General features: G+C 61.3%; 56 protein-coding genes and 1 tRNA gene (1 of these 57 cut by a window edge). 27 read left to right on the top strand and 30 right to left on the bottom strand.

The window, feature by feature from the left end:
• The 5 genes from C5L12_RS21020 to C5L12_RS21000 form a co-directional block, all read left to right on the top strand.
• Positions 1 to 24, top strand: partial view of an N-acyl homoserine lactonase family protein gene (locus tag C5L12_RS21020; RefSeq protein ID WP_105374015.1) — the 3' end only. It extends 816 nt beyond the left edge of the window; the window shows 24 of its 840 coding nt (coding positions 817-840); its start codon lies off the left edge, out of view; its stop codon occupies positions 22 to 24.
• Positions 25 to 113: 89 nt separating this feature from the next.
• Complete coding sequence (locus C5L12_RS21015) at positions 114 to 818, top strand: glutathione S-transferase family protein (RefSeq protein ID WP_105374014.1); 705 nt, start codon at positions 114 to 116, stop codon at positions 816 to 818.
• 42 nt (positions 819 to 860) lie between these two features.
• A complete protein-coding gene (locus C5L12_RS21010; protein ID WP_105374013.1) occupies positions 861 to 1,316 on the top strand; it encodes a GFA family protein in 456 nt (151 codons plus the stop codon).
• Between the two features lie 92 nt (positions 1,317 to 1,408).
• Positions 1,409 to 1,840, top strand: a complete 432-nt coding sequence (locus tag C5L12_RS21005) for a VOC family protein (protein ID WP_105374012.1) — start codon at positions 1,409 to 1,411, stop codon at positions 1,838 to 1,840.
• A 240-nt stretch (positions 1,841 to 2,080) separates the two neighbouring features.
• On the top strand, positions 2,081 to 2,575 hold the full coding sequence (locus tag C5L12_RS21000; protein ID WP_245422987.1) for an invasion associated locus B family protein: 495 nt from the start codon (positions 2,081 to 2,083) through the stop codon (positions 2,573 to 2,575).
• Between the two features lie 70 nt (positions 2,576 to 2,645).
• On the opposite strand, the gene C5L12_RS20995 is transcribed toward C5L12_RS21000, so the two are convergent.
• The 3 genes from C5L12_RS20995 to C5L12_RS20985 all read right to left on the bottom strand — a co-directional run bounded on the left by C5L12_RS20995 (position 2,646) and on the right by C5L12_RS20985 (position 7,592).
• Positions 2,646 to 3,866 (bottom strand): D-alanyl-D-alanine carboxypeptidase, encoded by a 1,221-nt coding sequence (locus C5L12_RS20995; protein WP_105374011.1) that lies wholly within the window; start codon positions 3,864 to 3,866, stop codon positions 2,646 to 2,648.
• A 107-nt stretch (positions 3,867 to 3,973) separates the two neighbouring features.
• On the bottom strand, positions 3,974 to 5,467 hold the full coding sequence (gene glpK / locus C5L12_RS20990) for a glycerol kinase GlpK (RefSeq protein WP_105374010.1): 1,494 nt from the start codon (positions 5,465 to 5,467) through the stop codon (positions 3,974 to 3,976).
• A gap of 148 nt (positions 5,468 to 5,615) precedes the next feature.
• Complete coding sequence (locus tag C5L12_RS20985; RefSeq protein ID WP_105374054.1) at positions 5,616 to 7,592, bottom strand: methyl-accepting chemotaxis protein; 1,977 nt, start codon at positions 7,590 to 7,592, stop codon at positions 5,616 to 5,618.
• A 289-nt stretch (positions 7,593 to 7,881) separates the two neighbouring features.
• On the opposite strand from C5L12_RS20985, the gene C5L12_RS20980 reads away from it, so the two are divergent.
• From C5L12_RS20980 to C5L12_RS20965, 4 genes are read left to right on the top strand one after another with little or no spacing between them, the layout of a single operon-like run.
• Positions 7,882 to 8,658: a 3-hydroxybutyrate dehydrogenase gene (locus C5L12_RS20980; RefSeq protein ID WP_105374009.1), complete on the top strand. Its 777-nt coding sequence runs from the start codon at positions 7,882 to 7,884 to the stop codon at positions 8,656 to 8,658.
• A gap of 49 nt (positions 8,659 to 8,707) precedes the next feature.
• Entirely contained in the window at positions 8,708 to 10,180 is a 1,473-nt protein-coding gene (gene xdhA, locus C5L12_RS20975; protein ID WP_105374008.1) for a xanthine dehydrogenase small subunit, read from the top strand.
• A 2-nt stretch (positions 10,181 to 10,182) separates the two neighbouring features.
• Complete coding sequence (xdhB, locus tag C5L12_RS20970) at positions 10,183 to 12,522, top strand: xanthine dehydrogenase molybdopterin binding subunit (RefSeq protein ID WP_105374007.1); 2,340 nt, start codon at positions 10,183 to 10,185, stop codon at positions 12,520 to 12,522.
• A gap of 2 nt (positions 12,523 to 12,524) precedes the next feature.
• Positions 12,525 to 13,055: a GNAT family N-acetyltransferase gene (locus C5L12_RS20965; RefSeq protein WP_105374053.1), complete on the top strand. Its 531-nt coding sequence runs from the start codon at positions 12,525 to 12,527 to the stop codon at positions 13,053 to 13,055.
• A gap of 58 nt (positions 13,056 to 13,113) precedes the next feature.
• On the opposite strand, the gene C5L12_RS20960 is transcribed toward C5L12_RS20965, so the two are convergent.
• Complete coding sequence (locus C5L12_RS20960) at positions 13,114 to 13,971, bottom strand: manganese catalase family protein (RefSeq protein WP_105374006.1); 858 nt, start codon at positions 13,969 to 13,971, stop codon at positions 13,114 to 13,116.
• Positions 13,972 to 14,247: 276 nt separating this feature from the next.
• Between C5L12_RS20960 and xdhC the strand changes: the two genes are divergently transcribed.
• Complete coding sequence (gene xdhC, locus C5L12_RS20955) at positions 14,248 to 15,084, top strand: xanthine dehydrogenase accessory protein XdhC (RefSeq protein ID WP_105374005.1); 837 nt, start codon at positions 14,248 to 14,250, stop codon at positions 15,082 to 15,084.
• Here the strand turns inward: xdhC and C5L12_RS20950 are convergent.
• Positions 15,058 to 15,306 carry a hypothetical protein gene (locus tag C5L12_RS20950; RefSeq protein ID WP_105374004.1) on the bottom strand — a complete coding sequence of 83 codons (249 nt, stop codon included), beginning with the start codon at positions 15,304 to 15,306 and terminating at the stop codon, positions 15,058 to 15,060. The two genes, xdhC and C5L12_RS20950, sit on opposite strands and share 27 nt — an antisense overlap.
• Positions 15,307 to 15,430: 124 nt before the next feature.
• Between C5L12_RS20950 and C5L12_RS20945 the strand changes: the two genes are divergently transcribed.
• Complete coding sequence (locus C5L12_RS20945) at positions 15,431 to 16,360, top strand: LysR substrate-binding domain-containing protein (protein ID WP_105374003.1); 930 nt, start codon at positions 15,431 to 15,433, stop codon at positions 16,358 to 16,360.
• A 15-nt stretch (positions 16,361 to 16,375) separates the two neighbouring features.
• On the opposite strand, the gene C5L12_RS20940 is transcribed toward C5L12_RS20945, so the two are convergent.
• Positions 16,376 to 16,603, bottom strand: coding sequence for a hypothetical protein (locus tag C5L12_RS20940; RefSeq protein ID WP_105374002.1), 228 nt, complete (start codon positions 16,601 to 16,603; stop codon positions 16,376 to 16,378).
• A gap of 96 nt (positions 16,604 to 16,699) precedes the next feature.
• Here C5L12_RS20940 and C5L12_RS20935 point away from each other — a divergent pair, with 96 nt between their 5' ends.
• Positions 16,700 to 17,617, top strand: a complete 918-nt coding sequence (locus tag C5L12_RS20935; RefSeq protein ID WP_105374001.1) for a LysR substrate-binding domain-containing protein — start codon at positions 16,700 to 16,702, stop codon at positions 17,615 to 17,617.
• A gap of 61 nt (positions 17,618 to 17,678) precedes the next feature.
• Here the strand turns inward: C5L12_RS20935 and C5L12_RS20930 are convergent, their stop codons facing one another.
• A complete protein-coding gene (locus C5L12_RS20930) occupies positions 17,679 to 18,038 on the bottom strand; it encodes a hypothetical protein (protein WP_105374000.1) in 360 nt (119 codons plus the stop codon).
• Positions 18,039 to 18,349: 311 nt separating this feature from the next.
• Between C5L12_RS20930 and puuD the strand changes: the two genes are divergently transcribed.
• The 3 genes from puuD to C5L12_RS20915 all read left to right on the top strand — a co-directional run bounded on the left by puuD (position 18,350) and on the right by C5L12_RS20915 (position 22,129).
• A complete protein-coding gene (gene puuD, locus C5L12_RS20925) occupies positions 18,350 to 19,588 on the top strand; it encodes a urate hydroxylase PuuD (protein ID WP_105373999.1) in 1,239 nt (412 codons plus the stop codon).
• Positions 19,585 to 20,898 carry a guanine deaminase gene (gene guaD / locus C5L12_RS20920; protein ID WP_105373998.1) on the top strand — a complete coding sequence of 438 codons (1,314 nt, stop codon included), beginning with the start codon at positions 19,585 to 19,587 and terminating at the stop codon, positions 20,896 to 20,898. The genes puuD and guaD overlap by 4 nt, the downstream gene beginning before the upstream one ends.
• An 85-nt stretch (positions 20,899 to 20,983) precedes the next feature.
• On the top strand, positions 20,984 to 22,129 hold the full coding sequence (locus C5L12_RS20915; RefSeq protein ID WP_105373997.1) for an alpha-hydroxy acid oxidase: 1,146 nt from the start codon (positions 20,984 to 20,986) through the stop codon (positions 22,127 to 22,129).
• A gap of 22 nt (positions 22,130 to 22,151) precedes the next feature.
• Here the strand turns inward: C5L12_RS20915 and C5L12_RS20910 are convergent, their stop codons facing one another.
• The 15 genes from C5L12_RS20910 to C5L12_RS20840 all read right to left on the bottom strand — a co-directional run bounded on the left by C5L12_RS20910 (position 22,152) and on the right by C5L12_RS20840 (position 31,628).
• Positions 22,152 to 22,904, bottom strand: a complete 753-nt coding sequence (locus C5L12_RS20910) for a thermonuclease family protein (RefSeq protein ID WP_157949095.1) — start codon at positions 22,902 to 22,904, stop codon at positions 22,152 to 22,154.
• 117 nt (positions 22,905 to 23,021) lie between these two features.
• Entirely contained in the window at positions 23,022 to 23,771 is a 750-nt protein-coding gene (locus C5L12_RS20905) for a metallophosphoesterase family protein (RefSeq protein ID WP_105373995.1), read from the bottom strand.
• Positions 23,771 to 24,127: a hydroxyisourate hydrolase gene (uraH, locus tag C5L12_RS20900; protein ID WP_105373994.1), complete on the bottom strand. Its 357-nt coding sequence runs from the start codon at positions 24,125 to 24,127 to the stop codon at positions 23,771 to 23,773. Before uraH ends, C5L12_RS20905 begins: the two co-directional genes overlap by 1 nt.
• Complete coding sequence (locus C5L12_RS20895) at positions 24,124 to 24,624, bottom strand: ureidoglycolate lyase (RefSeq protein WP_105373993.1); 501 nt, start codon at positions 24,622 to 24,624, stop codon at positions 24,124 to 24,126. Before C5L12_RS20895 ends, uraH begins: the two co-directional genes overlap by 4 nt.
• Positions 24,625 to 24,639: 15 nt before the next feature.
• A complete protein-coding gene (locus tag C5L12_RS20890; RefSeq protein WP_105373992.1) occupies positions 24,640 to 25,002 on the bottom strand; it encodes a HepT-like ribonuclease domain-containing protein in 363 nt (120 codons plus the stop codon).
• Positions 24,999 to 25,289, bottom strand: coding sequence for a nucleotidyltransferase family protein (locus C5L12_RS20885; protein WP_105373991.1), 291 nt, complete (start codon positions 25,287 to 25,289; stop codon positions 24,999 to 25,001). The genes C5L12_RS20890 and C5L12_RS20885 overlap by 4 nt, the downstream gene beginning before the upstream one ends.
• 71 nt (positions 25,290 to 25,360) lie before the next feature.
• Positions 25,361 to 25,711, bottom strand: a complete 351-nt coding sequence (locus C5L12_RS20880; protein WP_105373990.1) for a HepT-like ribonuclease domain-containing protein — start codon at positions 25,709 to 25,711, stop codon at positions 25,361 to 25,363.
• Positions 25,708 to 25,998 (bottom strand): nucleotidyltransferase family protein, encoded by a 291-nt coding sequence (locus C5L12_RS20875; protein WP_105374052.1) that lies wholly within the window; start codon positions 25,996 to 25,998, stop codon positions 25,708 to 25,710. Before C5L12_RS20875 ends, C5L12_RS20880 begins: the two co-directional genes overlap by 4 nt.
• A 65-nt stretch (positions 25,999 to 26,063) precedes the next feature.
• Positions 26,064 to 26,561: a 2-oxo-4-hydroxy-4-carboxy-5-ureidoimidazoline decarboxylase gene (gene uraD / locus C5L12_RS20870; protein ID WP_105373989.1), complete on the bottom strand. Its 498-nt coding sequence runs from the start codon at positions 26,559 to 26,561 to the stop codon at positions 26,064 to 26,066.
• The gene (gene puuE, locus C5L12_RS20865) at positions 26,558 to 27,484 is read right to left on the bottom strand and encodes an allantoinase PuuE (RefSeq protein ID WP_105374051.1); all 927 of its coding nucleotides are present in this window, start codon (positions 27,482 to 27,484) and stop codon (positions 26,558 to 26,560) included. Before puuE ends, uraD begins: the two co-directional genes overlap by 4 nt.
• A gap of 70 nt (positions 27,485 to 27,554) precedes the next feature.
• Positions 27,555 to 27,857 carry an AzlD family protein gene (locus C5L12_RS20860; protein WP_105373988.1) on the bottom strand — a complete coding sequence of 101 codons (303 nt, stop codon included), beginning with the start codon at positions 27,855 to 27,857 and terminating at the stop codon, positions 27,555 to 27,557.
• The gene (locus tag C5L12_RS20855; RefSeq protein WP_105373987.1) at positions 27,854 to 28,591 is read right to left on the bottom strand and encodes an AzlC family ABC transporter permease; all 738 of its coding nucleotides are present in this window, start codon (positions 28,589 to 28,591) and stop codon (positions 27,854 to 27,856) included. The genes C5L12_RS20860 and C5L12_RS20855 overlap by 4 nt, the downstream gene beginning before the upstream one ends.
• A gap of 77 nt (positions 28,592 to 28,668) precedes the next feature.
• On the bottom strand, positions 28,669 to 29,526 hold the full coding sequence (locus tag C5L12_RS20850) for an AraC family transcriptional regulator (protein ID WP_105373986.1): 858 nt from the start codon (positions 29,524 to 29,526) through the stop codon (positions 28,669 to 28,671).
• 59 nt (positions 29,527 to 29,585) lie between these two features.
• Entirely contained in the window at positions 29,586 to 30,293 is a 708-nt protein-coding gene (locus C5L12_RS20845) for a DUF1045 domain-containing protein (RefSeq protein WP_105373985.1), read from the bottom strand.
• A 126-nt stretch (positions 30,294 to 30,419) separates the two neighbouring features.
• Positions 30,420 to 31,628 (bottom strand): NAD(P)/FAD-dependent oxidoreductase, encoded by a 1,209-nt coding sequence (locus C5L12_RS20840; RefSeq protein WP_105373984.1) that lies wholly within the window; start codon positions 31,626 to 31,628, stop codon positions 30,420 to 30,422.
• Here C5L12_RS20840 and mnmC2 point away from each other — a divergent pair.
• The gene (gene mnmC2 / locus C5L12_RS20835; RefSeq protein ID WP_105373983.1) at positions 31,627 to 32,373 is read left to right on the top strand and encodes a tRNA (5-methylaminomethyl-2-thiouridine)(34)-methyltransferase MnmC2; all 747 of its coding nucleotides are present in this window, start codon (positions 31,627 to 31,629) and stop codon (positions 32,371 to 32,373) included. The genes C5L12_RS20840 and mnmC2 overlap by 2 nt on opposite strands.
• A gap of 887 nt (positions 32,374 to 33,260) precedes the next feature.
• On the opposite strand, the gene C5L12_RS28475 is transcribed toward mnmC2, so the two are convergent.
• Positions 33,261 to 34,145 (bottom strand): hypothetical protein, encoded by an 885-nt coding sequence (locus tag C5L12_RS28475; protein WP_205839368.1) that lies wholly within the window; start codon positions 34,143 to 34,145, stop codon positions 33,261 to 33,263.
• Positions 34,146 to 34,561: 416 nt separating this feature from the next.
• Positions 34,562 to 38,260 (bottom strand): response regulator, encoded by a 3,699-nt coding sequence (locus C5L12_RS20825; RefSeq protein WP_105373981.1) that lies wholly within the window; start codon positions 38,258 to 38,260, stop codon positions 34,562 to 34,564.
• Positions 38,261 to 38,650: 390 nt separating this feature from the next.
• Between C5L12_RS20825 and C5L12_RS20820 the strand changes: the two genes are divergently transcribed.
• Together C5L12_RS20820 and C5L12_RS20815 are read left to right on the top strand one after the other, a co-directional pair.
• Positions 38,651 to 38,983: a hypothetical protein gene (locus C5L12_RS20820; protein WP_105373980.1), complete on the top strand. Its 333-nt coding sequence runs from the start codon at positions 38,651 to 38,653 to the stop codon at positions 38,981 to 38,983.
• Between the two features lie 396 nt (positions 38,984 to 39,379).
• Complete coding sequence (locus C5L12_RS20815) at positions 39,380 to 41,143, top strand: DEAD/DEAH box helicase (RefSeq protein WP_105374050.1); 1,764 nt, start codon at positions 39,380 to 39,382, stop codon at positions 41,141 to 41,143.
• A gap of 43 nt (positions 41,144 to 41,186) precedes the next feature.
• On the opposite strand, the gene C5L12_RS20810 is transcribed toward C5L12_RS20815, so the two are convergent.
• Both C5L12_RS20810 and C5L12_RS20805 read right to left on the bottom strand, forming a co-directional pair.
• On the bottom strand, positions 41,187 to 41,930 hold the full coding sequence (locus C5L12_RS20810; protein ID WP_105373979.1) for an SDR family oxidoreductase: 744 nt from the start codon (positions 41,928 to 41,930) through the stop codon (positions 41,187 to 41,189).
• Between the two features lie 86 nt (positions 41,931 to 42,016).
• Positions 42,017 to 42,889, bottom strand: coding sequence for a DMT family transporter (locus C5L12_RS20805; protein ID WP_105373978.1), 873 nt, complete (start codon positions 42,887 to 42,889; stop codon positions 42,017 to 42,019).
• A 334-nt stretch (positions 42,890 to 43,223) separates the two neighbouring features.
• Here C5L12_RS20805 and C5L12_RS20800 point away from each other — a divergent pair, with 334 nt between their 5' ends.
• The 4 genes from C5L12_RS20800 (at position 43,224) to C5L12_RS20785 (ending at position 47,010) form a co-directional block, all read left to right on the top strand.
• The gene (locus C5L12_RS20800) at positions 43,224 to 44,633 is read left to right on the top strand and encodes a circularly permuted type 2 ATP-grasp protein (protein WP_105373977.1); all 1,410 of its coding nucleotides are present in this window, start codon (positions 43,224 to 43,226) and stop codon (positions 44,631 to 44,633) included.
• A gap of 9 nt (positions 44,634 to 44,642) precedes the next feature.
• Complete coding sequence (locus C5L12_RS20795) at positions 44,643 to 45,584, top strand: alpha-E domain-containing protein (RefSeq protein WP_105373976.1); 942 nt, start codon at positions 44,643 to 44,645, stop codon at positions 45,582 to 45,584.
• A 26-nt stretch (positions 45,585 to 45,610) separates the two neighbouring features.
• The gene (locus tag C5L12_RS20790) at positions 45,611 to 46,459 is read left to right on the top strand and encodes a transglutaminase family protein (protein WP_105373975.1); all 849 of its coding nucleotides are present in this window, start codon (positions 45,611 to 45,613) and stop codon (positions 46,457 to 46,459) included.
• 77 nt (positions 46,460 to 46,536) lie between these two features.
• A complete protein-coding gene (locus C5L12_RS20785) occupies positions 46,537 to 47,010 on the top strand; it encodes a hypothetical protein (protein ID WP_105373974.1) in 474 nt (157 codons plus the stop codon).
• A 45-nt stretch (positions 47,011 to 47,055) separates the two neighbouring features.
• On the opposite strand, the gene C5L12_RS20780 is transcribed toward C5L12_RS20785, so the two are convergent.
• Positions 47,056 to 47,268 carry a hypothetical protein gene (locus C5L12_RS20780; RefSeq protein ID WP_105373973.1) on the bottom strand — a complete coding sequence of 71 codons (213 nt, stop codon included), beginning with the start codon at positions 47,266 to 47,268 and terminating at the stop codon, positions 47,056 to 47,058.
• A 3-nt stretch (positions 47,269 to 47,271) separates the two neighbouring features.
• Complete coding sequence (locus C5L12_RS20775) at positions 47,272 to 48,504, bottom strand: ROK family transcriptional regulator (protein ID WP_105373972.1); 1,233 nt, start codon at positions 48,502 to 48,504, stop codon at positions 47,272 to 47,274.
• A 199-nt stretch (positions 48,505 to 48,703) separates the two neighbouring features.
• Between C5L12_RS20775 and xylF the strand changes: the two genes are divergently transcribed.
• The 4 genes from xylF (at position 48,704) to C5L12_RS20755 (ending at position 52,326) form a co-directional block, all read left to right on the top strand.
• Positions 48,704 to 49,744: a D-xylose ABC transporter substrate-binding protein gene (gene xylF / locus C5L12_RS20770; protein ID WP_105373971.1), complete on the top strand. Its 1,041-nt coding sequence runs from the start codon at positions 48,704 to 48,706 to the stop codon at positions 49,742 to 49,744.
• 194 nt (positions 49,745 to 49,938) lie between these two features.
• Complete coding sequence (locus C5L12_RS20765; protein ID WP_425350816.1) at positions 49,939 to 51,252, top strand: sugar ABC transporter permease; 1,314 nt, start codon at positions 49,939 to 49,941, stop codon at positions 51,250 to 51,252.
• A 15-nt stretch (positions 51,253 to 51,267) separates the two neighbouring features.
• Positions 51,268 to 52,053, top strand: a complete 786-nt coding sequence (locus C5L12_RS20760; RefSeq protein WP_105373969.1) for an ATP-binding cassette domain-containing protein — start codon at positions 51,268 to 51,270, stop codon at positions 52,051 to 52,053.
• 196 nt (positions 52,054 to 52,249) lie between these two features.
• Positions 52,250 to 52,326 (top strand) — tRNA-Arg (locus C5L12_RS20755).
• Positions 52,327 to 52,568: 242 nt separating this feature from the next.
• Here C5L12_RS20755 and C5L12_RS20750 read toward each other — a convergent pair.
• On the bottom strand, positions 52,569 to 53,264 hold the full coding sequence (locus tag C5L12_RS20750) for a metallophosphoesterase family protein (RefSeq protein ID WP_065276697.1): 696 nt from the start codon (positions 53,262 to 53,264) through the stop codon (positions 52,569 to 52,571).
• 188 nt (positions 53,265 to 53,452) lie between these two features.
• On the opposite strand from C5L12_RS20750, the gene C5L12_RS20745 reads away from it, so the two are divergent.
• Positions 53,453 to 54,658 carry a DUF3644 domain-containing protein gene (locus C5L12_RS20745; RefSeq protein ID WP_245422986.1) on the top strand — a complete coding sequence of 402 codons (1,206 nt, stop codon included), beginning with the start codon at positions 53,453 to 53,455 and terminating at the stop codon, positions 54,656 to 54,658.
• A gap of 40 nt (positions 54,659 to 54,698) precedes the next feature.
• Here C5L12_RS20745 and C5L12_RS28470 read toward each other — a convergent pair.
• On the bottom strand, positions 54,699 to 55,582 hold an 884-nt coding region (locus C5L12_RS28470; protein WP_205839367.1), incomplete at its 5' end, for a hypothetical protein.

Here is a 55,582-nt window from a genome sequence, read left to right as displayed (position 1 = left end):
GCTTTCCCCGCCAGCGCCCGCTAGCGGGAACGCCCTATTCATGAGATCGCCACTGGCGCATCGCGCGCCGGTGGCTATATTCCGCGGGAACAAATTGCAGCCGAGGAACCCGCATGGCCGATCTCTCCGCCTTTCCCATCACCACGAAATGGCCCGCCCAGAACCCGAACATCCTGCAGCTCTATTCGACGCCGACGCCGAACGGCGTAAAGGTATCGATCATGCTGGAGGAGATCGGCCTGCCCTACGAGCCGCATTTCATTAATATCGGTGAAAACGAGACCTGGGGACCGGAATATCTGTCTCTCAATCCGAACGGCAAGATCCCGGCGATCATCGATCCGGACGGTCCGGGCGGCAAACCGCTGGGTCTCTTCGAATCCGGTGCGATCCTGATCTACCTCGCCGAAAAGTCCGGCAAGCTGTTGCCCGCCGACCCCGCCAGGCGCTACGAAACCATCCAGTGGGTGATGTTCCAAATGGGCGGTTTGGGGCCGATGTTCGGCCAGCTCGGCTTCTTCCACAAATTCGCCGGCAAGGATTACGAAGACAAGCGCCCGCGCGACCGTTACGTCAAGGAATCGGCCCGCCTCATCCGGGTCATCGAGACCCGGCTCGAAGGCCGCGACTGGATCATGGGCGACGAATATACGATTGCCGATATTTCCATGCTCGGCTGGGTGCGCAACCTGATCGGTTTTTACGGCGCCGGCGAACTGATCGAATACGACCAGCTGAAGCTGGTCCCCAAATGGCTGGAACGCGGCCTTGCCCGGCCCGCGGTTCAGCGGGGCTTGGAAATCCCGAAGCGGCCCTAGGTCTCGCCCACGCACCCAGCCTAGAAAGACAGAGAGACTCCCATGACAAAACCCTCACTCCCGATCGAAGGTTCATGCCGCTGCGGTCGGGTCCGGCTGAGGATCAGCGCCCAGCCGATCCTCACCATGGCCTGCCATTGCAGCGGCTGCCAGAAGATGAGCGCCAGCGCCTACTCGCTCTCCGCCGCCGTTCCGGCGGAGGGCTTCGAGGTGATCGAGGGCGAGCCGGTGATCGGCGGCCTGCATGGCCCGGACGCGCACCACTACCATTGCCCGCACTGCAAGAGCTGGATGTTTACCCACCCGGAAGGCATGGACTGGTTCGTCAACCTGCGCCCCACCATGCTCGACGACGCAAAATGGTTCTCGCCCTTCATCGAGACCTACACATCCGAAAAGCTGCCCTGGGCGACGACCCCCGCCGTGCATTCCTACGAGACCTTTCCGCCTTTCGAGGCGTATGAAGGGCTGGTCAAGGAATTCGCGGAAAAAAGCTAGAAACTTTCCGCCGGATTGTCGGCTTCGGCTCATCCCGTCCGTCCTTGGGCAGGTTCAAGCGGAACCTCAACCGAACAAGGAGGGAGATTTTCATGGAAGCGGCAGTTCAGACGAATGACAATCCGGTACCATCGCCCGTCCGCGGAGGGCTTGTCGCCTATCTGCAGGTGGACGGTGCTATGAAGGCGGCGGAGTTCTACAAAAAGGCCTTCGGCGCCACGATCGAGTCCTTCCATCCGGTGGACGAGCAGGGCCGGACGATGCATATCCATCTCTACATCAACGGCAGCTCGCTGATGTTGTGCGACCCTTATCCGGACCACGGCCATCCCTTCGAAAAGCCGCAGGGCTACACCATGCTTTTGCCGTTGGCGAACGGCGACATCGATTCCTGGTGGAAGCGTGCCGTGGATGCAGGGCTTGAAGTCACCCTCGAGTTGCAGGTGATGTTCTGGGGCGACCGCTACGGCCAGCTCCGCGATCCTTTCGGGGTCAACTGGTCAATGAACGCACCGGTAAAATAACCCCGGCCTGATCAATGAAGGCTCTGAGGGCGGCCGGCTCGGTCGCCCTTTTTCCATTTTGGCGCAGAGCGAACACGATTGGCTCAAACCTTTGTGACCGGAAACGCCTCTGCTTCGACACAAGAATTAACGTCTCGGTAACCGTCCGGACATTGAATGGGGCCATACTGAAATGAGGCCCATCTCCAGGCCGAGGACCGGCAGTTCTCGACCTCGGGCCTATTGCTTTGTGGAGATGTCATGCAGATCAAGCCCCTCGCCCTCGCTCTTTCCTTCACTCTCGTCGCATCTGCGTCCGCGACCGCCCAGCCGACCCGGGTCGCGCAGTTCGACGCCTGGGGCGTCTATTCCTACACCGATGCCGGACAGAAAACCTGCTACGCGCTCTCGGTGCCGGTGAATGCCGCTCCCGCCGGCGTCGATCACGGGGACAATTTTTTCCTGATCGCGCCCCAGGGCGAGACGGCCTATGCGCCGCAGGCGGTCATGGGCTACTCCTTGCAGGAAGGGTCCGAGATCAGCCTCAAGGTGGGTGACGAGGCCTTCCGCCTGATGCCCGATGACAAGATCGCCTGGCTGCGCAACAAGGATCGCGAGCCGGTTCTGGTCGACGCCATGCGCGGCGGACGCGACATGACGCTCGAAGCCATTTCCCGCCGCGGCACCAACACCAGCTATTCCTATTCGCTGCGCGGCGTCAGCGCTGCCCTCCAGGAAGTGCGCAAATGCCGCTGACTGCCGCCTGAACAGAACAGGACGCACTCCGGGGCGTCCCTCCACCAAAGCGATGGACCGGGAAAATGAACTATCGCACCACGAAGCAGTTCACCGCTTTTGCCTGCAGGACGGAGCAGGCGCGGGCGGCGGCGTTCTGGTCTGCGAAGCCGACGAAGCGGGCGCGGAAATATTCCTTTCCGGCCTCCGCATAGCTCTCGACGCTTGGGGCGATGCGGCCGAAATCCGTCGCCAGCAGCGGAACCGCCTTTTCAAGCATGGCGGAGGCCGCATCGCGGCTGCCGGCAGCGGCGATCTGGATCTGCCAGAGCGGGCCGACGGGCTCCCGCGGCGTCGGGGCGGCATAAAGATTGGCAATCGAAACTCTCGCCGGCGGGGCGCCAAGCGAAGTTTCCTTCCGCGGCGCGGCGAAGGCGAGCGGGGCAGCACTTTCGGCCGGCCGTTTTCCCTGGTTTTCCAGGGCGATGAGACCGCCGGCGGCTGGGGCGCCCGAGCCTGGCACATACTTGTCGAGGAGAGCCGCCATCTGATCATCGCGCTTGCGGGCCGACTTGCCGCCGAGGACGACGCCGATCACCCGTCTTCCGTTGATCGTGACGGCGCTGGCGATGTTGAAGCCGGAAGCGCGAATATAACCGGTCTTGACCCCGTCCATGCCGGGATAGCGGTACATCAGATTGTTGTGGCCTCGAATGCGCTTGCCCCGGAACTCGAAGGCGCGCATCGAGAAGAGCTGGTATTCGCGGGGGAAGTCGCGGATGAGCGCAAGCGCCATCATGCCCATGTCCCGCGCAGTGGTCACCTGGTCGTCGTCCGGCAGGCCGGATGCATTGCGGAACACCGTCCGCGTCATGCCGAGCTGGCGCGCCTTCTGGGTCATCATCATGCCGAACCGCGCCTCGGTACCGCCGAGATGATCAGCCATCGCGGCGGCCGCGTCATTGGCCGAACGCACCGCCATCGCAAGCACCGCCTCGCGCACCGTGATCGTCTGGCCTGCCTTAACCCCCAGCTTGAACGGGATCTTGGAGGCGGCATTCACCGTCATGACGATCTGCTCGTCCCAATCTAGGCGGCCCTGCTTGAGCGCCTCGAAGGTCATGTAAAGCGTCATCATCTTGGTGAGCGAGGCCGGATGATTGATGACGTCGGCATTTTCCGATGCCAGGACCTTGCCGCTCTGGGCATCGTAGATGAAATGCGCATACCCCGCCTCGGCAGACGTTCGACTCATCGCCAGAGACGCTCCGACGAGAAACAGGAAGGCCAGGACATGCGCAATTCTTGACATCGATCAACCTCGCTAAGTGCGCACGAACATAGGCCAAGGATGCTGGTGCGAAAATGGCGGAACTGAATTTTAGTGGAATTTCCGCACTTGCGTCCCCGGAAAGATCATCAGCCGGCGGTCAGCGTGCGTCTTACGGCGTCCTTCCAGCCCCGGATTTTCGCGCCGCGGGTCTTCTCGTCCATCTCCGGTTCGAAGCGGCGCTGGCGTGCCCAGCTCTTGGCAAACGCCTTCCTGTCCGGCCAGACGCCGGCCCTGGAACCGGCAAGCCAGGCCGCGCCGAGCGCGGTCGTCTCAAGGATGGTCGGGCGATCCACGGGCGCATCGAGTAGGTCGGAGAGGCGCTGCATGGTCCAGTCGGAAGCGACCATGCCGCCATCGACCCGCAGCACCGTATCGCCATTGGCATTGCGCCAGTCCCGGCGCATGGCATCGAGCAGGTCGCGGGTTTGGTAGCAAACCGCCTCGAGCGCCGCCCTTGCGAATTCGGCAGGCCCGGTCGCCCGTGTCAGGCCGAAGATCGCGCCTCTTGCCTCGGCGTCCCAATGGGGCGCGCCAAGACCGGTGAAGGCCGGCACCAGGTAAACCTCCTGTTGAGGATCGGCTTCCGCCGCCAAGTCGCCGGATTGACTCGCCTTTTCGATGATGCCGAGCCCGTCGCGCAGCCATTGTACGGCAGCGCCCGCGATGAAGATGGAGCCTTCGAGCGCATAAGTCGTCTCGCCTTCGAGCCGGTAGGCAATGGTCGTCAGAAGCCGGTTTTTGGAGCGGCACATGTCAGCGCCGGTATTCAGGACGGCAAAACATCCGGTGCCGTAGGTGGATTTCATCATGCCCGGTTCGAAGCAGGCCTGGCCGATGGTTGCCGCCTGCTGGTCCCCGGCGACGCCGAGAATTGGGATGACCGCTCCAAGCAGGCTTTCGTCGGTGACGCCGAAATCGTCGGCACAGTCCTTGACCTCCGGCAGCATGGCGGCGGGAATGCGGAGTATCTCCAGGAGTTCCTCATCCCAGCGGTTGTCGGCGATGTTGTAGATCAGCGTGCGCGACGCATTGGTGGCGTCGGTGACAAAGCTCCTGCCGCCGGTCAGCCGCCAGATGAGGAAAGTGTCGATGGTGCCAAAGCAAAGCTCGCCCTTGGCCGCCCGCGCCCGGGCGCCTTTGACGTTGGCGAGCATCCAGGACAGCTTGGTGCCGGAAAAATAAGGATCGAGGAGCAGGCCGGTACGGCGGGTGAAGAGCTTTTCGAGATCCTGCCGCTTCAGCTTTTCGCAATAACTCGCGGTGCGGCGGTCCTGCCATACGATGGCGTTGTGAATCGGTTTTCCCGTGTCGCGTTCCCAGACGACGACCGTCTCGCGCTGGTTTGTGATGCCGATCGCGGCAATATCGGAGGTTTCGATCTTTGCTTCCCTGAGAGCCTGCTTGATCGTCCACAGCACGGTTTCCCAGATCTCCTCCGGATCGTGCTCCACCCAGCCGGGCTTTGGAAAGATCTGCTTGAATTCCTTCTGGCCAATGCCGGCAATTTTCATCTTGCCGTCAAAAACGATCGCCCGCGTCGAGGTCGTCCCCTGATCGATCGCCAGAACATAACCCGCCATGCTGCTCTTCCTCCCCTAGAGTCTCGTGGAGACGGTTTCAGCAGGCCGGATCGCCATGTGTCAAACAAAAACATCGAGCCGGCCGATCGGAAAGTGCGATCGGCCGGCTCGATGAAGGTTCCGGTGGAAGGTCGGACTGGACGGACGCTTAGAATTCTTCCCAATTGTCCGCGGATGCCGCAGGCGAAGCCGCGACAGGCGCGCCGCCGCCGGAAAAGGCCCTGGCGATCTTGCTGACCATGGAACGGGCAGGAGACGCGGCAGGCACCGAGCGCACGGTCGCCGGGGTGACCGGCGCTACCTGGCGCGGAGAAACCGATGGCACCGAGGCATTCCGACCGAGCTGGAAGTTTCCGATCAGTTCGCGCAGGCGGCCCGCTTCAGTGGCGAGCGTGGCGCCCGCCGCATTGGCTTCTTCCACCATGGCGGCGTTCTGCTGCGTCACCTGATCCATCTGGTTGATCGCGGTATTGACTTCGGAAAGCCCGACGGACTGTTCCTTAGCCGAGGTCGCGATGGCGTCCATGTGCTGATTGATCGAGACGATATAGGCTTCGATCGCTTTCAGCGCCTCGCCCGTCTCGCTGACCAGCTTGACGCCGCTTTCCACTTCGACGGACGAATTGCGGATGAGCTCCTTGATCTCCTTGGCGGCCTTTGCCGACCGCTGGGCGAGCTCGCGCACTTCCTGCGCGACGACGGCAAAACCCTTGCCGGCCTCTCCGGCACGAGCCGCTTCGACACCCGCATTGAGGGCGAGCAGGTTCGTCTGGAAGGCAATATCGTCGATCACGCCGATGATGTTGGATATCTGGCTCGACGACTGTTCGATCTTGCCCATGGCATCGACCGCGTTGGCGACCACGGTTTCCGACTGGCGGGCACTCTCGTTCGCCTGGATGGCGACGATGCGGGCCTCCTCGGCGCGTCTGGATGAATTGGAGACGTTAACGGTGATCTCGTCAAGCGCTGCCGCAGTCTCTTCGAGCGATGCGGCCTGCTGTTCGGTGCGTCTCGAAAGATCGTCGGCGCTCTGGCTGACCTCCCGCGCACCGCCATCGATCGAGGCGCTGACATCCGCCACCGTCCCAAGCGTCGTGCTCAACTGTTCCACCGCGCGGTTGAAATCCGCGCGGAGCGTCTCGAAGTCCTCGGCAAAGGGCTGGCCGAGCTGGAAGGAGAGATTGCCTGCGGCAAGGTGCTTGAGCCCTTCCGCAAGCCCGTTCGTCGCCTGTGTCATCGCTTCGGCGCGGATGCGTTCCAGTTCGGCCGAACGGCGACGTTCCGCTTCCGTCTGGTTGCGCTGGGTCTCCGCTTCGCCCTCGAGCTCTTTGGCTTTCAGCGCATTGTCTTTGAAGACCTGCACCGCCTGCGCCATGCTGCCAACCTCGTCCTTGCGATCCTCCCCGACCACGACGGCCGTGAGATCGCCTTCGGCAAGCCGCCCCATGACGCTGCCGAGCGACCGGATCGGTGCGGCGACATAGGCGCGCAATGCCCAGCCGCTGACAATCGTCATCAGCACCAGCCCGCCAACCATCGAGCCGATGGAGGTCCAGTAAGTAGCAGCCGACTGTTCCGACAGTTCGTCGCTGCGCACGGTCGTCGCCTTGGTGATTTCAGCGACCTTCCCGACGAGCGCCTTGGTCATCTCCTCGAACTGGGGCGAGCAATCCTTGAAAAAGAGCGAGGTGGCGCTCTTGATGTCAATATAGGTGATGGCTTTGGTGCCGGCTTCGACCGTCGCCCGGCAAAGATTGTCAACGGTCTCGATGCCTCGGGCGCGGATATCCTTGATCGATGCGTCTTCCGGCAGGTCGGCAACCGCCAGGTCCATGAATTCGACGAAACGTCCACGGCTCGCCGCCAGTGCCTCGAGGGACGCCTTGTCCCGCTCCTTTTCCGTCGACAGAAGCAGATCGTAGATCGATCCGCGGACGGACTGGAAGGCGCCGGTCGCCCGCGACAGCGTAATGGAGGCATCCGCCTCCCGCTCCAGGAGATCGGAATAGGCGCCGCTGACGCTGTTGATCTGATGGCCCGCATAAAAGGAAAGACCGACGGCAAACAGGCCGAAGGCGACGAGCAGGACCAGGAACTTGCCGATAATGGGTAGGTTTTTCATGGAAGACCTGTTGAATGTGACGGGGGGATCCGATTCCATGGATCGTCAGGCGGGCGCCAGCCGACCGGCACACACCTCCCCTGCAGGTGACGTCATGTCACCCGATGAATGTCGCCAGCCTATAAGCCCAAGATTTATTAGCGGTTAATCGCAACAGAAACGGGCAGATAGCGGCAACTGCTCTGCCGTTGCAGCCTCCGATCCGCCACCGATTGCCATTTCGCCCGAATTGGGAATAACCTGTCCGACGTTGCGGCGCACAAGAACGCCGCGTTGGAGGAGATATGGCATGACCAGAACCGTCGTCGTCACCGGCTCAACGAGCGGCATCGGGCTCGGCATCGCGAAAGCGTTTGCGGCCGAGGGCGCCAATGTCGTCATCAACGGCTTCGGCAAGGCGGACGAAATCGAAGCGGTCCGCAAGCTGTTGGACGATGCGAGCACAGGAACGGTTCTTTACCACGGCGCCGACATGACCCGGCCGGAGGAGATCGAGGACCTGATCGCCACGGCGGCGAAAAGCTTCGGGACCGTCGACGTTCTCGTTAACAATGCCGGCATCCAGCATGTGGCGAAGATCGAGGAGTTTCCGGTCGAAAAGTGGGACCAGCTGATCGCCATCCTGCTATCGTCCGCCTTCCACACGATGCGGCACACGATCCCGCTGATGAAGCAGGCCGGCAAGGGCCGCATCATCAATGTCGCTTCCGCCCACGCGCTGGTCGCCTCGCCGTTCAAGTCGGCCTATGTTGCCGCCAAGCACGGCATATTGGGGCTCACCAAAACGGCGGCCTTGGAACTTGCCGAATTCGGGATTACCGTGAATGCGATATGCCCGGGCTACGTATTGACGCCGCTTGTGGAAAAGCAGATCCCCGACACGGCCCGCGAGCGCGGCATTTCGGAGGCTGAGGTCAAGAGCGAGGTGATGCTGCGGCTGCAGGCGACAAAGGAATTCGTCTCGATCGACGAGGTTGCCGCAACCGCTATCTATCTGGCGAGCGATGCGGCAAGAAGCATCACCGGCACGCATATCTCGATCGACGGCGGCTGGACCGCTCAATAGGATCGAGAACAAAGGGTTTTTAGCCGGAAACGGCGGACGAAGGAGAGAAATGAGCGAAGCCATCCGCTTCATCCTGAACGGAGAAGAGGTCACCCTTGGAGATTTCGGACCGACGGAGACCTTACTCGATTATCTGCGCCTGAGGCGGCGGCTGACAGGAACCAAGGAAGGATGCGCCGAGGGTGATTGCGGCGCCTGCACGGTGCTCGTCGGACGGCTGACGGAACAGGGCTTGCGCTACGAAAGCGTCAATGCCTGCATCCGCTTCCTGGGCTCTTTGCACGGGACCCATGTGGTGACGGTCGAGCACCTGGCCGGCCGGGATGGCGCGCTGCATCCGGTTCAGCAGGCCCTTGTCGACTGCCACGGTTCGCAATGCGGTTTCTGCACCCCGGGCTTCGTAATGTCGCTCTACGGCCTCTGGCTCACGAACCAGGCGCCGACCCGCGCCGATATCGAAAGCGCGCTGCAGGGCAATCTCTGTCGCTGCACCGGCTATGAGCCGATCGTGAAAGCGGCCGAGCAGGTTTCGCAGAACCGGCCAAGCTCGCTCTTCGATCCGCTGGAGCGCGACCATATCCAGATCATGGCAAAACTCTGGTCGATCCATTCCGAAGCCGACACGATTGTCGTTGAAAAAGATGACGCCCGTTCCATCATACCGGCCTCGGTCGCGACCTTCTCCGATATCCTGGCGGAAGAGCCGGACGCAACCATCGTCGCCGGCGCCACCGATGTCGGCCTCTGGGTCACCAAACAGATGCGGCTTCTCAATCCGGTGATCTTCATCAATCACCTGAGCGAGCTGCAATCCATCGCCGCCGACGAGACGACCATCACCATCGGCGCCGGCGTCAGCTATGCCCAGGCCTTCGATGTGCTGACCGACGCAATCCCCTCGCTTGGCCGGCTAATCGACCGGATCGGCGGGCAGCAGGTTCGCAATATGGGCACGATCGGCGGCAACATCGCCAACGGCTCGCCGATCGGCGACACGCCGCCGCCTTTGATCGCGCTCGGCGCCGAGCTGACGCTGAGGACCCATGCCGGCCGACGCACCATAGCGCTTGAGGACTATTTCCTCGCCTACGGAAAGCAGGACCGGCTGCAGGGCGAATTTGTCGAGAAGGTTTGCGTGCCGCGTCCGGCCGAAGGCAGCCATTTCGCCGTCTACAAGATCTCGAAACGGCGCGACGAGGATATTTCCGCGCTTTGCGGCGCCTTCAACCTGAGCCTCGACGCCGAGGGCAAGGTCGCCCAGATCCGCATCGCCTTCGGCGGCATGGCCGCCACCCCGAAACGGGCCAGGCATGTCGAGGACGCGCTGTCTGGACAGGACTGGAACTGGGAGACCGTTTCGGCCGCCCGCAATGCGTTCGACGAAGACTACCAGCCGCTGACCGACTGGCGGGCGACGGCGGAATACCGAAGCCTGGCGGCCAAGAACCTTTTGACCCGCTTCTTCCTGGAAACCGCCGGCGCGCCGACCGAACTCCGCCGTTTCGAACTGGAGGAGGCGTGAGAATGGACAAGTCGACCTTCGAAACCAAACCGATCATCAAGGGACCCATGCACAGTGCGCTGAAACATGATTCCGCGCATAAGCATGTTACCGGAAGTGCCGAATATATCGACGATATTCCCGAACCCGCGGGCACTCTGCATGGAGGTCTCGGGCTATCGGACCGCGCGCATGCGGAGATCGTCTCGATCGATCTTTCCGCGGTCAAGGCCGCACCCGGCGTCGTCTGGGTGATGACGGCCGCCGACATCCCGGGCTTCAACGACGTCGCCTCGACCGGCCAGCATGACGAACCGCTGCTGGCAACCACCAAGGTAGAGTTCCACGGCCAACCGGTCTTTGCCGTGATTGCCGAAACCCGCGACCAGGCGCGGCGCGCGGCAACGCTTGCCAGGATCGAATATCGCGACCTGCCGCACTGGACCGACATCGACGGGGCGCGCGAAAACGGCGCACCGCTCGTCGTCGAACCGATGGTGCTGAAGCGCGGCGAGCCGGAAACCGAGATCGAGAACTCACCTCTGCGCGTGCAGGCTCATATGTATATCGGCGGCCAGGAGCACTTTTACCTGGAGAGCCATATTGCCCTCGCCATACCCGGCGAGGACGAGGACATCACCGTCTGGTCTTCCACCCAGCATCCGAGCGAAGTGCAGCACATGGTGGCGCACGTCCTCGGCATCGCCAACAACGCGGTGACGGTCATGACCCGCCGCATGGGCGGCGGCTTCGGCGGCAAGGAAACCCAGGGCAACCACTTCGCCTGTCTCGCTTCGGTGGCGGCCAAGAAGCTGAAGCGGGCGGTGAAATTCCGCCCCGACCGCGACGAGGACATGGCGGTCACGGGCAAACGGCACGATTTCCGGGTGGATTACGACGTCGCCTTCGACGAAGAGGGCCGCATCCATGCGGTCGAAGCGACCTATGCGGCACGCTGCGGCTTTTCCGCCGACCTTTCCGGCCCGGTCACCGACCGCGCCCTCTTCCACGCCGATTCCAGCTACTATTACCCACATGTCCGGCTCACTTCGCAGCCGTTGAAAACCCATACGGTTTCCAACACCGCCTTCCGCGGTTTCGGCGGTCCGCAGGGCATGCTCGGGGCCGAGCGCATCATCGAGGAAATCGCCTATGCGACGGGCAAGGATCCGCTCGAAATCCGCAAGCTGAATTTTTACGGCAAGCGGGGCTCCGAGCGGACGGTGACGCCCTATCACCAGGAGGTCGAGGACAACATCATCGCCAAGGTCGTCGAAGAGCTGGAGACTTCTTCCGACTATCAGGCGCGTCGCCGGGCGATCATCGACTTCAACGCCGACAGCCCGGTGATCCGCAAGGGCATCGCGCTGACCCCGGTGAAGTTCGGGATCTCCTTCACGATGACCGCCTATAATCAGGCCGGTGCCCTGGTGCACATCTACAACGACGGTTCGATCCACCTGAACCATGGCGGCACCGAAATGGGTCAGGGCCTCTATACCAAGGTGGCTCAGGTGGTGGCCGATGCGTTCCAGGTCGATATCGACCGGGTGAAGATCACGGCCACGACAACCGGCAAGATTCCGAACACTTCGGCAACCGCCGCCTCCTCCGGCTCGGATCTTAACGGCATGGCCGCCTATGACGCGTGCCGGCAGATCAAGGAGCGGCTGATCGATTTCGCCACCCGCCAGTGGAAAATCGGGCGCGACAAGATCGAATTCCTCCCGAACCGCGTGCGGATCGGCACCGAGATCGTACCGTTCGACACTTTCGTCCGCGCCGCCTATTACGACCGGGTCCAGCTTTCGGCCGCCGGCTTCTACAAGACGCCGAAGATCCATTGGGATCGCAAGGCAGGCCGCGGCAGGCCGTTCTACTACTTCGCCTATGGCGCGGCCTGTTCAGAAGTGGCGATCGATACGCTGACAGGGGAATATCTCGTGGAGCGCACCGATATTCTTCACGATGTCGGCAAGTCGCTCAACCCGGCGATCGATATCGGCCAGATCGAGGGCGGCTTCGTGCAGGGCCTCGGCTGGCTGACCACCGAGGAGCTGTGGTGGGATGCCAGGGGCCGGCTGCGCACCCATGCACCGTCGACCTACAAGATCCCGCTCGCCTCCGATCGGCCGAAGACCTTCAATGTCAAGCTGGCGGAATGGTCCGAAAACGCCGAGCCGACCATCGGCCGTTCCAAGGCTGTCGGGGAGCCGCCCTTCATGTTGGCGATCTCGGTGTTCGAGGCGATATCCATGGCGGTGGCAAGCGTCGCCGACTACCGGATCTGCCCGCGGCTCGACGCACCGGCGACACCCGAACGCGTGCTGATGGCGGTCGAACGGCTGAAATCTATGGGATGACCTTGAACATCCGCCCCGAACGCCCCGGCGACGAAGACATAATCCATGAGCTGACCCAGACGGCTTTTGCGGCCATGCCCTACAGCTCGGGAACGGAGGGAGCCATTATCCGGGGGCTGCGAAAATCCGGCGATCTTACGCTGTCGCTGGTTGCGGAGGATGATGGAGCCATCGTCGCGCATGTCGCCTTTTCACCTGTCACCATCGACGGCATCCACGGCGGCTGGTTCGGACTTGGCCCCATATCCGTGCAGCCGGAGCGGCAACGGCAGGGAATCGGCAAAGCGCTCATAAGCGAAGGGCTGGAGAGGCTGAAGCAGCGCGGCGCGGCGGGCTGCGCCCTGATCGGCAACCCGGACGTTTATCGCGGCTCGGGTTTTGAAAGTGACGGCCTGCTCTCGTATGAAGGAGTAGACAGCCGCTACGTGCAGAGGATCCTGTTCCATGGGCCCGTGCCGCGCGGGCGGCTGCGATTTGCTCCGGCCTTCCAAACAGAAATAACACCGAGTGATGGTCAATCATCCCTAACATAAGACGGGCCACAAAGGCGGCCCGCCCTCTGGAGCTATTGTGTCCCGCTAAAGAGCGGCTTTAAGCGATCTGGTCGGTCTGGGCACCGCTGTCCGGTCTTGCCGGACCAAGCACCGGTTCCTCGCCCATCGGCTCGTTCTGGAAGACGGTGAACTTGCCCTTTCCATCCATGGTGGGGCCGTCGTTCCAGCGCGCGGGAGGCGGCACGGACCCGTCGGCCGCCGTGGCAAAGAAGTCGTAGTTGTGACGCTGGTCCTCCTTTTCCTGCGGAAAACTGTTCGGGATCGGCAGAACTTTCTCATGCCCGCCCAATTCTTCGATAACGGCGAGCCACTGCTGCTGATGCATGGTGTCGCGCGCAATCATGAAATGCAGCATATCCTTCATGCCCTCATCATGCGCGGCATTGTAGAGGCGGACGGCCAGAACACGGCCGGTCGCTTCGGCTGCGACATTGCAATACATGTCGGCTGCAAGATTGCCGCTCGCATAGATATGCGACATGTCAAAGGGCACGCCTTCGGAATTGCCCGGAAATGCCGCAAGGCCGGTGGAGAGGATGTGGCGGTGAAGCATCCCCTCGATGACATGGCGCGGATTTTCCCCACCCATCACGGCGCCGACGACGCCATCCGCGGACCCGGCTTCCTGCAATGCCACCGGTGCCTTATCAAGATTGAGCGCGACCGCGGTCGCTAACATTTCGATATGACCGATCTCCTCCGTTGCCGTGTGCAGGAGCATGTCGCGATATTTGGTATTCGGCCCCCGCGCGCCCCAAGCCTGAAAGAAATACTGCATGCAAACCCGGATTTCTCCTTCGACGCCGCCGATCGCCTGCTGCAGCATCCGCGCAAAAATGGGGTCCGGGGCAGTAACCTTCACTGGATACTGCAACCGCTTGTCAAAGCTGAACATAGTCATTCCTCGTGGTGGAAATTAAACTGGAAGTGGTGAAGCGACACGAAGGTCGTCCGGGGAGCGAACTGGCGGCACCACGAATAGTTCCCGATTTAGCTCTTCTTTTCGAAGGTCCTGGGGCAACCCTGCTGCGGGAGAGACGGGACCTACCGACCGGGCCCTGCCGCTTCCGGATCAGGATCGAGAAATCCGCGCTGAAGAGGATCAAACCGCCCTGCAAGCTCAAGGCGCAAGGCCTTGCACCGAACTTGGTTTGATGCACAGAGTGGCCCCATGACAACAGACCTTCGCCTCGCCTCTTTTATCGCCGCTCATCCCGCCTGTGTGCTTGTGGAGATCGCGCAGGCGAAGGGGTCGACGCCGCGTGAGGCCGGCGCCTTCATGCTGGTGGCCGAGAAAGCGATCTGGGGCACGATCGGCGGCGGCCAGTTCGAATACATGGCGATCGACAATGCCCGTGCGATGCTTGCCGGCGGCGGCAAGAGCGTGATCGATATCCCACTTGGCCCGGAAATTGGCCAGTGCTGCGGCGGACGCACGCGGCTTGCCTTTACGCCGATATCCCAGGCGCTGGCCGACGCGCTGGAGGCGCGGATGCGAGGCGAACTGGAGCAGCGCCCCTCGGTCTTCATCTTCGGTGCAGGTCATGTCGGTCAGGCGCTCGCCAGAGCGCTGGCGCCCCTGCCCTTCGCCGTGACCGTCGTCGAGACGCGGCCCGAAGCCCTCGAGGATCTGCCGGCGGAAACTGAAACGCATCTGACCGCCATGCCGGAAACCTTGGTGAAGAAGGTCCCACCCGGCGGTGCAGCGATCATCCTCACCCACAACCACGCGCTGGATTTCCTGATCGCCAAAGAGGGTCTTTCGCGTCCCGACCTCGCCTATGTCGGCATGATCGGCTCGCTTACCAAGCGCGCGACATTCTCCCAATGGCTGAAGCGTGAGGGCGGCAACGAGGCGATGCTTTCCCATCTCATCCTGCCGATCGGCGGCAATGCGGTGAAGGACAAGCGGCCCGCCGTCATCGCAGCGATGGTCGCAGCTGAACTGCTGGAGACCTACGCCGCGCTGGAGGAAACCGCCTCAAAGCGGCAGGTCCCGAGCGTTTGAACGCTGTCTAGCATCCCAGAAGGCGCTTTCGCGATCGAGCGACAGGCTGTCGGCAAATCCGACATCGCCGCACAGATCAGCCGGCAAGTCGGGCACTCGCCGCGAACCGCGCATGACGAGACGAGAGAGGAACCGGCCGAAGACACGCCAAGCGCCATCAAAGCCATTGGATTGCAGGGGGCCGGGTGCAAGAGACACGGCTTTAGCGTTTGCGGACAGCATGGTTTGCTCCACATCGATCAATAATATTGGTTGTGTGAGATCATGAATGCCCCGGATTGCCGGGGATTTCCAATTCAATTACAGTGGGCAGCGATAAAGAGAGCTTATCGATGAAAGCCTACTGATGAAATTGTCGCGCCGTTTTCCGCTGAATGCACTGAGGGTTTTCGAGGTGGTCGCGCGCCTTCAAAATTTCACCCGCGCGGCGGAAGAGCTGGGCATGACCCAGACCGCGGTCAGCTACCAGATCAAACTGCTCGAAGACTATCTCGGTGACGCGGTATTCCTCCGCAAGCCGCGGGCGCTGCAGCTGACGGAAACCGGCCGCAATCTCCTGCCGAAAGTAGCCGAGGCTTTTTCCCTTTTGTCTGAAGCGATGCAGGAAGCGCGCGGCACGACGGAGGAGACATTGGAAATCCACTCCCCGCCGACCTTCGCCTCTCACTGGCTGGCACGGCATATCGGCGAATTTCAGCTCGAACATCCGCATATCGCCGTGCGGCTGGTGCGCAGCGATGCCCACGACGGGCAATATCCGCAACCGACCGATGTGGCGATCCGCATCGGGGCAAACCCTTGGGACGGCTTGATCTGCCATCCGGTATTGCGCCTAACCTATGCGCCCATGCTCAATCCGCAACTCGCCGAAAGCGTCGGCGGCATCGAGACGCCCGCCGACCTGATGAAGCCGCCGTGGATTTCGAACGGCAAGGGGCTGTGGAACGACTGGTTCCAGGCCGCCGGCCTTGATCCTATCGGCGTCAGGCAGATGCAGCTCGATGCATATGGGGCGCTGGACCTGGAAGCGAATGCCGCAATCGCCGGCCATGGCGTTGCCATGCTGAGCCCCTTCCTGTTCAAGGCCGAACTTGCCTCGGGTCGCCTCGTGCAGCCTTTCGATCTCGCCCTCAGCGATACCAAGACCTATTGGCTTTGTTATCCGCCTGCGCGCAAGAATGCGGCCAAGGTCAAGGCCTTCGCCGCCTGGATCCAGGCGGCCGTAGCCCGTGAACTGGCACTAGCGCCGGGCCAGCTCGCTCCGCCGTTGGCCTGACGCTCTTCGCATCGCCTACAGGCTTCGTTGAGTATAGATCATCCGCGCCGCTTTGAACGAGCCTTCTTCCGGCGCACCTCGCCGGTCCCGTCCGTCCAGCATGCCGATATCCCGCTGCCAGCTTTCCGGCATCTCTTCCATATCGACGCTGTCTTGATGCTTCCGGAGCAAGCGATGGAACAGTTCAGCCAGAGAGACATGCGGCAGAAGTCGCCCGAAATGCATGTGGGTTATGGAAAACATTGTTGACCTCCAACGGGATAAATCCGTTTCCATAGGTTCGCTGTGGAGGTAATGTGCGCTCGCGATCGGCGGTTATCCAATCGAATAACCGTATCTATGCATCAAGAGAACTCATCCATGAAGATGTCGAAACAGTTCCCGTTAAACGCCTTGCGGGTCTTCGAATCCGCCGCGCGGCAGATGAGCTTCACCAAGGCCGGCGAGGAACTGGGGTTGACGCAGACCGCCGTCAGCTATCAGATCAAGCTTCTGGAAGACACACTGAAGGAACAGCTTTTCCTGCGCCGTCCGCGGCAAGTCACGTTGACCGAGGCCGGCGAGCGGCTGGCGCCGAGGCTAACGGAAGCCTTCGCGATCATGGAAAGCGCCGTTGCGAGCCTCAGCAACGTGGCGGAAAGCACGCTGATCGTCCATTCGACAGCTACTTTCGCCGCGCAATGGCTGGCGCGGCATCTCGGCACGTTCCAGTTCGAAAATCCCGGCATTGCCGTGAGACTGGAGACATCGCAGGAGATGGTCGATTTCTCGCGCACCCAGGCGGACATAGCGATCCGCAGCGGAAAGGGCGAATGGCCTGGCTTACGCACGCATTTTCTGATGCATAATCACTTTACGCCGATGCTGAGCCCGGCTTTGGCCGCGACGATCGGCGGGGTGAAAACGCCTGAGGATATCCTCAAACTCAGGATAATCGATCCGGGCGATCCGTGGTGGCCGGTCTGGTTTGCCGCAGCCGGCCTGCCGGATGTGGATCTCACCGGTCGGCCGGTCAGCAGATTCGGCGCGCAGGCCTTCGAGGCATCCGCCGCGATCGCCGGTCAGGGCGTGGCAATTCTGCATCCGGAATTTTATACCGCCGATATCGCCCTCGGGCGACTAATCCAGCCGTTCGACATTCTGGGCCATGACGGCAGCGACTATTGGATCGCCTATCCGGAGGCGCGCAGGAACTCCCGAAAAATCCGCGCCTTTCGTGACTTTCTGCTCAAAACCATGCCGGGCACCGAAGGTTAGCAGCCGGTTTCCTATCCGCCGCACCTCCGGAGGGAAAACCGTCTGGCCGTTTCCGGCGGCCTCAGTAACTCATGTCCGGCGCATAGAAACAGCGAAGCGTATCTTCGGTCGGATACAGACAGAGATGATATTCCTCGTCATAACTGCGCCGCGCCTGGCTCTGTTTCAGCGAGAAATGATGCGGCCTGGTGATCAGCCTGTGATCGCCGGGACCAAGCGAGATCTCATAGCCGCCCTTCGTGACCTTGACGTTCTTCGTCGAGATCATCTGGCAGTCGCCGGTATGGTTGTCTCCATTGCAGCAGAAGCCGTCATATTTCCAGGTGACGCCGGTCGGGCTATGGGCCTCGTGGGCGGTCGCCGTGCCGGCCCCAACGCAGGATACAAACGCAATCATCACACCTGTCAGAATACCACGCATGAGCTTAGTCTCCGTTGATGATGCCATCTCCGGCGAGCTTTTCACGCAATACCCGGACCTCGCCGGTTGACTTGCATTTGTCACATTACGTGAGTCGGCCTAGCCGGCCATTCCGATATTCCGCAATGCACAATTAATACATTCGAAAATGGTCATCTTAAGATCACGCGCAGGTGAGAACTCGGAGTCACCGACGTGAGTTCCGTCGAGAGGAACAAAAATGTTCCCGCAGATAATCGCTTCCCTCCTTCCCGTTTTTTTCGCAGAGTGGCGGGCCGGGGGGCAATAAAGGGAATCGAAGGGGACCCTGAATGTATGAATACGCCGTTGCCTGGGAGTGGCTGAGCTTTGCCGCCCGCTGGTTTCACGTCATTACCGCGATCGCCTGGATCGGTTCGTCCTTTTATTTCATCGCGCTGGATCTCGGTCTGGTAAAACGGCAGCACCTGCCGGCCGGCGTTTATGGCGAAGAGTGGCAGGTGCATGGCGGCGGCTTCTACCATGTCCAGAAATATCTGGTGGCGCCGGCCGAGATGCCCGAGCATCTGACCTGGTTCAAATACGAGAGCTATTTCACCTGGCTCTCCGGCTTCCTGATGCTCTGCATCGTCTATTATGGCGGCGCCGACCTCTTCCTGATCGATCCGACGGTGATGGAACTCGCCCCCTGGCAGGCCATCCTCATCTCGCTCGTCTCGCTTGCGGTCGGCTGGATCATCTACGATCAGCTCTGCAAGTCGCCGATCGGCAACAATACCTGGGGCCTGATGGCAGTGCTTTATGTGGTGCTGATCGCAATGGCATGGGGTTACACGCAGGTCTTCACCGGCCGCGCTGCCTTCCTGCACCTCGGCGCCTTCACCGCCACGATCATGTCCGCCAATGTCTTCTTCATCATCATTCCCAACCAGAAGATCGTCGTGGCGGACCTGATCGCCGGCCGCACGCCGGACCCGAAATACGGCTTTGTCGCCAAGCAGCGCTCGCTTCACAACAACTACCTAACGCTGCCCGTCATCTTCTTCATGCTGTCGAACCACTACCCGCTGGCGTTTGCGACCGCCTTCAACTGGGTGATCGCCGCGCTCGTCTTCCTGATGGGGGTCACAATAAGGCACTGGTTCAACACCACGCACGCAAGGAAGGGTAAGCCGACCTGGACCTGGCTGGTGACGGTCCTCATCTTCATCGTCATCATCTGGCTTTCGACTGTCCCGAAGGTACTGACCGGCGAGACCGAGACATCGATGACGCCGCCAATAGCTCCGATGGAGCAGAAGTTTGCCTCCAACGCGCATTTCGGCTCCGCAAAGGACGTGGTCCTCGCACGCTGTTCGATGTGCCACGCGGCTGAACCGGTCTGGGAAGGCATTTCCTTCACGCCGAAATCCGTCAGGCTGGAGACGGACCGGGAGATTGCGGCGCATGCACGGGAAATCTATATCCAGGCCGGCCGGAGCCATGCCATGCCCCCCGGGAATGTTACCGGCATCTCGCCGGAGGAACGCAAGCTGCTGACCGCCTGGTACGAAAGCACGATATCGCAATGACCCAGATGCTTATCCGCGGACGGCTGCTCTCCTTCAAGCGGGCGCCGCTTTCCCTGACCGATAGCGAAAGCTATGCGTACGAAAGCGATGGCGCACTCTTGATCGAGAGCGGCAAGATCGCAGCCGTCGGCGATTACGCGACGGTCAAGGCAAAGGCGGCGGATGGGATTGAGGAAATCGACCACCGGCCGCATCTCATCCTGCCGGGGTTCATCGACACCCACATGCATTTCCCGCAGATGCAGGTGATCGCCTCCTATGCCGCCAATCTTCTGGAATGGCTGAACACCTATACGTTCCCGGAGGAATGCCGGTTCGTCGAAGGCGACCACGCGGCGCGGATCGCCACCCATTTCTACGACGAACTCATCCGCCACGGCACGACGACGGCCGTCGCCTATTGCTCCGTCCACAAGACCTCCGCCGATGCCTATTTCGCCGAAGCCCTGAAGCGGGGCATGTGCATGGTCGGCGGCAAGGTGATGATGGACCGCAACGCGCCGCAGGGCCTGCTCGACACGCCGGAAATGGGCTATGACGAGACGCGGGCCGTGATCGCCGACTGGCACGGCAAGGGCCGTAACCACGTCGCCATTACGCCGCGCTTCGCGATCACCTCGACGCCGGGGCAAATGAAGGCGGCCCAGGCGCTGGCGGAGGAGTTCCCGGACCTCCACATTCAGACTCATCTTTCCGAGAACCACGAGGAAATCCGCTACACCTGCGAACTCTATCCGGAGGCGAAGGACTATACGGATATCTATGCCCGCTACGGGCTTTTGGGAAAGAAGACCCTGCTCGGCCATGCTATCCACCTCTCGGAACGAGAAGCGGACGTGCTCTCCGAAGCAGGCGCGGTCGCCGTCCACTGCCCGACCTCCAACCTTTTCCTCGGCTCCGGTCTCTTTCCGATGAAATCGCTGATGCGGCGGGAAAAGCCGGTGCGCGTGGCTGTCGCGACCGATATCGGCGGCGGATCGAGCTATTCGATGCTGCGCACCCTCGACGAGGCCTACAAGATCCAGCAGCTTCTGGGCGAGCGGCTTAACCCGCTCGAAAGCTTCTACCTGATGACCCGCGGCAATGCCGAAGCCCTGTCGCTCGCAGACCGGATCGGCACGCTGGAACCCGGCACCGACGCCGACCTGGTGGTGCTGGATGCTGCGCCGACGCCTGCGATGAAACTGCGCATGGAGACCGTCAAGACGCTGCCGGAAGAACTGTTCCTGCTGCAGACCATGGGCGACGACCGCGCCGTCGTCGAGACCTATGTGGCGGGACAGACGATGAAGGCGAGAATCGCCGGCTGAAAAGCCGGGCTGCGACGGATATTCCTCTGGCGCCCGGTTCCGGATGTGGTAGTTCTCCGGCACTGTCCGGAGGAAACCGCGAAATATGTCCAAGCCGCTGACCATTGCAGACCTCAAAACCCTCGCCCGCCGCCGTGTCCCGAAAATGTTCTTCGACTATGCCGACAGCGGCGCCTGGACCGAAGGAACCTACCGGGCGAACGAGGACGATTTCGCCAAGATCAAGCTGCGCCAGCGCGTGCTCGTCGACATGACCAATCGCTCGCTGGAAACCACCATGATCGGACAGAAGGCGGCGATGCCCGTGGCGCTGGCGCCGACCGGAATGACTGGCATGCAGCATGCCGACGGCGAGATGCTGGCGGCGAAGGCCGCAGAAGAGTTCGGCGTACCTTTCACGCTTTCCACCATGAGCATCTGCTCGATCGAGGACGTCGCTTCGGTGACGACAAAACCCTTCTGGTTCCAGCTCTATGTGATGAAGGACCGCGGATTCATCGAGCGGCTGATCGGCCGCGCCAAGGCTGCCAAGTGCTCGGCGCTCGTCGTCACCGCCGATCTGCAGATCCTCGGGCAGCGCCACAAGGACCTGCGCAACGGCCTCGCCGCTCCGCCGAAGCCGACGCTCAACGCGGCCCTGCAGCTCGTGACCCGGCCGCGCTGGTGCCTGGAAATGCTGGGCACCAAGCGCCGCGGTTTCGGCAATATCGTCGGCCATGCGAGCAACGTCTCCGACCTTTCCTCGCTCGGCGCCTGGACCGCCGAGCAATTCGACCCGCGGCTTTCCTGGGAAGACGTCCGCTGGATCAAGGACCTCTGGGGCGGCAAGCTGATCATCAAGGGCATCCTCGACGAGGAGGATGCGCGCGCCGCTGCCGATACCGGCGCGGATGCGATCATCGTTTCGAACCATGGCGGCCGCCAGCTCGACGGCGCCCCCTCCTCCATCAGCATGCTGCCGAGGATCGTCGATGCGGTGGGTGACCGCATCGAAGTGCATTTCGACAGCGGCATCCGCTCCGGTCAGGACGTCTTGAAGGCCGTGGCGCTCGGCGCGCGCGGCACCTATATCGGCCGGCCTTTCCTCTACGGCCTCGGCGCCATGGGCAAGCCCGGCGTGACCGCAGCACTGGAAATCATCCGCAAGGAGATGGATATCACCATGGCGCTTTGCGGCAAGCGGGACATTCAGACGGTGGACCGCAATATCCTGGCCAACATGCCGTTCTGATTTGCATTGGCGACCGGGCGGCTCAGCACCAGCCGCCCCTGGCGCCCGGCTTGCGGGCAAGGCCTTCGCGCACGAGGATATCGGAGAGCGACATGCCGTTGCGGGTCACCTGCCTCAGCTTGTGGCCGTCGATCTCGGAATCGTTCCCCTGCCAGGTGACCAGCTCGAACGGACCCGAGTCAAGGAAGGCGCGCACCCGCAATTCCGCGTCGCTGGCCTTGATGCGTTCTGCCTCGCAAGCCGGTTTCTTGATGTCCGGCACCTCGATGCCGACAAGGCGGATCTTCTGTCCGTGGAAAACGAAGCGATCCGCCGAGACGACGCAATCGTCCTGCTTCGCCGTGCCGCAGAGATAAAATTTTGCCTGATAGGGACCGGCGGGCCCCTCGTCCGCTTTCGGCGGTTCGCCGATCTTCGGCGTCTCCTCGGCGATTGGCTTGCCGATCGGCGCCGGCGGGACGATCGCCGCCGTGTGGCTCTGGTCCGGCGGCGTTGCAGGCTTTGAGGTCGCGGGACGATGAGCGGTTGCGGCAACAGGTTTCGGCGGAACCGGCTTGTCGGAGGCGGAATTGGGTCTCGCCGCAACCTGAACCGGTCTTTCCGCCGTCAGACTGGCGATGAACCTCCGCGCGGCCGCCGAATTGTCATAGAGGGCAATGCCACCGGCAACGACAGCCAGAGCGCCCACCCACGGCAGGAGCGAAGAGCCGGAAGCCGCCGACGAGCGCTTGCCGCCTTTACGCCGTGAAGCCGATTTTGCGCGCGATTGAGCCATGACCATCTCCACTTTCCGAATCGAGGAGAAGTATCGGGGGCAAGGATTGCCGAATGGTTTCCGATCTCCTTCAAGCGGGCTCAGTGTGCGAAATCAAAGCAACGTTGCGCCGGACGGCTAGCCCACCCGGCCCGTCGCCAGCGCCGTGGCCCAATCGAGACGACCGTTTTCGGCCGCCAGCCGTGACATCGCCATGTGGTCATATGGCACATTGCGGAATTGCGGCACCCAGCCGGAAGCGGTCTTTTCGATCACGACGTATGACGCCATGCAGTGGCCTGTCTCCACCTTGTGAACGAACGGCTTGTCGTCGTCATAGGCGGGGCAGCCGACGCTACCGGGATTGACGATGAGGCGGCCATCCGAAAGCTGCACGGCGCGCGGAATATGGCTATGGCCGCACAGGATCAAAGTCTGATCGACGCCCTCCGCAATCGCGTCGATCTCGGAGAGCGGCTTTAGAAAGACATGCCCGTCGCTGGACACCTGCTCCAGCCAATAAACATTATCCTCATGTGGCGTGGCATGGCAGAGAAAAACCTCGTCACGATAAACCATGCTGAACGGCAATTTGCGCAGCCAGTCGAAATGCCGCTCGGCAAGCTGCGCATGAGCATGCGCATCGGAAGGCCCCAGCGCTACGGCCGGAGCTTCGAGCAGATAGCGATCGTGATTGCCCCGAACCGTCTGCACCGCGTTCATATCGAGAAGCAACAAAAGATCGCCGGTCCGATCCGCTTCCAAAGGCCCGCTAAAGCAATCGCCGAGATTGACGATGTCGCGGATGCCGATCGAGGCGATGTCGTCCAGGACGGCCCGCAACGCCGCGCAGTTTCCATGAATGTCGGCGATCGCGGCAAAACGCATCAGCTTCCCCTGTAGGTGGAATAACCATAGGGCGAGAGAAGCAGCGGCACGTGATAATGCGCCGCCGTGTCGGAGATGCCGAAGCGGATCGGGACAACGTCGAGAAAGGCGGGTTCGGTAAGCTTCGTGCCCTGCGCGCGAAGATAATCGCCCGCGTGGAAGACGAGTTCGTATTCGCCGACCAGAAAGCTCTCGCCGATCAGGATCGGCCCGCCGTCAATACGCCCGTCGGAATTGGTCGCGACGGATCTGATCTTCTCGCGGGACTCACCGCTCAACCGGTAGAGATCGATTTTCAACCCTTCGGCCGGCCGGCCGCTGGCGGTATCGAGCACATGGGTGGTGAGGCCTGTCATAGGCTAGGCTCCGCAATCAGATAGGGAGTTTCGAAGAAGAATTCTTCGAGATTGTTGCCTGGACCTTCACGGTCGGCAACCAGGAAATCGCTGGCAGTGCCGATCGCCATCAGCGGATGATGCCAGACGTTCCGACGATAGTTCACCCCTTGGTCTCCTCGCGCCAGGAATATCAGGGGAATATCGGGTTTGCCGTCCCGATCCTGTGAGACCGCGACGAGGAACGGCCGTTGCGATAGCGGCGAAAAGCTCTGGCTGCCGAACGGATGCCGTTCCATCATCGTGACGGAGTAGGGAAATTGCCGCGGCTGACCACGGAATATGCTGAGGATGATCCGCGCGCCCTCGCCCGCTGCCTCGGGTGCTGCCAGCGCATGGAAGCGCTCCGTCGTGCCGCCATTGATGAGTTTCATGGTCGCAGGATCGGCCTCGATCACGTCCCCGAAGGGCGCAAAGGCTTCCTTCGTGAGCGGTCGGATCTGGAGAAAATCTGTCAATTCAAAAGCCTTTGATTATTCGCCTTGAGCACGCCAGTGGCGGAGGGAATCGAGGTTGGAAATCAGCGCCGGGAGAGATGTCTGCACGGTTTCCCAGACAACGGGAAGCTCAAGCTCGTAATAATCATGGACGACGAAATTGCGCATTCCCCGCATTTTCGACCAAGGAATTTCGGGATGATCGACAGGAAAATCCGGATGATGCATCATGATACGCGCCGCGCTTTCGCCGATCAAAACCAGCGCCATCGCCACCGCCATCTGCGTGCGAACGTCGGAGAGAAAGGCTTCCTGTGTCGTGCCATCTATAAATTCGCAGGCCCGAGACGCGGCCGATCGCATTTGGTCGAGATACTCCTTCAGGCGATCCGCGCTCATATAGCGGCCGCTTCCGACAGTATCCGTTCCCGCATAGACGGCTTCAGGCCACCCGAGGTAACAATGTCGACCCTGATCCTCAGAAGCGTCTCCAGCGTATCCTGAAGCCCGCCCAGATCGAACAGCGTCGTCCCGGGCAACGCGTCGACCAGGATGTCGAGATCGCTCTCCGGTCCGTCCTCGCCGCGGGCCACCGAGCCGAAGACACGCGGATTGGCCGCGTTAAAGCGCTTTGTCGCTTCCCGGATCGCTTCCCTGTTCTTCTCCAAGACTTCCGACGGTCTCATGACGGCATCACTCCTGATACGGACAATATAGGGGACGGAAGATCGGGAGAAAAGCGTTATGGAAGGTGCTTCTATTCACTGGGGCGGGCGGCCTGGAGTTGCGAGAGTAGCTGAGGAATCATCTGATCCACAGTCCGCCAGACCGTTTCGATATCGAGCTGAAAATATTGATGCGCAATACGGTTGGGCATGTTCTTGATATCCCGCCAGGGAATCTCGGGATGTCCTACAACGAAATCCGGGGACTGCTCCATTATCTTTGTCGCGCATTCGCCGATTGCCATGATGTTGGCAATGACCGCATCCTGTATGATTTCGTTTTCGCGGAAGCCATCCCCATCCATACCTCGCACATATTTCACGGCCTTTTCGCCGGCGAAAATCATGCGGTCGAGATGTGTTTGAAGGCGCTCGGAACTCATATAGCGGCAGCTTCCGCTACGACGCGCGCGCGGATGTCGGGTGGGAAATCCCCAGGCACCTTTACGTCTACCGGAATTCCGAGGGCTTCCTCCAAATCACCCTGGAGGCCGCCGAGCGTAAAGAGCGATGTCGTCGGCGATGGATCCACCAAGATGTCCAGATCGCTGTCCACACGGTCGCTACCGTAAAGCACTGACCCATAGACACGCGGGTTGAAGACCTGCCGACGGGCCACGATCGCTCGAATAATCTCCCTGTTCCTCTCCAACACTTCCGACGGTCTCATGAGAGCATCACTCCTGATGTCATCAATATAAGCGAGGCAAGGTCTAGAGGAAAGAACCGCATCCATCACCCCTCCGGCAGCATCGAAAGCAGCCGCAGCAGCGCGATCCGCTCAACCTGTGCGGCGGCGGTTTCGAATTCTTCTTCGACGCTGTTGTGGATGCGCTTTTCGAAGGCGGCGAGGATGTCTTGCTTGCCGAGGCCCTTGACCGCGATGATGAAGGGAAAGCCGAATTTTTCCGTATAAGCCGTGTTGAGCTCGGTGAAGCGCGCATGTTCTTCCGCGCTCAGTTCGTCGAGCCCCGCACCCGCCTGCTCCCTTTTACTGTCTTCGGTCAATTCTCCGGCGATCGCGAGCCTGCCTGCGAGGTCGGGGTGGGCGCGCAGCACACCCAACCGCTCCTCGCGGCCCGCCTTGCGGAAAACCGAGACCAGCGCGGCATGGAGCCCCTTCGCCGTCAGCGGTATGAAGACGAGGCCGCAATCGTAGGCGCGCTCGGCAATAAACGGCGAATGCTCGAAAACGCCGCCGAATTTCTCGATGAAATCTCCCCGCGCAGTCATGGCGCGCCTGCCGGCTTGTGATGCTGGTGCCAATGATGGGCGATCTCGATGCGGCGCGGCAGCCACACCTTGTCGTGGCTGAGCACATATTCGATGAAGCGCCGCAGTGCCGCAGCGCGACCTGGCCGGCCGACAAGGCGGCAGTGAAGACCGACGGACATCATCTTTGGGCTGCCCTCCTTACCTTCCTGATAGAGCACGTCGAAGGCATCCTTCAGGTAATTGAAGAACTGATCCCCGGCATTGAACCCCTGCGGCGTCGCAAACCGCATATCGTTGGTCTCGAGCGTATAGGGAATGATCAGGAACGGCTTACCACCGAGACCCGGCACCCAATAGGGCAAATCATCGGCGTAGGAATCGGAGGAATAGAGGAAACCGCCCTCCTCCATCACCAGCCGAAGCGTGTTGCCCGACGGTTTGCCCTGGTACATGCCATAGGGCCGCTCGCCGGCGAGTTCCGTGTGAAGACGCACCGCCTCAAGGATATGCTCGCGTTCCTTCTCCTCGGAAAAATCCTTGTATTCCAGCCAACGATAGCCGTGGCTGGCGATTTCCCAGCCCGCCTCCTTCATCGCGGCGACCGCTTCCGGGTTGCGGGCCATGGCAAGTGTCACGCCATAGACGGTCGCCTGCACCTTGAGCTCGGTGAACATGCGCCAGAGCCGCCAGAAGCCGGCGCGAGAGCCGTATTCATAGATCGACTCCATGTTGAGGTTGCGTTGGGCGGGCCAGGGGGCGGCTCCGACGATCTCCGAGAGCAGCGATTCGGAAGCAGCGTCGCCATCGAGGATGGAACTCTCACCGCCCTCCTCGTAATTGATCACGAACTGAACGGCGACATGCGCGCCGCCCGGCCACTTCGGATCGGGAGTGGAGCGGCCGTAGCCGATGAGATTGCGTGGATAGTCTTGTGCCTGCATCAGATAGCCCTCGAAGTTTGCCGGCGACGGTAGCCCACCGTTTTGCGCAATGTCGAGGCCGAAAGCGGGCTCAGATACCAAACGCCCTGAGAGAGGCGACCGACACGACGCCGAGTGCCACCGAAACGAGCATCGGCAGGCGAAGTGCTGCAAAAGCAGTCACCGCGCAGGCGATTGTTTCGGCAAGCCCGGTCGCGAATGCCGTCGGCGCGACGACAGCCATCAGCACCGCCGGCGGAATCGATTCGATCGCCTTGCGGCGGCTGCCTTCGAGCGAGACATGGCGAATGAGGATGAGGCCACCCAAGCGGGTAAGCGCCGTCGCAGCCGCCATGGCAATGATGGCGAGCAGGGTAGTGAGATCGACGGTCATGACGTCACCTCCACGCTGCGGCGGTTGCCGGAAACCAGGGCGGTCAGCAGGCCCGCGACGGCGCCAGCGGCAATGTACCAAACGCCCGGCACGAAATGCTGGGTGGCAACGGCGGCAGCACCGCTTGCAAGCAGGACAGCGCCGGTCTCCGGCCCTTTCCAGAAACCCATGACCAGCACGATGAAGACCGCGGGAAAGGCAAAATCGAGCCCGAGCACCACCGGATCGCCGAGGAATGCGCCAAGCCCCGCACCGCCGATACCGGAGACGACCCAGGCAAGATAGAAGGGTGCCACCAGGCCGGCAAACCATGCAGGCGTCAGCCGGGCGACCTTCGCCCGGAACTCGGCCATCGCCCAAATCTCGTCGGCCAGGAAAAGCATCGCGAAATACCGCTCGCGCGGGCCGAAGCCTTGCATCCTGGTGCCGAGCGATGCGCTCATCAGCAGATGGCGGATGTTGACCATCAATGCGGCAAAGCCGACGCCCACCCAGGACGCGGGATGCGTCCAGATATCCATCGCCACGAATTGCGAACCACCGGCAAAGACCAGCGTGCTCATCAATCCGGCCTCTGCCGGCGTCAGCCCCTTGGTTGCCGCCACCGCGCCGAAGACCAGGCCGATTGGCACCACGGCGGCGATCAGCGGCGCGATCGCCCGCATGCCGCCAAGAAAATCCGCGAGTCTTGCATTCTCTTTCACGTCAAAACCTCCGATTGGAGCAGAGGTCATAGGCCGGCGAAAATTTATCGTCTTGAAGGAAAGTGACACCTATGACCCGCAACGGCCGTCGCCGATGGGAGAGAGGTTCAGCGGGCGCGATACTGCCCGGGGGTCAGTCCGGTTCGCGATTTGAAGTGGCGGGTGAAATGGGCCTGGTCGGCAAAGCCGCATTCGAGCGCGATTTCCGCCGGCTGGCCACCCTTCCTCAAGCGCTTGCGCGCCTCGCGGATGCGAATGTCGGTGAGGAAGGAATGCGGCGTGATATGAAATTCCTTGCGGAAGGCGCGGATGAGATGGGCACGGCTCAAGCCCGCTACTTCGGCAAGTTCCTCCAGTCCGACATCGCTGGCGAAATTCTCCACCAGGTAGTCGCGCGCCCGATGCACGGCGGATTTTTCAGCCGTATCGGTCGGCACGATGATCGAGCTGCCGTGCCTCCGGAACATCGCGTCCAGCACCAGGAACATCGCCTGGCTCGTCTCCAGCGCACCGGACCCCACCTCCAGGGTGCGATGCGCCGCATGGAAAGCATCCGCGAGCGCCTGGTCGCGAAGTATCTGCCGACCGAAGGCTGGCATACCTCGAAAAGGTTTTCCGGTGACGTCTTCCAGGATTTCGCGCAGCAGCGAGAGGTCCGGATAGATCATGCGGTAGCGGTAGCCGCCCTCGTAGGGTGCTCCATCATGGATCTCGCCCGGGTTGATGAGATAGAGGTCGCCCGGTCCGGACGCTTCCCTTGTGCCGCGGATCGTGGCGATCTGGCCACCACTCTCGATGGCGCCGATGCTGAATGTGTCATGGGCATGCGGGGCGAATTCGTGGGTCAGGAAGGTGGCGGTCAGGCACTCCATGCCGCCGAAGCGGCTGTCCCGCCAGAAGCGGGTGGTTTCCGCTTCCGCGAGCGGCATGTGGTCGGCTGCCTGCTCCTGCGAGATATTGTCCATCACGCGGATATAGCAGACTTGCGCCTTGGCTTCTTGAACAAAAGTGACGCCGGAGGGTCTCAGGCGATCTTGCGTGACGCCACCCGACCCATGGGATGCAGGGAGTGGACGAGGAGAGGCGCGCCCTGCTCCTCCTCGACGAACAGGGCGAGGTTGGCGACCTCGACCGGCTTCCTGAGGAAGGGCTCGAAGTGATCGCGCAACGCCAGCTCGAAGCGCTGCATGTCGATCGCGGAAAGCGGACCTGTGAGGGTCATGTGGAAGCGAAATTCGTCCATCACGTAAGGGTGGCCCCAGCGGTGCAGGTTTGCAAATTGCGGAGCTGTCAGGTCGCCCGGATCGCAGCGCTCCAGCTCCGCTTCGGAAAGCGGAGCGCGAAAGGCGTCGAACTCCTGCACGACGGCGGCAGCGAGAAACCGCATGGTCTCGCAGGGCAGGACCGGCGCAAGGCCGAAGAAATTGCCGAGCCGAACGACTTCCAGTCTCGGCAGATCAAACGGATCGTGCGCGCCCGCAAATCGCATCAGGTGCCGCAGCAGTGCCTGTTCGGTGACGCCGGGTGCAAGCCGGAAGGGCGACTTCAGCGTGGCGTGGAAACCGGAGCGGCGCGGTAGCGCGGTGTTGAAGGCGATGTCGTGGATGCCGATGCCTCGGATCGCCGGCGGCTCCATGGCCTCGCCGGAAAAGGCGTTGCGGCCAAGCCATTGGGCGGCGGCCAGCGTCAGCGGATCATAAGCCGGAGGCGTGAAATATATGGCATAACGCATGCATCACCTTCTCGTGCGTCCCTTCTTTTCCGCCCCGGTATTTTACGCATTGCTCATCGACCCCACGAATGGAGGTACGTGATTTGCGTGACAGATTAACGACGAGGGCGACGGAAGGATTCGCGTTTAGCGCGCGGCGGCGGCCAGGTGGCTTTCCAGGGCAAAGGAGTCCGGAAGCTGCATTTCCTCGCCGCTTACCGAACGGAGTGCTGCTTCCGCGAGCTTGTGGGCGAGCCCAAAGCTGACCTTGAAGCCCCCGGTAAGAGCAATCACCTTGCGGTGATCCGGATACGGCCCGACCATCGGGTCGCGGTCGATGGCTTTGGGCCGAAGCCCCGCCCAGCGCTCGATCACCGGCGCCTCCCTCAGGGCCGGCACGAGATCGCGGGCGCGGCTGACCAGATCGTCGAGCAGACCGTCCGTCGAGGCTGCGTCTTCGAACACGTCCTCGCTGGTGCTGCCGACCGCGACATGCCCGCCCTCGTGGGCGACGACATAGAGCCCGTTGAGAAAGATGATCGGCAGCGTCGGATCGACGTCGGCCCTGAGCAATGCCGCCTGGCCCTTCACTGCCTGTCCGAGCGGCCGTGGCAGCGGCGGAGAAATTTCCCCCAGCAACGGGAAGGACTGGTGGCCCGCCGCCACGATGCAATGTCCGAAGGCAGTACTTTCGCCGCCTGCGAAAATCACACGGTTTTTCTCCGGATCGACCCGATCGGCGACAAGCCCCTCGATAATCCGGACGTGTCTTGCCGCACGCAGGAAAGCCACAAGCGCCGCAGTAAGACCGCGCGGCGAAACGCGCGCCGCGAAAGTGTCATGAACAAGACCGGCTTCGGTAAAGGTTGCATCCGGCCAACCCTCCTGAACGCCGCGATCGACGACATGCCAGTGGAAACGGCGGCCATGCTGATGCCAACAGATTTCGGCATCCTGCGAGTGCCGCAAGGCGATCGTTCTGAGATGCGGTTTCGGCAAGGGGATCAGCCGACCGCAACGGCGGTACCCGCAGGTCATGCCGGTCGCCTGCTCGATCCCGGCGACCTCCTCTTCGAGCGACAGCAGCGCGTCGAACTGGAACTGTTTCTTCTCGTTCCATTTGTCCGGCATATGCGGCATCAGCGCGCCGAGCAGTCCGCCGCTCGCCCCCTGCCCCGTCCGGCCGGCATCGGCAAGCAGCGTCCTGATACCGAGGCGCTCGGCCTTGACCGCCGCCCAGAGGCCCATGACGCCGCCTCCGAGGATGACGAGATCGACAGCTGCCGGAAGATCGTGAGATCGACCGCCAAGATCCGATTGACCCTTGGACCCGGCAGGATTATCCGCATGTCCCATGAGCGACGATGACCCCGAAAAGCTTGCGACCCCCGACAGTCTTGCCCGGGAAGACCAGCCGCTGGACTGGCACGAGGGCGATATGCCCTATTCGCAAAAGTTTGGCGATCACTTTTATTGTCGCACCGATGGGCGGCTGGAATGCGGCCACACCTTTCTTGCGGGCAACGGCCTCCCGGATCGTTGGCGCGACTGCGGGTCACCATCCGGAGAGTTCAAGATCGGAGAACTCGGTTTCGGCACGGGTCTGAATTTCTGCGAAACCTGGCGCCAATGGAAACTCACCCGCCTCCCGGCCGGAAAACTTCACTTCATCTCCTTCGAACTCTACCCGATGAAGAGCGAGGAGATCGACCGCGCGTTGACCCGCTGGCCGGAAATCGATGCGGAGCGTACAGCGCTTACCGCCGCCTGGCCGGATGAACCCGCCGGAAGGGTCGAGATCGAAGCGGACCGGCAAACCCGGCTCACCGTCGTCTGCGGTCCCGCGCTGGAATCCGTGATGGCCATCGAACCGGGTTTCGACGCCTGGTTCCTCGACGGCTTCGCCCCGTCCCGCAATCCGGACATGTGGTCGCCGGACCTGATGCAGGCAATCCACGAGAAGACGGTACCGGGCGGGACGTTCGGTACCTACGCCGCTGCCGGCTTCGTGCGCCGCAACTTGTCCGCGGCCGGCTTCGCCGTCGAACGTCGCCCCGGATTTGCCGGAAAACGCGAGATGCTGTGCGGCGTCAAAGCCTGACCCGCTGTCCCGCACACTTGCCGCAATAACAGCGACGATCGCTATTCTCCTGAATAGCAGAAGGCCCGCGCCTGTTCCCCCTGCGCGGGCCTCTCCCAAGTTCAAGACTCTTCTATGCATGACCTGGGAAGAAAGAGAACATTACGCTCTGGATGGAAACTCACAATTCCCTCAAAGGAGCTAGACCGCAGTCTGGAAGATCATCCGTTGTGGGTAGTGTTTCTGTCGCATCAGATACAAAATGAAAGAACACACTTACTATCTTCAAACAATCCTCGACAATATCCAAGGGCACATTCTTCTGCTCCAATCTATTGGACTTCATAAATCGAGAAGACCCGGCCCAGGGCGAAGTACCGATAAAAGGAAGCGGCCGGTCAATGAATACCGGCCGCTAAGACCGCACTGCGTTGGGGGGTACAATGGTGCCGTCTCACATCTCAAGTGACCCTAGTTCTTGACCCAGATCAACTTCGACATTGGGTGAAACGGCTGCATCAACATCCCCTTATGGCCTAAATCGAATGGAAGCCGGCCAAAGTCACTCTCCTGATCCGCGCACACGAAAATACTCCTCGGCCGCAAATCCAGCTATATATCAGGTGGGCTGATTCATTGGGGTAAGCATGATGTTTGTGGGCTTGGACCTGCGTTTGATTTGTCGTCGGATCGATGTGGAGCAGCGACGGGGAACGCCGCTGCTGGAGCTTGTGAGCCTAGTGCGTGACATGCTGCATCGTCAAAGACAGGCTGGCTGAAACGGGTAGGCCACCTCGCGCACCACCGGTTCCACCGTGCCGATGTGCTTTTGTGTGAGTAGATGGCTACCTTCCGGAAAAGGTTAGGCCTGGGCTTTGCCGGTACTTGTCGTGCCACGCGGCATCAACTCAGGGAGTTGTCGCTTCGGCCGTAGCAGTGTCTCCGCTGGCGGCGGTTTCGACCGGATCGGTATCGTCCGGCTCTCCGTCAACGGTTTCATCCGGCGCAGGCGTTTCGGTTGTATCCTCATCCGCATCCGTATCGTCGGTGGGTTCGGTCGTCTGCTTCGCGAGCGCTTCTCTCATCTTGTCGATCGTGCCCACCGCCGGTCCGACGCCGAGCACCCCTTTTGCCCAGCCGAGGGCTTCCGGCGCGACCGTCTCCATTTTTCCCGCCGCCGCCAAAGCCTCGCTCAGGGCCGCATCGCCGAGAACAGGATCGTCCGCCGGCGGCGCGACGCCGTGCGTGAGCTCATATTGTGCGTAGGCAGTACTGAAGGCGGAAATCGCCGCCATCCGAGGATCGGCCGTATTCATCAGCGCGTGGTAATTGCGTTTCAGCGAATTCAGTCCGGCCAGTTGGGCAGCAAGCTTTTTCTCCGGCTTTGCCTTCTGAGCCGCCGCTGACTTCCGGCCAACTGCCGTGGTCGCCTTGCCGACGGTCTTGACGTTCGGCTTCGACTTGCCGGCCTGCTGCGATCTGCTGGCCTTGTCGGTCCGGCTGTCGGCGCTCCGGCCGTTCGCCCCCTTGCTTCCCGAACGGTCGCCGCTTTTGCCGCCGCTGTGGCCACCACCGCCACCGTGACCGCCTCCTCCTCCATTGCCGCCGCCGCCTCCGCCACCGCCGTTACCGCCGCCACCACCGCCGTTACCGCCGCCTCCGCCACCACCATTACCGCCGCCGTTGCCGCCCTTTGCAAAGGCTGGCGAACTATCGACGAAGATCATGTTCAGAGGGGCAAGCGCCAATGTCGTGGAAAGACAGAGAACGCCGAGGATATGGGAGAGCTGCATGATGTTCCTTCTGACCTGCTTGGGGGAAGCCCTTTGCACAGGCTCAAAGAGAACAGCATGTTTATAAACATCTATTTTAGCACGTACTTACAATTCGAGCTTTCGCCGCCTGTTCGGTTATTTATTTGTGCAGGGAGCGGGCGAGACCGGGTTGAAGAAGGAAACGGTCGTTTGAAGCGGGATGCGAAAAAAACCGGCCATCTCAGCGAGCCGGAGCCCGCCTGAGGGCTCGCGCCGGTCCGCCAAGGCGCGAGCCCTTCACCAGACGCAGCACTTACTGGGAAAATTAGGGCTCGACCGTTTTTCCCGTTCGAGCCCTCAACAGTCTGTTGAGCGAATGGAGAATGGCACACTCGCTGCGCCGAAAAATCCCCCATACGGGTTAGTACAATGGGAGTAGGCCGCCGGCTATGGGGCTAGCCTGACACCGAATGGATGGCCCCGCCCCCGATCCAGGTACGGATCTTGGACTCCAGAGCCTCCGGACTGATCGGCTTCGACAGATAATCGTCCATGCCGGCCTTGATGCAGAGTTCACGGTCGCTTTCCAGCGCATGCGCGGTCACCCCGATGATCGGCGTGTGCGACCCGCTCTGCTTCTCCAGCTCGCGGATCTTCTGGGTCGCCTGATGTCCGTTCATGACCGGCATGGACACGTCCATCAGGATCACCGCCGGCTCGTGCTCCTTCCAGGCCTCGACGGCCTCGGCACCGTTCTTGACGATCTGGAACAGCCAGCCGGTCGATTGCAGGATCTGCGTGAAGACGATCTGATTGACCTCGTTGTCCTCCGCAACCAGCACATCGAGGGCCGGACTGGAGCGCATGGGAGGCGTCGAGACCGGTTCGTCGGCGATGACGGGCGTGACGGAAGATACCGGACGGGAGTTTGGCTCCGTCCGATGGGAAGAGACAGGAATTGCCTCCGACCGGACCTGAAGGTTCTCCAGCGCGCGCCGCTTCGTGCGGATCGAGCGGACCACGTCGATGATCGTGCTGCGCAGCAGGTTGGCGCGGGCGGGCTTCATAAGATGCGCCTGGATATTGAGCGCCTGGAAGGTGCTGTCGTCGCTGGCCATGTCCATGGAGGTCAGAAAGATGACACCGGTGCCGTCGAACCGGGCGTCGCGCCGCAGGTTACGGGCGAAGTCGAGGCCGTTCATTTCCGGCATGTGGTAGTCGAGCACAATGGCATCGACAACCACGCCGATCCGGGCGGCCTCGCCGAGGATCGCAAGCCCCTCGGCACCGCCGTCGGCGGCGACCGCATCGAAGCCCCACATCGAAAGCTGCTCGCTGAGGATCCGGCGGTTGACGGGATTGTCGTCGACCACCAGGATGCGCGCGCCGCTTGTATTGATCGGCAAAACCGTCTGGACGTTGCGTTCGCTGACGACGTCGAACGGCAGATGCACGGTAAAGGCCGAACCCCGTCCGAGCTCGCTTTCGACCTCGATGCGCCCGCCGAAGAGCTCCGTAAGGCCGGCGGTAATGGCAAGCCCGAGCCCGGTGCCTTCGTGGCGGCGGGTGGAGGACGTATCCACCTGCGAGAACTTCTCGAAAACCGCTCGGAGCTTCTCTTCCGGGATGCCGAGGCCGGTATCCTCGATGCGGACGGTGAGCATCATCTTGCCCGGCCCCGTCGACTTCGACATCAGGTCGATGAAGACGTGGCCCTTTTCGGTGAACTTCACCGCATTGCCAACCAGGTTGGTGATGATCTGGCGGAAGCGGCCGGCATCTCCCATGACCGTCTCGCGCACGGACGCATCGCCGCGCACGATGAGCTCGATGTCCTTTTCCGCGGCGGATGAGGAGAGCAGCGTCGCCACGTCCTCGATCGCCTCGACCGGATCGAAGGGCGCCTTGCGGAGCTTCATCTGCCCCGCATCGATCTTGGAGAAGTCCAGGATGTCGTTGATGATCGTGAGCAGCGCATTGCCCGACTTGACGATGATGTCGATGAACGTCTTCTGGCGGGTATCGAGATTGGACTTGGCGAGCAGCTCGGCCATGCCCAGCACGCCGTTCATCGGAGTGCGGATCTCGTGGCTCATATTGGCGAGGAATTCGGACTTCGCCCGGTCTGCCGCCTCGGCGCGCTGCAGAAGCCGTGTCAGCTCCTCCTCGCGTTCCTTGGTGTCGGTGACGTCCGTGAAGATCGCAAGCCAATGGTCGCTGCCGGTGATATTGGCCTCGACATGGATCCACTTGCGGCCCTCGACGCGGAAATCGGCAAAGACCGGCTTTCCGGTGGCAAGATTTTCCTCCCAGCTCCTGAGCGTATCGGCGGCCACGTCCGGCGGACCGAGGTCGCCGCGCCTGACGCAGAAGCGGAAGATGTCCCGCCACTGTTTACCAGGCGTGGCCATTTCCGCCGGCATTTCGAGCATGCTCGCCAAGGCGTCGTTGCAGAAGATGATTTCGCCGTCATGCAGGATCAAAAGGCCCTGCGACATCGCGCTGGTGGCGTCGCGCATCAGCGCGCCGTGCTGTTCGAGTGCCGCGCGGGCCTCGTGGATCTCCTGCTCCCGCTTGCGGATGGCGGTGATGTCCATGTAGGTCAGCAGCGTCTTTCCGCCGGAAAGCCCGGTACCGGAAATGACGATGCTGCGGCCGTTGCGGCTTTTCACCTCGATCGGCGGCCTGTCGTCGCCTTCCGTCAGCGCCGCGATCCGGCCCTGGTAGATCTCCTCGAAGCTGAGGTTCGAACCGGCATAGATTCCGCGATCGAAATTGACCTTCAGGAAGTCGCGATAGGAGCGGCCGGGCAGGTCGAACTGCTCGCCTGCATCCCAGAAATCGTAAAAGGTCGGGTTTGCGTATTCGAAGTTGAACGTCTCGTCGAGAATCGCAATGCCGACCGGAATGGCGCTGAGGATAGTCTGCAGATCTTCGCCGACCTTCTCCGCCTTCCTCTGGGCTTCCTTGATAAGCGAGACATCCATCCGCGAACCCACCAGATGGTGGGCGCCGTCAGCGGTCGTGATCCGCCGCAGGCGCGTGATGACCGGCACGATCGAGCCGTCGGGGAAAGTCACGTCCTCCGACTTGTCGATCGCCTCGCCATCCATGATGCGGTCGTTTTCGAGACGGAACCTCTCCGCCGCGTCCGGAAACATCTCCGTTTCCGTCTTGCCGAGAAACTGCTCGCGCGGGGCGCCGAGCATCGCTTCGTAGGCGGCATTGGCATAGGTCAGCTGGTGATCGCTGTTGCGGGCGAAAACCGGGACCGGCAGATCCTCCAGCACGGCGCGCAGCAGCTCCGTCTCGGCGACCCGCGCCCGCAGGAGCATTTCCTGCTCCTTGAAGTCCGTCACGTCGTGACGAACGGCAAGCAGCAACCCATTCTCGAGGCGCTTGTTGAGGCTCCGCATCCACCGCCCGTCGGACAGCTGATAGATGCTTTCCGAATAGGGCAACCGGAACGGTTTCATCCGCTCCTCGATCCAGGCCGCCTTGCCGGGCGTTTCCGCCGCGATCTTCTCCGGCGACAACCGCTTGCGCCGGTCATAGGCATGACCGAGGATTTCCCTCAGCGTCATGCCGCGCCTTACCTCGATCGACATCGACGCGAAATAGTTCGACAGCTCCGAGTTCCAGTAGAGCAGCGAGTCGTTCCTGTCGTAGATGCCGATGCCCATTTCGAGCATGTCGAGTGCATCGTCGACCAGGGCGCTGTCGAACACCGACATGGGCTCGCTGGACTGGCCGGCTTGCCCGCCTTGCATCTCGACGTTCAGCCCTCCGGCAACGCTCAGCGTCGTCGCCGGCACGAACGAGCCGAAGAGATAGGTATGGTCATCTTCTGTGAGAAAGCGCTCGATGTGGATTTGATGCCGCGCGACGCCCGCGCGGTCGTAACAGAAGGCGGCTTCCTCGGTACCGAAGACGATCGCCCGGCATTCCTTTTCCTTGCGATCGGCGTCCACCCCGCCGCCGAAGAGGCCGCCGCTCGTTTTGCCGATGAGTTCATGCGCGTGTTTGCCGAAGAGCCGGGCATAGGCGGCATTCACCGCCACGTAAGTGAGGGCGCTGTCCTTGATGAAGGCGGGTTCGGCGAGATCGTTGATCCGCTCGCACGCCGTTCTCAGCAGTTCACTTTCCGTCTCCACCTTCCACTCCGCGCTCCGGCCGAAACCGGTTCGATTCGTTGGTTCCCAATTGACGGATAACAGCACGCGCACGTTAACAACGCGTTGTTGATGCGGCAGGCAAGCGGCGCAATTTCAGCGATTTATCCGGATCGTTCGGCAATTTCTCCCAAGAGGAATCGCAGCGCTGCGGAACGAGGAGATTCGGCAGATCCTAAAATCGCCTTTATTTAACCAATATTTTGCCAAAGTAACCATCACAGGACGCATGAGCCTCAATATTTTCAACTTGAGGTCGAGAGAGGCTGAACAGCCGTTCAGACTACTCGTCGTGGGATTTCATGAATCCGCCGCCTTTGCAGGCGACTTTTCTTCCGTGCCCTTAATCACGAGAGGGAAAGGAACAAAGACATGTCCGTACTGCAAAAGAGCATCTCCGCGGGCCTCATGGCACTTACGGTAGCTGGCGCTTTAACGGCGGCCGCTCCGGCTGCTCAAGCCCGCGACCGACATCATGACGACGTCTGGACCGGCGTCGCAGCCGGGCTTGCGGGCGGCATCATCGGCGGTGCGATCGTCTCCGGATCGCAGCGGCCGGTTTACGTAGAGCCGGAATACGATTATGCACCGCCGCCGCCGCGGCGCGTCTACTACCGCACCCAGTATGCACCGCGCTGCCATTATGAATGGGTCGAGAACGAGTGGGGCGAAGCCTATCGCGCCCGCGTCTGCCCGCGCTACTGACCCGACAACAGCAGTTCATGCCAAGCCCGCGCTCGCACGAGCGCGGGCTTTTTCTTTCAGCCGGTGGGGCTCCATGGGGCGACGAAATGGAGCGAGACCCGGTTCCCCCTCTCGCAATTGCGAAACATTCACTTGACTTTTGCCCCCAGATCCACCAAATGCGCATCAGCTTTCACCTTCCGGCCGCCGCGTGAGCTGGCCCCGCGTTCAAAATAACCGCGAAGAAGGAACAAGGCGCATAGATAGATCGCCCTGACCCTCAGGGTTTAAGCGCTGGAAAGCAATTTCCAACTTGCAAGTTCCCACTTCACGCGGGGTTCTTGACGCCACAGGCAGACCGGACGGCATGGTGCCGGCCCCGGCATAGGCTTGCGGCGCCCCGAAAAGGTATTCGACTTGACGAATTTCCAAGAGCTTGGCCTTGCCAAGCAGCTCGTAGCCACTCTTTTTGCGCTTGGTTACGAAACGCCCACGCCGATCCAGGCCCAGGCGATCCCACAGCTTCTCGAAGGCCGCGACATGATCGGCCTGGCACAGACCGGCACCGGCAAGACCGCTGCGTTCGGCCTCCCGCTCATCGAAATGCTCCTGAAGGACCCCAAGCGTCCCGACAACCGCACCACCCGCACCCTCGTGCTGGCGCCGACCCGCGAACTGGTGAACCAGATCGCTGCCAACCTGAAGAGCTATGTCCGCAACACGCCGCTGAAGATCAACGCCGTTGTCGGCGGCGCATCGATCAACAAGCAGCAGCTGCAGCTGGAAAAAGGCACCGACATTCTCGTCGCCACCCCCGGCCGCCTGCTTGACCTGATCGCCCGCCGCGCAATCGGCTTGACGACGGTGCGTTACCTGGTGCTCGACGAAGCCGACCAGATGCTCGACCTCGGCTTTATCCACGATCTGCGCAAGATCTCGAAGATGGTTCCAAAGAACCGTCAGACGCTTCTGTTCTCCGCCACCATGCCGAAGGCGATCGCCGATCTCGCAGCCGACTTCCTCAAGGATCCGGTCCAGGTATCGGTCACCCCTCCGGGCAAGGCTGCCGACAAGGTGGAGCAATTCGTCCATTTCGTCGTCGGCAAGAACGACAAGACCGATCTTCTCAAGAAATCGCTCGAAACCAATCCCGATGGCCGCGCCATGGTCTTCCTGCGCACCAAGCACGGCGCAGAGAAGCTTTCAAAGCATCTCGAACATATCGGCTTCAAGGTTGCCTCGATCCACGGCAACAAGAGCCAGGGTCAGCGCGAGCGGGCGCTGAAAGCATTCCGCGACAACGAGATCCGCGTGCTCGTGGCAACCGACGTCGCTGCCCGCGGCATCGACATCCCCGGCGTGACGCATGTCTTCAACTATGATCTGCCGGAAGTGCCTGACGCTTACGTACACCGCATCGGCCGCACCGCCCGTGCCGGCCGCGACGGCATCGCAATTGCCTTCTGCGCACCGGACGAAGCCGGTCTTCTGCGTGACATCGAGCGCCTGATGGGCATCGAAATCGCAACCGCCTCCGGCGAGCGTCCGGAGGGCATGAGCCGTCCGTCGCGTGGCGGTGGCAACCGTGGTGGCGCCAATCGCGGCCGCGGCGGCAACGGCGCAGGCCAAGGTCGCGATCGTGGAAACGGCGAAGGCCGTCCCGAGCGCCGCGAACGCCCGGCCCGCAAGCCCTTCTTCGCGGCCGAAGGTGCCGAGGGCGGCGCCCGTTCGGAAGAACGCGGCGAGCGTCAGGATCGTCCGTTCCGTGGCGATCGCCCGCAGCGTCCGCATGGCGACCGTCCGAACCGGGGCGAACGCCGTAACGAGGACTTCCGCGGCCAGCGTCGCGGCGAAGAAGCACCGCGTTTCGAAGCCGACAATGATCTTTCCACGACGTCGGATTTTCGCTCCGCCAAGAAGCAGTTCGGCCCCAGGGATGGGATAACGGCCGGCGCCGAAGGCAGACCGGCTCGCAAGGAACATCGCAAGGGCAATGGCGGCCAGAACCCGCATGCGGCACATGCCCCGCATGAATCCGGCAACCAGCGCAAGGCGCATAACGGCGGCCAGGGCCGTCCGGCACATGCCGGTCAGCCGCAGGGTGAAAACCGCGGCCCCGTCCGTTTCGGTAACGATAACCGCAATGGCGGCCAGCAGGGCCGCAAACGCAGCCGGGCATGAACAACGACTAAAAAAGAGGCCGCTTGAAGCGGCCTCTTTTTTGTCATTTGACGGCAGCGTTTCCGCCGTCTGCAAAAAGCGCTGTCCCGGCGACGAAACTTGCCATGGGGCTGGCAAGAAAAAGAGCGGCCCGGGCAATCTCGTCCGGCTGCGCGATCCGTTTCATTGCATGCAGCCCGGCCGCCCATTCCTTCTGCGCCGCGTCACCGGCCATAGGGGTGTCCGTACCGCCGGGCAATAGCGCATTGGCGCGAATGCCTTGCGCCCCATAGTCGGCTGTAATCCCCTTGACCAATCCCATCAAGCCCGCCTTGGAAGCGCCATAGGTGGCCATGCCGGGAATGCCGACGCTGGTGCCGACGAAGGTGGAGGTGAAGATGATCGAACCGCCGCCGCGTTCGAGCATGGCCGGGATTTGTGAGCGTGCGCCGAGAAAGGCGCTGGCAAGGTTCATGGTCATGGTCTGCTGCCATTCATCCAGTGTCACCTCCGCCAGCGGCTTGTAAGGCCCGACCGTGCCGGCATTATTCAAGGCGATGTCGAGACCGCCGAAGCGCTCCATCGCCGCATCGATCAGTCTTCGGTGGGTCTCCTCTTCGGCAACATCGCCCGCTACGGCAATCGCGCGGCCGCCGGCACCTTCGATTTCCGAGACAAGCTTCTGCAGTTCCGCCTCCCCTCGCGCATTGGCGACGACGGCGGCTCCCTCTGCCGCAAAGAGCAGGGCGCAGGCGCGACCGATGCCGCTCGATGCGCCGGTGACGATGGCAACTTTGTTATTCAGCATGATGTAGCTCCTGTTGGGTTACATCTGCTGTCTATGGCTGCCCGGCTCCCGCCGACACCCGTATCTTGACCCGAAAAGAAAGCCCCTCAGGCCCGCCGGTTCACCAGGTAGACGCCCAGCACTACGATCACCGTTCCGACGATCATCGGCAGTGTCAGCGGCTCGCCGAAAAGGATCGCGGCCTCGATCGCCACGACCGGCGGCATGAGGTAGATCAGCGAGGCCGCGCGAGACACCTGGCCGCGGCGGATGAGATAGAGCAGCAGGCCGACCGCGCCCATCGAAATGCCGAAGACGGACCATGCCATGGCGAACATCGCCTCGTGCGTCCAATCGAAACGCAGGTTCTCCAGGAGAAGCGCGAGCGGCACCGTCACGATCAGCGCGCCGACGAATTGCAGCGTGGCGATCGAGAAAAGATCACCCTCCTGCAGGTGCCGTTTCTGGTAGAGCGTCCCGTAGGTCACCGAGGTCATCGCGACGAGATTGATCAGCACCGGAAAGGCAAGCCCCGCAAGACCTCGATCGAACACGTCGAGGAGCTGCGGTGAAATCGCGATCAGGATGCCGGCAAAGCCGAGCACCAGCCCGAGCTTCTGCATCGGCCGCAGCCGCTCGCTGATGAAGAAGGGGGCGGCGAGCGCAGTCAGCAGTGGCTGCAGACCGGCAATGATGCCGGACAAGCCCGCAGGCACGCCCTGCCCGATCGCATACCAGACGCCTGACAGATAGAGGCCGTGCAGGAAGATGCCGGAGATGATCGCGTAGCCGAATTGGCTTTTCGTTCGCGGCCATTTCGCCCCCACGACCATACAGACGGCGAAGAAGGCTATCGCGGCAAGCGAGTGGCGCACGACGAGAAAAGTCAGGGGATCGGCGTGCACCACCGCATATTTCGCGACGATCCAGCCCGTGGACCACAGGAGAACGAAAAGGGCCGGAGCCAGGCGATCAAGCATGAGGGATTTTCCGGCTGATTGTCACAAAAGGCAGGTGGCGCCTGTCTATGCGGGGCTGCGTCGATGGTCAAAGCAGAAAAACTGATCACTTCATTGAACAAAGCTTCAAAGGCCTGAACAGCGCTTGGGCATCTGGCGTTTTTGCAGGCAGCAGCACAACCGCCAGGCCGAAGGCGGGAGCTTGCCCGCCCAGAGAATCGGCACATCTATGGATGTGGCGGCGCGCCGAATCCCATGATTTTCAACGCGCCGGAATCTTCGCGGGCAATTGTGCATGGTTCTTGCATTGCGATCTGCGTTGTATTCAAATGGCTGAAAAAAGGGGAACGCGCCTTTGGCATTTGATGAAATGTTGACTGCGGAAAATCTTCCGCGCCCGCCCTACAAGACCTATCACGAATGGTATACCAGTCAGGATGCCGCCCATCTGATCCGCAAGACCCAGGACGCGGAAGACATCTTCAGGAAAACCGGCATCACCTTCGCGGTCTACGGACACGCCGACAGTTCCGAAAAGCTCATCCCCTTCGATATCATCCCCCGCATCATTTCCGCCCGTGAATGGCGCAAGCTGGCGCAAGGCATCGAGCAGCGGGTTCTGGCGCTCAACGCCTTCCTCGACGACATCTACCACAAGCAGGAAATCATCAAGGCGGGCCGCATTCCCCGCGAACTGATCGAGAAGAACGTCGCCTTCCTGCCGGAGATGATCGGTTTCAAGCCGCCCGGCGGCGTCTATACCCATATCGTCGGCACCGATATCGTGCGTACCGGCGAGGACCAGTTCTACGTGCTGGAGGATAATGCCCGCACGCCGTCCGGCGTCAGCTACATGCTGGAAAACCGGGAAACCATGATGCAGATGTTCCCGGAGCTGTTTGCGCTGAACAAGGTGCAGCGGGTCGAGGACTATCCGAGGCTCCTGCGCCAGTCGCTCGCCTCGCTGGCGCCGGCCGGCTGCAAGGGCAAACCGCGCGTCGCAGTGCTGACGCCGGGCATCTTCAATTCCGCCTATTACGAACACTCGTTCCTGGCCGACCAGATGGGCGTCGAACTCGTCGAAGGCGGCGATCTGCGCGTCATCGACGGGCGTGTCAAGATGCGCACGACGAGGGGCTACGAGGCGATCGACGTGCTCTACCGCCGCGTCGACGACGACTTTCTCGATCCCCTCACCTTCCGGCCTGATTCCGCGCTCGGCATTCCCGGCATCATGGACGTCTACCGCGCCGGCAACATCACCATCGCCAATGCGCCGGGCACCGGCATTTCCGACGACAAGGCGATCTACTCCTACATGCCGGAGATCGTCGAATTCTACACCGGCCGCAAGGCGCTTCTGGAAAACGTGCCCACCTGGCGCTGTTCCGAGCCCGACAGCCTGAAATACGTGCTGGAACATATCGACGAACTGGTGATCAAGGAGGTGCACGGCTCCGGCGGCTACGGCATGCTGGTGGGCCCGACGGCCACCAAGAAGGAGCGCACCGACTTCGCCGAGAAACTCGCCGCCAAGCCGAACAATTACATCGCCCAGCCGACGCTGGCGCTGTCCACCGTGCCGATCTTCGTCAACAAGGGCATCGCCCCCCGGCATGTCGACCTGCGCCCCTACGTGCTGGTTTCCGACAAGGTGAAGATCATTCCGGGCGGACTGACCCGCGTGGCGCTGAAACAAGGATCCCTGGTTGTCAATTCCAGCCAGGGCGGCGGCACCAAGGACACCTGGGTTCTGGAAGATTGAGGCGGTAGAATGCTTGGAAGAACTGCAAACGGCCTCTACTGGATGTTTCGCTACATCGAGAGGGCCGAAAATATCGCCCGCCTGGTCGATGCCGGCCTGCGCGTCTCGCTGACCCGCGCCGGTTCGAGCGACGAGGACTGGGACGGGGTGCTGCAGAGCGCCGGCGTCCGCGAAGCCTATTCGGAAGTGCACCCGCAACTGACCGCCGCCGATGCCATCGACTATCTGCTGCGCGACCAGTCCAACCCGTCGAGCGTCATGTCCTGCATCGACTGGGGGCGCAACAATGCCCGCATGGTGCGGACGGCTCTGACGCGGGAGACCTGGGAAGCCACCAACGAGGCGTGGATCGACCTGAAGGCACGGCTTGCCCGCAAGCCGAAACAGGCCGACTTGCCGGAACTGATCGACGGGATCAAGCACCGCTGCGGGCTCATCCGCGGCGCCTTCCATGGCTCGATGCTGCGAAACGACCTCTACAACTTCTCCCGCATCGGCACCTTCATCGAGAGAGCGGATAATACCAGCCGCATCCTCGACGTGAAATATTACGTGCTGTTGCCGGCCGTCAGCCACGTGGGCTCGGCGCTCGACAATTTCCAATGGGAATCGATCCTGCGTTCGGTCTCCGCCCACCGCTCCTATGGCTGGGTCTACGACGGCGAATACCAGTCGGCGAATATCGCAGACTTCCTGATCCTCAAGGTCCAGATGCCCCGCTCGCTTGCCTATTGCTACGAGAAGATCGTCAGCAATCTCGGTTATATCGCCGAAGACTACGGCGAGCGGCTGAAGGCCCATGAGACGGCCGACGCGATCCGTTCGACGCTGAAGCGCGGCTCGATCACCGACATCATGGATCAGGGCCTGCATGAATTTCTGGAAGACTTCGTCAGCCGCAACAATCAGTTGAGTGCCGAGATTTCCGAAGGCTACCGCTTCTACCACTAGGCCCACAGGCACAGGATTTACCGCACATGCGGCTGAAGATCTCCCACACGACCGAATATCTCTACGACCAGCCGGTGCCCTACTCGCTGCAGCGGCTGCGGTTGACGCCGGTCGACGGACCGACCCAGAAAGTCATCAACTGGGCAATCACCGTCGACGGCGCCAAGGTCGAGGCCGGCTACGCCGACCAGTACGGCAACCGGGTCGAGCTTGTATCGGCCGAAGGCACGGAACACACGATCCGCATCAGCGCATCCGGAGAGGTCGAGACCAGCGACAAAGCCGGCGTCTTCGGACCGCATCAGGGCTTTTGTCCGCTCTGGCTTTTCCTGCGCGAGACGCCGCGCACCAAGGCGGGCAAGCTGATCAAGGGCCTCGCCAAAAGCCTGACGGGCGACAGCGAGCTTGCCAGGATGCACGCGCTGATGGAGACGATCCACGGAACGGTCGCCTATACGCCGGGAACGACCGACACCGAGACCACCGCGGAAGAGGCCCTGGAGGCGAAGACCGGCGTCTGCCAGGACCACGCGCATATCTTCGTCTCCGCGGCCCGGCTCCTCGATATCCCGGCCCGCTACGTTTCCGGTTATCTGCTGATGGAAGGCACTACCGAACAGGTGGCAACCCATGCTTGGGCCGAAGTGCACCTGCCCGGCCTCGGCTGGGTCGGGTTTGACGCCGCGAACAATATCTGCCCGGACGACCGTTATGTGCGGATCGCCTCCGGGCTCTGCTACCGCGACTGCGCGCCGGTGTCCGGCATGCGCCTCGGCCTTGCCGGCGAAAACCTCAAGGTTTCCCTGACGGTCGCGCCGAGCCAGACGCAAAGCCAGAGCCAGAACGGTCAAAGTCAGAGCCAGACGCAGGGATAGGAGATCATTCTCAACACGCCGCAAGCCCGGCGCCACCTCCGCATGCTCTGCTCCTGCTCCGAAAAACGAGGTGAGGCATGCTGTTTGGGCAATCCGTCTTTCAGTCGGTGCTGACGCGGCTGAGGGACGAACGCGGTGAGGACGACGCCGAAGAGACGGATGCCGGTTTCCGCATTAGGGGGCTCGGCCTCGGTTTCGTCGTTCCGACAGACAACGGCCCAACCGACGCCGCGACCGGGACGGAAGCCTATTTCGCATTCCTGCCTGAACTGGCGGATATCGAGCCCGCCTTACATGAGCTCGAGCCGGAAGGCTCGCCGGCACCACAGATCCCCCCTCACCTGCTTCGCCTGACACAGGAAGAGATTGCAGAGGAACTCGCAATTTCCGCCACCGATACGGAGGCGACGCTTGCCGAAAAGCGGCGGCGGTTCGCCAAGGCCAACCACCCCGATGGGATCGCGCCGGAATTTCGCGACAATGCCGATATCCGCATGAAGACGGCTAACCTGCTGATCGACACGGCAATCAAGGGGCTTTCCTGGCGATAGCTTGCGTCAGGCGACCTGGCCTTGAGGGACGGCGGATAGGCAAAGTCAGTCCCTCGGCTCCTCCGAAGGCTTTTCTGCCGGTATGCTGCGCTTTTCCACAAACAGCTTGTAGGTCGCATAGGCGCCCACCGCGCCGACAATGATCCCCCAGAACGGCTCACCGGTATAAAGCTCGAACCCCGCCCAGACGAAGCAGACGGCGACAATCAGAAGCCGCCGCCAGAGCGGTGCGTAGAACGGATGGTTCGGATCGATCATGTCTTATTCTCCTGCCGCGCGAACAGGGGGATGCGGCCTTGAGAGAATGATATCCTGGTCCACGATCGAAAAAGCAAGATTGAGATGGCCTTCGAAGACAAGCGACGGCTCGTCCGGCGCCACCGTCAGGGCCGGCATGCCCCCGAGCCGCACCACCTGCGCTTCGGAAAGCCCCTCTTCGATGCCTGCCTGCAGAAGATCCTGATGCCGCGTTCCCGGCCCGGTGATGTAGACCGGCATATGGCCATGCAGGCTGAGCAGGCGCGAAAGCCCGTTTCCGAGCGCAACGCCGGCCTGCCGGAAGGCGAGCTGCGCCCTGCGATTGCCCTGCCGGGCCTGCGCGGCGATCTTGTCGATCTCGGCAAGCGGCACGAACTTGGCCGGAATGGTATCGATCGGCACTTCGAACGCGGTGCGCAGGATGGCATAAAAGCCCGCATAGGCCTCGATGCAGCCACGGGCTCCGCAGCGACAGAGGGCTCCGTTGGGGATATGCAGCATATGCCCGAAATTTGGAGCCGATATGTCCGGCCCTGCCGCCGTGCCGCGGCGTCCGATCCCCAGGCCGATGCTGTGGCCGAGCGAAAGCGCCGCAAGAACCGGTTCGCCTTCACGCTCCTTTTTTTCCTCGCGTTCCAGAAGCGCGCCGGCAACGAGCAGGGTCTCGTTGTTGAGGATGACTTTCGCGTGCCACTCGCCCTTTAATACCGCGGTGAAATCCACCGGCTGGGCGCCGAAGACCGGCGACCAGACAAGGACAGGTTCCGACGCATGCGCCAGGCCCTTGCTGCTGACCGAGACCAGCAGGACCTCGTTCGGACCGATGCGCGAGCGGGCGAGCGCTCGTGCCAGCGCTGCCGAAATGGAATCGATGAAGGCCGCAGTACCGCCCTCCCCACGCGGCTCGGCAAACCGGTCGAGGAGCGTGCCGGCATAATCCACCAGGGAATACTGAATGGAATCCGATGAAATAATGACGATGATCAGGTAGCCGCAATTGCGCCGCTGGCTGAAGAGCACGCGCGGCCGCCCCCGGCCCGTCGCCGCCTGCTGCTCGATCTTTTCGATGACGCCTGCACGCTCCAGCTCGGCCGTGATGGCGGATATGGTGGCCGAAGCAAGGCGCGTCGCCTCGGAAATCTCGGTGTGGGCGAGACGGCCATGGCGACGCAATGCAGACAGCACGAGTGCGCTGTTCTGCTGCCGGACCAGTTCGGTACTCGATTTCGCCAGCATGCCTTCCGGGGTTCTCCTCGCCTCTGTCGATACGGCAGCGCCCTGTCCTCCACAAGTGCCGATTGACAGCCATTTGAATCTCTGACATCTAATTTCTCGACTGTCGAGAAAAAAGCTCGGAGGCTTTGCCCGACAGGTAATCTGGCGGGGGGAGAGCACGGAGGCTTTTGGCCCATCCGCCGTCACTCGGGAGGACATTATGAGATCTTTTGTAAAGCTGATGGCCGGCGCGGCCATCCTCGTTTCCATGCAAACCGCCGCCATGGCAGCCGACCTCGTCGTCGGTGTATCCTGGTCGAACTTCCAGGAAGAACGCTGGAAGACGGACGAAGCCGCGATCAAGAAGGCGCTCGAAGCTGCCGGTGCAAAGTACATTTCCGCTGACGCCCAGTCTTCCGCCGCCAAGCAGCTGACCGACGTCGAATCACTGATTTCGCAGGGCGCCAACGCGCTGATCGTGCTCGCCCAGGACAGCGACGCCATTGCGCCCGCGATCGAAAAGGCAACGGCCGAAGGCATTCCGGTTGTCGGCTACGACCGCCTGATCGAAAACCCTGAAGCCTTCTACATCACCTTCGACAACAAGGAAGTCGGCCGCATGCAGGCGCAGGGCGTCTTCAAGGTGAAGCCGGAAGGCAACTATGTCTTCATCAAGGGCTCGTCTTCCGACCCGAACGCGGACTTCCTGTTCGCCGGCCAGATGGAAGTGCTGAAGGCAGCGGTCGACGCCGGCAAGATCAAGAATGTCGGCGAAGCCTATACGGACGGCTGGAAGCCCGAGAATGCCCAGAAGAACATGGAGCAGTTCCTGACCAAGAACAACAACAAGGTCGACGCGGTCGTCGCATCGAACGACGGCACTGCCGGCGGCGCGATTGCGGCACTCGACGCGCAGGGCCTGGCAGGCTCGGTACCGGTCTCCGGCCAGGATGCCGACAAGGCCGCGCTCAACCGCGTTGCCCTTGGCACCCAGACGGTTTCCGTCTGGAAAGACAGCCGCGAACTCGGCAAGACCGCTGCTGAAATCGCCCTCGCACTCGCTTCCGGCAAGAAGATGACCGAGATCCCGAACGTCCAGACCTTCGACGGCGGGCCGAAGAAGCAGAAGATGCAGTCGGTCTTCCTGAAGCCCCTGCCGATCACCAAGGACAACCTCGACGTGGTCATCAAGGCCGGCTGGATCAGCAAGGCTGAAGCCTGCCAGGGCGTCAAGGCTGGCGCGGTCGCAGCCTGCAAGTAAGAATGGCCATATCCAGCCGATAAACATGCCGACGCCGCAGCGTTTCTGCCGCGGCGTCGGCTTTCGGCGTAAGATGCGCGGCCGCGTGAACAAGCGAGAAGCGGCAAAGCGCCATTGAGAGGTGCTGACCGGCCGGTGATTTCCGGCTGCAATGCCTTCAAAAAGGTGGGGAACGGCGAAAGATGGCCGATACAATGCAAACCACAACGAAATCGACGACATCGGGGGGGACGGGTCAGGCGGAGGGCAACCTGCTGTCGCGCTTCTTCCGCGCAACCGAGATCGACACCCGCATGCTCGGCATGATCGGCGCGCTGCTGATCATCTGGGTCGGTTTCCACATATTGACGGGCGGCCTCTTCCTGACGCCGCGAAACCTCTGGAACCTCTCGGTACAGACCGCCTCCGTCGCCGTCATGGCAACGGGCATGGTGCTGGTCATCGTGACCCGCAATATCGACCTTTCGGTCGGTTCCATCCTCGGCTTCACCGGCATGATCATGGGCGTGCTTCAGGCCCGGCTGCTGCCGGAAATGCTGGGATTCAATCATCCCGCCATCTGGCTGATCACGCTCTGCGCCGGACTGCTGATCGGCGGCCTGATCGGCACGCTGCACGGCGCCATCATCGCCTTCCTCAACGTCCCCTCCTTCATCGTCACGCTCGGCGGTCTGCTTGTCTGGCGCGGTGCCACCTGGTTCGTCACGAGCGGCCAGACAGTTGCCCCGATGGATGCAAATTTCCGCCTGATGGGTGGTGGCACGGAAGGGTCTATCGGCGCCACCTGGAGCTGGGTCGTCGGCTTGCTGGCCTGTCTTGCGATCGTCGCGGCGATCATCAATGCAAGGCATCAGCGCAAGCGCTTCCACTTCCCCCGCCGGCCGGTATGGGCCGAATACGTGCTGGTCGCGCTCGGCTGCGCCATCGTGCTCGGAGCGGTCTATATCGCCAATAACTATTACTGGCCGATCAATATCGCCCGCCGCTACGCCGAAGCAAACAACATTGCCTGGCCGGAAGGCGGACTGTTCATTTCGCAAGGCATTGCGGTGCCGGTTCTGATGGCGATCGCCGTCGGTATCGTCATGACCTTCATCGCCACCAGGCTCCGCTTCGGCCGTTATGTCTTTGCGATCGGCGGCAATCCTGAAGCGGCAGAACTCGCCGGCATCAAGACGCGCTGGGTGACGGTCAAGATCTTCGCGCTGATGGGCGTGCTCTGCGCCATCGCCGCGGCGATCTCAACCGCCCGCCTCAACGCTGCGACCAATGCGCAGGGTGAACTCGACGAGCTTTATACCATCGCCGCGGCGGTCATCGGCGGCACGTCGCTTGCCGGCGGCATGGGATCGATCGCCGGCGCAATGCTGGGGGCGCTCGTCATGCAGTCCCTTCAGTCCGGCATGGTGCTGCTCGGCATCGACACGCCCTTCCAGCGCATCGTCGTGGGCATGGTGCTCGTCGTCGCCGTATGGCTCGACACCGTCTATCGCGCCAGAGCCAAGTAAATAGGAGTTTTCATCGTGACGGACCAACACACTCCGCTCGTGGAAATGAAGAACATTTCCATCTCCTTCGGCGGGATCCACGCTGTCGAGAACGCCTCGGTCGACCTGTTTCCCGGCGAGGTCGTGGCTTTGCTCGGCCACAACGGCGCCGGCAAGTCGACGCTGATCAAGATCCTGTCGGGCGCCTACAAGCGCGATGCCGGCGACATCCTGATCAACGGAGAGCAGGCCGATATCCGCAACCCCCGCGATGCCAAGAAGTTCGGCATCGAAACGATCTACCAGACGCTCGCCGTGGCCGACAATGTCGATGCCGCCGCCAACCTCTATCTCGGCCGCGAACTTCAGACCAAGTGGGGGACGCTCGACGATGTGGCGATGGAAGCCAACACCCGTGAGGTGATGGGCCGCCTGAACCCCAATTTCAAGCGCTTCAAGGAGCCGGTGAAGGCGCTTTCCGGCGGTCAGCGGCAATCGGTGGCGATCGCCCGGGCCATCCTCTTCGACGCCCGCATCCTGATCATGGACGAGCCGACCGCAGCGCTCGGACCGCAAGAGACGGCGCAGGTCGGCGATCTCATCAAGCAGCTCAAGCGCGAGGGGATCGGCATCTTCCTGATCAGCCACGACATCCACGATGTCTTCGATCTGGCCGACCGGGTCTTTGTGATGAAAAACGGCAAGGTGGTGGGCCACGCGCGCACCGAAGACGTCACCAAGGACGAAGTGCTCGGCATGATCATCCTCGGCAAGGTGCCGCCCGGCGCGACCCCCGGCCCCGGCGCCATGAAAGTGGCGTGATTTGCGTCAATCCATTGCCTGCCCGCCTTTCCCGGTCCGCCGCCGTGGAGAGGCGCGGCAAGGCGGAACCGGAAACTCTCCTCCGGTTCCGCCTATTCCGCCGAAATCGACATCCGTTGAAATTGGCGATTGATGCGGCGAAGATCCTGGGTTAAGAACCTGCCATCGGACAGGGCGAGTCATCGCCTCACGGTTAGCACCCGTAGCTCAGCTGGATAGAGTGTTGGATTCCGATTCCAAAGGTCACAGGTTCGAATCCTGTCGGGTGCGCCAATATTTTCAAGCGGTTACACCCGCTCGGGGTCTGCGCTGCTGATTGCGCTCCCTTGGTTCGTCGCTATGACGGCTGCTGTGGGCGATCCGATCCGATAGTTTTGGCCCACTTCTAAATTCATGTTTCTGGACCATGGACATAGGGGATTCTTCGCCGACTGATCGGCTGGGCGATATCAACCTGCGGCGGAGGGTCTGATTTGGGCCGTGATCGAATTGCGAACGCGAGGCGGCCGGAAGGCCTATTCAATCAGCTCCGAGAATGAAGTGACGAGAACGCCAGCTTTCGGCAAACCAATCACTTTGATGCCGTTGGGAAGCGTAGCGCGATAGTCCTGATGAAGGTGACCATGTACGATGGTCTTTACGCCCAACACCTCCGCAAGGTCGTCGATTTCGGAATGCCCGTAGCGATGGGATGATGGCGATTCATGCGTGATCAGTAAGTCTGCTTCGAGCGCGGCCAGGGCGTTGAAGTCCTCAGGGAATATCGTCGACCGATGACGCAGGGGCAGCCCATCACGCCACGTCGATCTTGAATGGGCGCTGACATACTCGCTACGTGTATTGAACTTGGGGATGCCGCCAGCGTTCTGAGGATGCCAGACGTCGGCGTGAAATACACCGCCCAAGCCCGCAACCCGAACGCCGTCCAGTTCAACGACACGACCGGCAAGGTTGCTGTTCGAGAGACCGGATTCAAAAACGAAGTCGTGCCAACTTTCCCGGTCGGCGTCGTGATTACCATGGATGAAAAAGATGCTCGAACCGACCAACGTCAGGTCCGCCAGTTCAATATCTAGGGGCCGGTCAAGGTCGAAGTCACCAAGGAAAATTGAGTAGGCCGGGTGAACCTTCCGTATCAATTCGCGCACAGGACGGAAGTTGCCATGCGGGTCGCCAAAGAAGGCGACGCTGTCAGTTCGATTAAGTTTCAACACGATGTCCCGCTATCAAATGCGCCCTGACGCACCCTAAACCCTGGCAGATTACCGAGCGATAAGCGGTCAATGTCTCCCCGTCGATCTCCCTCTTTTTTTATCGCCAATGTATCCAATAGCTAAATTAAAAGTTGCGACTCGATGTCGTTTCTAGTCGTATCTTGGTACTCATCAGGGGGACCAATTTGCCGAAGAAACTGCGACTGCCGCTTGAGAGATGGGAAATCGCCTTGGTGAAGGCGATGCTGGCTAGGGGCGGATATAGCGATCAAGAAATCCTTGCGTACTTTACGCGGCCGACACGGTCGGTGAACCATCGTGTCATTTCGGAGATCAGGACGGAAGCCAAGCATAAGTCTGTTAAGCCCGCGACCGACGACGACTTGAGCGATTTTCTCGCCACCTGGCCAGACATTGATCCGGCGTCTGGTTTGAGCGTGCGCGGTGACGAGCTGCTGATCAAGGCTCGTGAGGCAATGATCGCAGCCGTTCACACCTTCAATGGCGCAGGGCTTACCTTTCGAGCGGAACTGTTCATCGTCACCAGCGTCATCGCCTGGACGTACCTGATGCATGCCTTCTATCGACGTGAAGGCATCGACTACCGCTATAGGAATCCTGACGGCACTGTCAAAAAAACGGCGTCAGGAGAGGACTGCTATTGGGAACTAGGCATGTGCCTCAAGCATGCGAAATGCCCAATTCCAGCCGGTGCCCTGAGAAACCTGGAATTCCTGATACTCATCCGGCACGAGATTGAGCATCGTATGACCAGCCGGATCGACGACGCGGTCAGTGCGAAGATGCAGGCCTGCTGCATCAACTTCAATGAAGCGATCAAAAAGCTGTTCGGTGGCCAGTACGGTCTAGAACGTCGCCTTCCCATTGCCCTGCAATTCGTCACGTTCAGTTCTGACCAGCGCTCGATCCTGAAGAAGGCTAGTTCCCTTCCGGCCCACATCGAGACGCTGATGGAAGAGTTTCATAAAGGCCTTTCAGACGAACAGCTGACCGACCCGGATTTCGCATACCGTGTAGTTTTCGTACCGAAGCTTGCCAACAGAAAGTCCGCCGCCGACCTGGCGGTTGAGTTCGTCAAGCCAGGGTCTGAAGAAGCTGCTGAGATAAACCGGGTGCTGCTCAAGGAGGTCGAGAAAAAACGGTATCTCGGCAAGCAGATCATCGAAATCATGCAGGCGGAAGGGTATCCGAAGTTCAAACAGGGAAGTCACACGGCTTTGTGGCAGGCCCTGGATGCGAAAAATCCCGCTAGTAACTTCGGGCGTGACGGCGAATACAAAGGGATGTGGGTCTGGTACGAGAATTGGCTCCAGCGTGTTCGCGCCCATTGCCAAGAGCACGCATCAGATTACCAAGATGTAGCCGATTGAACTTACGGCAGCACAATGCAATGAGGACAATTCCGCATTTTTAGCTGCTGGCCATCTCTACTAGCCACAGATATGTCTGCCAAGCACCCGTCCCAAAGCCTAATACTGTTGCCAAAAGTCCCACAGCCTTGGCCCACCTGCTTTCGAATAACCTGTCCAAGGCTACACCGTAGCCTCGCGAGGCAGTATGCAGTGTACCGTTTATCATCTTGCGCATTACAGAGTGTAAGAACCCGACCTTGCTGAGCGTCGAATTATGCATTCGGATGAACTCATTGTTCTGGAAGGCACTTACCTCTTCTTCCCCGCTCAGAACGTGTCTATGAATTCCACCGTTCATTTCCATTAAGGATCGGAGTTTCGGGTGTTTAGCGTAGTCGCCCCCGTACCTGTCTGCGAGAAGGTCGTTGAGATTAAGTCGACGCTCCACGGGTATAACAGGCGCGTCTCGTCCACCCAGCACCCGATAACGGTGTTCGAGGTGCTCGAAACCGTACGTTAGATTTCGCATGTTCCAATGGACCCAAAATTTATCTCTGCGATCTCTAACGAACGCATAAAAGCCTCGCAGAAGCTCGCGCTCGACTTTGTCGAATTGGTCGCGCACTGCCTCGCGGTTGATGTGCAACTCCTCCGCAACCGAATGTGTTGAGAAGCTTACGGTCTGCTCTGTACTGAAATGAGCAATCGCAATCGAAGTTATCCGAGGGGAGAGTGCCTCGTTGTCGTCATATAGGCTCTGGCAGGAGTAGTGAATGATGTAAAAATTTTCAGGATGAGCTTTCAGCTCTTTTAGGGTATCCGTCCGAGCGAGACCGCCTGTGAATATTGAGTAAAACAGTTCAGACCCTGTCCTTATTCCCATGCATAAGGACAGTTGGACGGATGGAGATTTTGGGAGGAGACAGCGGGTCTCGGGTGAGC

It is taken from the genome of Neorhizobium huautlense, assembly GCF_002968575.1.
GTDB classification, from domain to species: domain Bacteria; phylum Pseudomonadota; class Alphaproteobacteria; order Rhizobiales; family Rhizobiaceae; genus Neorhizobium; species Neorhizobium huautlense.
Note: the sequence above shows the minus strand (reverse complement) of the source record. Positions and strands in the feature narration are given on the sequence as shown.

What these genes read in the sequence shown, in the direction of transcription:
- C5L12_RS21015 (WP_105374014.1), top strand. Translation starts at nt 114, where the DNA reads ATGGCCGATCTCTCCGCCTTTCCCATCACCACGAAATGGCCCGCCCAG.
- C5L12_RS21010 (WP_105374013.1), top strand. Translation starts at nt 861, where the DNA reads ATGACAAAACCCTCACTCCCGATCGAAGGTTCATGCCGCTGCGGTCGG.
- C5L12_RS21005 (WP_105374012.1), top strand. Translation starts at nt 1,409, where the DNA reads ATGGAAGCGGCAGTTCAGACGAATGACAATCCGGTACCATCGCCCGTC.
- C5L12_RS21000 (WP_245422987.1), top strand. Translation starts at nt 2,081, where the DNA reads ATGCAGATCAAGCCCCTCGCCCTCGCTCTTTCCTTCACTCTCGTCGCA.
- C5L12_RS20995 (WP_105374011.1), bottom strand. Translation starts at nt 3,866, where the DNA reads ATGTCAAGAATTGCGCATGTCCTGGCCTTCCTGTTTCTCGTCGGAGCG.
- glpK (WP_105374010.1), bottom strand. Translation starts at nt 5,467, where the DNA reads ATGGCGGGTTATGTTCTGGCGATCGATCAGGGGACGACCTCGACGCGG.
- C5L12_RS20985 (WP_105374054.1), bottom strand. Translation starts at nt 7,592, where the DNA reads ATGAAAAACCTACCCATTATCGGCAAGTTCCTGGTCCTGCTCGTCGCC.
- C5L12_RS20980 (WP_105374009.1), top strand. Translation starts at nt 7,882, where the DNA reads ATGACCAGAACCGTCGTCGTCACCGGCTCAACGAGCGGCATCGGGCTC.
- xdhA (WP_105374008.1), top strand. Translation starts at nt 8,708, where the DNA reads ATGAGCGAAGCCATCCGCTTCATCCTGAACGGAGAAGAGGTCACCCTT.
- xdhB (WP_105374007.1), top strand. Translation starts at nt 10,183, where the DNA reads ATGGACAAGTCGACCTTCGAAACCAAACCGATCATCAAGGGACCCATG.
- C5L12_RS20960 (WP_105374006.1), bottom strand. Translation starts at nt 13,971, where the DNA reads ATGTTCAGCTTTGACAAGCGGTTGCAGTATCCAGTGAAGGTTACTGCC.
- xdhC (WP_105374005.1), top strand. Translation starts at nt 14,248, where the DNA reads ATGACAACAGACCTTCGCCTCGCCTCTTTTATCGCCGCTCATCCCGCC.
- C5L12_RS20950 (WP_105374004.1), bottom strand. Translation starts at nt 15,306, where the DNA reads ATGCTGTCCGCAAACGCTAAAGCCGTGTCTCTTGCACCCGGCCCCCTG.
- C5L12_RS20945 (WP_105374003.1), top strand. Translation starts at nt 15,431, where the DNA reads ATGAAATTGTCGCGCCGTTTTCCGCTGAATGCACTGAGGGTTTTCGAG.
- C5L12_RS20940 (WP_105374002.1), bottom strand. Translation starts at nt 16,603, where the DNA reads ATGTTTTCCATAACCCACATGCATTTCGGGCGACTTCTGCCGCATGTC.
- C5L12_RS20935 (WP_105374001.1), top strand. Translation starts at nt 16,700, where the DNA reads ATGCATCAAGAGAACTCATCCATGAAGATGTCGAAACAGTTCCCGTTA.
- C5L12_RS20930 (WP_105374000.1), bottom strand. Translation starts at nt 18,038, where the DNA reads ATGCGTGGTATTCTGACAGGTGTGATGATTGCGTTTGTATCCTGCGTT.
- puuD (WP_105373999.1), top strand. Translation starts at nt 18,350, where the DNA reads ATGTATGAATACGCCGTTGCCTGGGAGTGGCTGAGCTTTGCCGCCCGC.
- guaD (WP_105373998.1), top strand. Translation starts at nt 19,585, where the DNA reads ATGACCCAGATGCTTATCCGCGGACGGCTGCTCTCCTTCAAGCGGGCG.
- C5L12_RS20915 (WP_105373997.1), top strand. Translation starts at nt 20,984, where the DNA reads ATGTCCAAGCCGCTGACCATTGCAGACCTCAAAACCCTCGCCCGCCGC.
- C5L12_RS20910 (WP_157949095.1), bottom strand. Translation starts at nt 22,904, where the DNA reads ATGGCTCAATCGCGCGCAAAATCGGCTTCACGGCGTAAAGGCGGCAAG.
- C5L12_RS20905 (WP_105373995.1), bottom strand. Translation starts at nt 23,771, where the DNA reads ATGCGTTTTGCCGCGATCGCCGACATTCATGGAAACTGCGCGGCGTTG.
- uraH (WP_105373994.1), bottom strand. Translation starts at nt 24,127, where the DNA reads ATGACAGGCCTCACCACCCATGTGCTCGATACCGCCAGCGGCCGGCCG.
- C5L12_RS20890 (WP_105373992.1), bottom strand. Translation starts at nt 25,002, where the DNA reads ATGAGCGCGGATCGCCTGAAGGAGTATCTCGACCAAATGCGATCGGCC.
- C5L12_RS20885 (WP_105373991.1), bottom strand. Translation starts at nt 25,289, where the DNA reads ATGAGACCGTCGGAAGTCTTGGAGAAGAACAGGGAAGCGATCCGGGAA.
- C5L12_RS20880 (WP_105373990.1), bottom strand. Translation starts at nt 25,711, where the DNA reads ATGAGTTCCGAGCGCCTTCAAACACATCTCGACCGCATGATTTTCGCC.
- C5L12_RS20875 (WP_105374052.1), bottom strand. Translation starts at nt 25,998, where the DNA reads ATGAGACCGTCGGAAGTGTTGGAGAGGAACAGGGAGATTATTCGAGCG.
- uraD (WP_105373989.1), bottom strand. Translation starts at nt 26,561, where the DNA reads ATGACTGCGCGGGGAGATTTCATCGAGAAATTCGGCGGCGTTTTCGAG.
- puuE (WP_105374051.1), bottom strand. Translation starts at nt 27,484, where the DNA reads ATGCAGGCACAAGACTATCCACGCAATCTCATCGGCTACGGCCGCTCC.
- C5L12_RS20860 (WP_105373988.1), bottom strand. Translation starts at nt 27,857, where the DNA reads ATGACCGTCGATCTCACTACCCTGCTCGCCATCATTGCCATGGCGGCT.
- C5L12_RS20855 (WP_105373987.1), bottom strand. Translation starts at nt 28,591, where the DNA reads ATGACCTCTGCTCCAATCGGAGGTTTTGACGTGAAAGAGAATGCAAGA.
- C5L12_RS20850 (WP_105373986.1), bottom strand. Translation starts at nt 29,526, where the DNA reads ATGGACAATATCTCGCAGGAGCAGGCAGCCGACCACATGCCGCTCGCG.
- C5L12_RS20845 (WP_105373985.1), bottom strand. Translation starts at nt 30,293, where the DNA reads ATGCGTTATGCCATATATTTCACGCCTCCGGCTTATGATCCGCTGACG.
- mnmC2 (WP_105373983.1), top strand. Translation starts at nt 31,627, where the DNA reads ATGAGCGACGATGACCCCGAAAAGCTTGCGACCCCCGACAGTCTTGCC.
- C5L12_RS20840 (WP_105373984.1), bottom strand. Translation starts at nt 31,628, where the DNA reads ATGGGACATGCGGATAATCCTGCCGGGTCCAAGGGTCAATCGGATCTT.
- C5L12_RS28475 (WP_205839368.1), bottom strand. Translation starts at nt 34,145, where the DNA reads ATGCAGCTCTCCCATATCCTCGGCGTTCTCTGTCTTTCCACGACATTG.
- C5L12_RS20820 (WP_105373980.1), top strand. Translation starts at nt 38,651, where the DNA reads ATGTCCGTACTGCAAAAGAGCATCTCCGCGGGCCTCATGGCACTTACG.
- C5L12_RS20810 (WP_105373979.1), bottom strand. Translation starts at nt 41,930, where the DNA reads ATGCTGAATAACAAAGTTGCCATCGTCACCGGCGCATCGAGCGGCATC.
- C5L12_RS20805 (WP_105373978.1), bottom strand. Translation starts at nt 42,889, where the DNA reads ATGCTTGATCGCCTGGCTCCGGCCCTTTTCGTTCTCCTGTGGTCCACG.
- C5L12_RS20795 (WP_105373976.1), top strand. Translation starts at nt 44,643, where the DNA reads ATGCTTGGAAGAACTGCAAACGGCCTCTACTGGATGTTTCGCTACATC.
- C5L12_RS20790 (WP_105373975.1), top strand. Translation starts at nt 45,611, where the DNA reads ATGCGGCTGAAGATCTCCCACACGACCGAATATCTCTACGACCAGCCG.
- C5L12_RS20785 (WP_105373974.1), top strand. Translation starts at nt 46,537, where the DNA reads ATGCTGTTTGGGCAATCCGTCTTTCAGTCGGTGCTGACGCGGCTGAGG.
- C5L12_RS20780 (WP_105373973.1), bottom strand. Translation starts at nt 47,268, where the DNA reads ATGATCGATCCGAACCATCCGTTCTACGCACCGCTCTGGCGGCGGCTT.
- C5L12_RS20775 (WP_105373972.1), bottom strand. Translation starts at nt 48,504, where the DNA reads ATGCTGGCGAAATCGAGTACCGAACTGGTCCGGCAGCAGAACAGCGCA.
- xylF (WP_105373971.1), top strand. Translation starts at nt 48,704, where the DNA reads ATGAGATCTTTTGTAAAGCTGATGGCCGGCGCGGCCATCCTCGTTTCC.
- C5L12_RS20765 (WP_425350816.1), top strand. Translation starts at nt 49,939, where the DNA reads ATGCAAACCACAACGAAATCGACGACATCGGGGGGGACGGGTCAGGCG.